The organism is Pseudomonas typographi (assembly GCF_014694385.1).
Taxonomy (GTDB): Bacteria; Pseudomonadota; Gammaproteobacteria; order Pseudomonadales; family Pseudomonadaceae; genus Aquipseudomonas; species Aquipseudomonas typographi.
Window position 1 is genome coordinate 112,150 of the sequence record NZ_JAAOCA010000002.1, and the last position, 56,807, is coordinate 168,956.

Below are 56,807 nucleotides of genomic sequence, written 5' to 3' on the forward strand. Positions count from 1 at the left end.
GCCTCGCAATCGTGGCTGCCAATGATCCTGCAGTACTCCGGCCGGGTACTGCTGGCCCTCGTCACATTGGCCATAGGGTGGTGGTTGGTCAACCAATTGACGATGCGCCTTGGTAAGCTATTGGCGTTGCGCCATGTAGACCTGGCCCTGCAAAGCTTCATCAGCAGTATCGCCAACATCGCGCTCAAAATCATGCTGTTGATCAGCGTTGCATCGATGATCGGCATCGAAACCACCTCCTTCGTCGCTGCTATCGGTGCCGCGGGCCTGGCCATTGGCTTGGCGCTACAAGGCAGCTTGGCAAACTTTGCCGGGGGGGTGTTGATCCTGCTATTCCGGCCGTTTCGGATCGGTGACTGGATCGAAATCCAGAGCGTGGCGGGCACCGTCGATTCGATCCAGATCTTCCACACGGTGCTGCGCACGGGTGACAACCGCACGGTGATCATCCCCAACGGGCAATTGTCCAATGGCATCATCACCAACACCAACCGCCAGCCTACCCGCAAGATCCTTTTCAACGTGGGCGTGGATTACGACGCTGACCTGCAAAAGGCCATGAACGTGTTGATGGAGTTCGCCAAAGACCCGCGGGTACTGCAAGACCCCGCCCCGGACGTGGCGGTAACCACCCTGGGCGACAGTTCCATTACCCTGCAACTGCGTTTGTGGACCAACACCGGGGACCTGGGCGGGATGACCAACCGCTTGAACCTGGAAGTACGCGACCGCCTGCGCGAAGCCGGCATCGAAATCCCGTTCCCGCAGCGGGTGGTCAGGGTGGTCCAAGAAGCCAACGGCTGAGGCGGTGGCGAGCGCGGCACGCCTACGGCCTGGTGCGTAGCCTCGGCGCGGCTGCATTGGAAGCAGGCACCGGTGCAACCACGGCATGCGCGGTCACAGCCATGGCACCCGAGTGCGGACGCAGTCCGCTTGCTCATCCGTTTCCGCCATGCCTCACCTGCGCTTGAAAACCCTACGGTTCGACGTTGGCGTACCGCGCATGCAACATGATCAACACCAACGTTGGCAGCCCCATCAAGGCCGTGGCCAGAAAGAAATTGTGGTAGCCCCACTTTTCCACCATCACCCCTGAATAACCGCCGATCAACCGTGGCAGCAGCAGCATGATGGAGCTGAGCAAGGCGTACTGGGTGGCGGAGAATTTCAGGTTGGTCAGGCTCGATAAGTACGCCACGAACGCTGACGTGGCCAGCCCCGAGCTGAAATTGTCCAGGGAAATCGTAACGACCAGCATCTCCAGGTTCGGGCCCATGTCGCTGAGCATCAAGAACAGCAAGTTGGTGCCTGCCGACGCGGCGCCGCCGATGAACAGGATCGGCAGGATGCCGAACCGCACGATCAACAGCCCCCCCGCGCCGGCGCCGGCCAGCGTCATGACCAAGCCGAACAGCTTGCTGACGCTGGCGATCTGGTCTTTGGTGAAGCCCATGTCGATATAGAACACGTTGGCCATTACGCCCATCACCGTGTCAGACATGCGGTAAGTGGCGATCAACCCGAGCAGCAACAGCGCTTGCCAGCGGTAACGCAGCATGAAGTCGTTTACCGGGGTCAGCACCGGTGCGAGCCCGCGCCGCCCCACCGACGACAGGCACAGCGCCGTTAAAACCGTATAAAGGATGGCGCGTAGGAAGGCGCGGTCTTCGAGCAGCAGGTCGAGCGGGCTCAGTACCCCCTGCAACACGCTGGCGAAATCGGCGTTGTACAACTGGGTGAACATCGCCGGCACCGACACCAGCAGGATGATCAGCACCACCACCGAGGCTAGCTGGTGAATGAACCCGTAGCGCACGGCTGTCATTTCGCTGGGCAGTGGCACCACCGGCTCGCGCATCAGCAGGGTGGTGATCAAGGCAGGCAGCATCATGACACCGAACAGCAGGTACGTATTGGCCCACGCTTTGTTGAGGTAGGCGAAGCCGGTAGAGCCGAAGCCCTCGGCAAAGAACAGCGCGCCGGCCGTGGCGAGCAGGGCAGCGACCCGGTAGCCCGCCATGTAACTGGCCGCCAGCGCGGCTTGGCGGCTGTCGCCGGCGATTTCCAAGCGGTAGGCGTCTACTGCGATGTCTTGGGTGGCCGATGCAAACGCCACCAACACGGCGATGGCGATCAACCAAGGCAAATGCTTTTGCGGGTCGCAAAAGCTCATACCGACCAGCCCCAGCGTTACCAGGCTTTGCGCCAACACCAGCCAGGAGCGCCGGCGGCCCAGCACCCCCAGCCCAGGCAGGCGCCACTGGTCGAGCAGGGGCGACCACACCCATTTGAACGCGTAGGCCAGCCCGATCAGGCTGGCGTAACCAATGGTTTCGCGGGCAACCCCGGCCTCGCGCAACCACACCGACAGCGTAGAAAACACCAGCATGTATGGCAGGCCTGCGGCAAACCCGAGTAACAGCAATACGAGTGTCGAAGGGCTGGCATAGGCGGCCAGTGCGGCGCGCCAGGTTTTACCGGGCATGGGCGAATGTCGGCCTCGTATTCTGGCGAAACAAAGCGCGCACTCTAACCGTTGTGCTCCATCGGGCGCCAGCCATGCCTGCGTATATCCACCCTGTCGCCGCTGCCCAGCACACCCTCCTGGCGCAGCCGGGCGCGCTGTTCATCACCGCTGGCAGTGCCGGCCGGCAATGAAATCCGACCGCCGGCTGCAACCACTCGGTGCCATGGCAGCGCGGTGCCGCCAGGCAGTTGGCTGAGGGTACGCCCTACCCAGCGCGCGGCTCGGGAAAGGCCGGCCATGTCGCCCAATTGCCCATAGCTGACCACCTTGCCCGCCGGCACCGCAGAAAGCGCGGTGTAGAGCGCTGCTTTGCGGGCATCCTGTAACGGCCCAGCTACATTTTTCTCTTTGCCAAGGTTGAACTCGCTGGGCATTGTTCGGTCAGTCCAAAGTCTGTTACCTCCAACTCTAACGAACCGAGCCTTGTGTTGCCTATGTTGTCCAGAACCTTGTTGTGCGTTGCCGTGGCGTCCGGGTCCACGTGTGCCCTCGCCGATACCGTGTGGCTCAAGAATGGCGACCGCCTGACCGGCACCATCACGGTGTATGACGGCGGCAAATTGATGCTGACCACAGACTATGGCGGTGCCATTCCCATCGACATGACCAAGGTCAAGACCCTTGAGAGCAACCAGCAGTTGTTGGTCAAGCAGGGCAACGACCACACCGACCACAATACGGTGTCCAAAGCTCTGCAACCGGCCGATGAGGGCAAGGTCATCCTGGCCAACGGCACCGCGCCGCAAACCATAGACCTCGCCAGTATTCAGCAGATCATGAAGCCCAGGCCGTTGATTCAGGACTTCACCTGGAAGGGCAACGTCGATGCGGCCATGGACTTCAAGCGTGCCGAAAACGACACCGACGATTACAACGTGGCCTTCAAGACCAGCGCGCGCCATGGCTTGTGGCGCCACACCGGCGACGGTGAATACAACCGTGAGAAGGAAGACGGTTCGACAAACACCAATAATTGGAATGCCGAATACGCCTTGGACCGTTTCTTTACGGATCATTGGTTCTGGCAGGGCCGTTTCAATTACAAGCACGACAACGTCGAAGACCTGGCCCGCCAGCGCCAGATCGGTACCGGCCCTGGCTACCAGTTCTGGGACGACGAACTCGGTGCCTTCAGCCTCGGCTCGCTGATCAACAATACCAGCTATAAATATTCCGACGGCACCTCCGACAGCTTCTATTCGGTCTCCATGAAGTGGGATTACAACCGCTACCTCATAGGCAAAACGTTCGAACTGTTCACCACCGGTGAACTGGGCCGGCCGCTGTCGAATGTCGCCGACTATAGCCTCGATGCTGAGGTGGGGGTGCGGTACAAGGTCACCGATTGGGCCTCGCTCAACGTCAAGTATGAGAAAGACCTGATCACCGGCACCCAAGATGGCAACGACCTTGACAGCAGCCGCGTTACAGCCGGCTTTGGCGTTACCTGGTAACGGCGTGGGCGCTGCGGGGTGGGGCGCGGCCATGTTATCGTTAAGGCCCGTTTTCCACCCAGGCCGACCATGACCAGCACCACACTTGCCGCCCGCACGCTGCTGTTGTCCCAATACCACGGCGCGTTGAGCACCCAGTCAATGGCAATGCCGGGTTTTCCGTTTGGCTCGGTGGTGCCCTATTGCCTGGACGCCGAGGGCCGGCCAGTGCTGTTGATCAGCCGTATCGCCCAGCACACGCGTAACCTTCAGGCCGAGCCGAAGTGCTCGCTACTGGTGGGCGAGCGCCATGCCCACGACGTACAGGCGGCCGGGCGCCTTACCATATTGGCCGAAGCCCATAGGCTCGATGAACCCGGCGCCATGGCTGAACGGTATTACCGCTATTTCCCGGAAGCCGCCGGTTACCATAGCGCCCATGACTTCGAGTTCTGGTACCTGGCACCGATGCGTTACCGCTACATCGGCGGGTTTGGCGCGATTCACTGGCTCGATGCCGTGGCGCTGCCCAACCCGTTCGTTGGGGCGGCGGAAGCCAACATGGTCGAGCACATGAATGCGGACCATGCCGAGGCCATTGCACATTATGTGAAGCTGGCCGGGTTGCCGGGCGAAGCACCGGCCATCTTGGTGGGTATCGACAGCGAAGGTTTCCACTTGCGCATCGGCCAAGCGGTGCATTGGTTGGCTTTTAGCGCACCTTGCAATACTCCGAAACAAGTACGCGAAGCCTTGGTAGCCCTGGCTTACGCCGACACTTGGCCGCCTCGCGAAGGGGCGGGCGGTTGAATTTGGCCAACGTGCCTGCATCTAACGTTGGCACACATGCGTCGAGGACATCATTGATGCGCGCTTTTCTGTTTTTACTGTTGCTTTTCCCCGTGCTGGAGCTGTTCGTGTTCTTTCAGGTCGGCACGGCCATCGGTTTCTTCCCGGCGTTGCTGCTGATCATTGCCGGTTCCGCCCTGGGCGCGCTGATCATGCGTCTGGCGGGCCTTGCCACCGCGCTGAGTGCCCGGCAAAGCCTGCAGCGTGGCGAAATGCCTGGGGCGCAGATGCTCAACGGGATGATGTTGACCCTCGGCGGTGGGCTGTTGCTGGTGCCGGGGTTCATCAGCGACGTGCTGGGGCTATTGTGCCTATTGCCGTTCACTCGCCATCGGCTGGCCAGCATGTTGCAACGCCGGGCCGAAGAGCAAGCCCAGCGCCAACGCGCTTTTGCCGGCGACGCGCCAGCGCCGGGTGAACCGCCGCGGCACCGCCCAGAGGTGATCGAAGGCGAATACGAGCGCCGCGACAACTGACCGGCGCGCCGCCTGCGTTCGCACCCCTGCAACGGCCCCTTTTGGGTCGTTTTTTTTATTCCAGCGTAAAAATTTTTTTGGCCGGCCCTTGTAATCAAAACGGCTGGCCCTATTTATGGGACACCGAAAGGTTCCGGCAGCGATGCTGGTCACATTTCGCGAATCGCGCGGGCGACTCGCAACCGGCCCAGGGCCGGGAACGTATAACAGGCCGGGAGATTCCGGCCGCTGAAACCATAAATTGGGAGATCTGCAATGAAGCTTCGTCCTCTGCATGACCGCGTTGTCATTCGTCGCAGCGAAGAAGAGTCCAAGACCGCTGGCGGCATCGTGCTGCCAGGTTCGGCCGCCGAGAAACCGAACCGCGGCGAAATCGTCGCCGTAGGCCCGGGCCGCGTACTGGACAACGGCGAAGTGCGCGCGCTGGCGGTGAAGGTCGGCGACAAGGTTGTGTTCGGCCCTTATTCGGGCAGCAACACCGTGAAGGTCGACGGTGAAGACCTGCTGGTGATGAACGAGAACGAAATCCTCGCGGTCGTCGAAGGCTGATCGCCCCCGCCGACACGGTTCACGACTGAACAATTTAAGGAATACGATCATGGCTGCAAAAGACGTTAAATTCGGCGACTCCGCTCGCAAAAAAATGTTGGTGGGTGTGAACGTTCTGGCTGATGCCGTCAAGGCGACGCTGGGCCCGAAAGGCCGTAACGTGGTCCTGGCCAAGAGCTTCGGCGCACCGACTATCACCAAAGACGGCGTTTCCGTGGCCAAGGAAATCGAACTGCAAGACAAGTTCGAAAACATGGGCGCCCAACTGCTCAAAGACGTTGCCTCCAAGGCCAACGACGAAGCGGGTGACGGCACCACCACCGCAACCGTACTGGCCCAGTCCATCGTCAGCGAAGGCTTGAAAGCCGTGGCTGCTGGCATGAACCCAATGGACCTCAAGCGCGGCATCGACAAGGCCACCATCGCCATCGTCGCTGAGCTGAAGAACCTGGCCAAGCCCTGCGCCGATAACAAGTCCATTGCCCAAGTGGGTACCATTTCCGCCAACTCGGACAAAGCCATCGGCGACATCATCGCCCAAGCGATGGAAAAAGTCGGTAAAGAGGGTGTGATCACCGTCGAGGAAGGCTCTGGCCTGGACAACGAACTGTCCGTGGTCGAAGGCATGCAGTTCGACCGTGGCTACCTGTCGCCGTACTTCGTCAACAAGCCCGACACCATGGTCGCCGAGCTGGAAAGCCCGCTGCTGCTGCTGATCGACAAGAAGATCTCCAATATCCGCGAACTGCTGCCGGTACTGGAAGCAGTCGCCAAGGCCGGCCGCCCACTGGTGATCGTGGCCGAAGACGTCGAAGGCGAAGCGCTGGCTACCTTGGTGGTCAACAACATGCGCGGCATCGTCAAGGTTGCTGCAGTCAAGGCGCCTGGCTTCGGTGACCGCCGCAAGGCCATGCTGCAAGACATCGCCATCCTCACCGGCGGTACCGTGATTTCCGAAGAAATCGGCTTGTCGCTGGAAACCACCACCTTGGAGCACCTGGGTAACGCCAAGCGCGTCACCATGACCAAGGAAAACACCACCGTGGTCGATGGTGCCGGCGTCAAAGAAGACATCCTGGCCCGTGTTTCGCAAATCCGTGCGCAGATCGCCGAGACTTCCTCGGACTACGACCGTGAAAAACTGCAAGAGCGCCTGGCCAAGTTGTCTGGCGGTGTTGCCGTGATCAAGGTCGGTGCTGGCACCGAAGTTGAAATGAAAGAGAAAAAAGCTCGCGTTGAAGACGCCCTGCACGCTACCCGTGCAGCCGTCGAAGAAGGCGTGGTGCCTGGCGGCGGTGTCGCCCTGGTACGTGCATTGCAGGCTATCTCTGAGCTCAAGGGCGATAACGAAGAGCAGAACGTAGGTATCGCGCTGCTGCGTCGGGCCGTCGAATCTCCGCTGCGCCAGATCGTGGCCAACGCTGGCGACGAGCCAAGTGTGGTGGTCGATAAGGTCAAGCAGGGTTCGGGCAACTTTGGCTACAACGCTGCTACCGGCGAATACGGCGACATGATCGAAATGGGCATCCTGGACCCGGCCAAGGTGACCCGTTCGGCACTGCAAGCGGCCTCCTCGATCGGTGGCCTGATGATCACCACCGAAGCCATGGTTGCTGACCTGCCGGAAGACAAAGCCGCAGGCGGCATGCCAGACATGGGTGGCATGGGCGGTATGGGTGGCATGGGCGGCATGATGTAAGCCACCCGGTACCCGTTGTAACAAAAACGCCCCGGCCTTGGCCGGGGCGTTTGCGTATGTGCCTGTGTAAACCTGTGCTGGCTCAGAAGTTGATTGCACCCTGTGGACGGTGTTTTGCTGCCGGCCCCGCGTTGCTCTCCTCGCCATAGCCCTGCTATGCCTCGTCAGGGCGCCTTGCCCTATAGCAAAATTCACACGTCGATGTTTGCGCGAACCTCCGAAACGCCACCCTGGCGCCGCATGCCTATTCCAGCAGTTGGCCCCGGTTGCCTAGTCGCGCGCAGTCACCACTGTGGGCGCCGGCCCTGCTATACCGCCTTCAGCCGCTGGCCTACGGTACAGCACTGCCCAATACGCCCCCAGGCAAATCAACCAGCAGAACACGGCCGTCCACACGTTGTGGGAGAAAAAATGCGCGCCCTGCAGCATGCGCCCCACCGAGAACACCGCGCCCAGGCCCATGGCCAGGGCGAACATTGCCCGGGCGGTCTTGGGCCGGCGGTCTCGAAACACGAAAAACACTGCGAATAGGGTGAAACCGGTAGCGGCATGGCCGCCTGGCCAGCACAATCCGGGTTTGTCGGTGGGCGGGCGCGGTTGCAGCAGTTTGCTGTAGGTTTCGCTGCCGCCGAAGTCTTTCAGGCTCCAGGGGCATTGCACCTGGGTCAGTTGTTTGAGTGGCGTGACGAAGCTGGTGGCCAGCGCTATCGACAGCACCAGGCAGCCCAGTTCACGCCGCAGCGGCCTGAAGCGCTCGATGAACAGTGTGCCCAACCAACCGATCAGGGCGAGCACCGCCAGGGCGATCACCGCCTGCTTGGCCCGGTCGTGCAGCACGTTTTCCAAGAAGTAACTGTGCCTGCCCACGAACTTGCCAGCCTGGGAATCGAATGCCAGCCGCGCCAGGAACATATCCAGATCGGTCAGCTCCAACAGCACCAGCACCGTGGCCACCAGCAGCGGGATGCCAAGCACGGTCCAGGGGTTGAGCGGCCTTGCCGCAGGGCGTTGGGGGGAAACTGCCATGGGAACTCCACTGCGTCGGCGGGCGGGAGCGCGAAGCATGTGGCGTGGCCGGTGCCGGGGTTGTGAAGTGCGGGTAAAAAAAACGTGAGTGCCAATGTACACTGGCGGCAAGCCGCGCTAGCGCTTAAGCTGCGCGCGCTTGCTAAGTAACGAACGGCTACCAATGGGGGTGGGCCCATGCGAATTCTTGTGGTTGAAGACAACCGCGACATCCTGGCGAACCTGGCGGATTACCTCAGCTTGAAGGGCTATACCGTCGATTGTGCGCAGGACGGTTTGTCGGGCCTGCATTTGGCAGCCACCGAGCATTACGACCTGATCGTGCTCGACATCATGCTGCCTGGCATCGATGGTTACACCTTGTGCAAGCGCCTGCGCGAAGACGCGCGGCGCGACACGCCGGTGATCATGCTCACGGCGCGTGACCAATTGGATGACCGCTTGCAAGGCTTTCGCAATGGCGCGGACGACTATCTGGTCAAGCCTTTCGCGCTGTCGGAGCTGGCCGCCCGCATCGAGGCGGTGATGCGCCGCACCCAGGGCGGTGGGCGGCGCAGCTTGCAAGTCGCCGACTTGGTCTATGACCTCGACACCCTGGAGGTGGCCCGTTCGGGCAAGCCGCTGAAGCTAAACCCGGTCGGGCTCAAGCTGCTGGCGGTGCTGATGCAAAAGAGCCCCCACGTACTGCGCCGTGAAGTGCTCGAAGAGGCGCTATGGGGCGATGATTGCCCCGACAGCGACAGCCTGCGCAGCCATGTGCACCAGTTGCGCCAGGTGATCGACAAACCGTTCGACAAACCGCTGCTGCACACGGTACACGGCGTGGGGTATCGGTTGACCGAGAGCAGGGATGGAGTTTAAGCAAAGCCTTGCGCAGCGGATCATCATTGCATTTGCCTTGATGAGCGCATTGGTGGCTGGCGCCTTTGCCGTGGGTATCGTTGCGACCGTCCACTTGGTGGAAGAGAAGCTTATATCCGCAGGCCTAGGCGGCGACCTGCAGCGCTTGCTGATGATGGACAGCATCAGCGATTGGAGCCACCGCCCGGAGCCTGACCAGCTGTTTTACTTCAGCGGCGGCCCCGCCGATTTCGAACTACCCAAAGACCTGCGCCACCTCTCCCCTGGGTTTCATGAGGTGTTTCGTGGTGATTTTTCTTACCACGCCATGGTTCAAGTCGTCGATGGCCGGCGCTATGTGTTGCTGCAGGACCAAAGCGACTTCGAAGAGCGCGAGCGGATCCTTTTCGCGGTGGTATTGGTCGGTTTTGTGATGAGCTTGGCGCTTGCCGTGTTTCTTGGCTGGTTGCTGGCCCGGCGGGTGATGGCGCCGGTGATCCGCCTGGCCCGCCAGGTGCGCCATCGCGACCAATTGCTCGGCCTGGCGCCGCCGTTGGCGCCAGACTACGCCGCCGACGAAGTGGGTCAGTTGGCCATCGCCTTCGATGCGACCCTGGGCCGCCTGCGCGAAGCGCTTAACCGCGAGCGGCTGTTCACCAGCGATGTGAGCCACGAGCTGCGGACACCGCTGATGGTATTGGCCACCTCCTGCGAATTACTGCTGGCCAATCCCACTTTGGAACCCCGCTCACGGGCGCAGGTAGAGCGCATCACGCGCGCTTGCGAAGACATGCGCGAGCTGGTGCAAACGTTTTTGATGCTGGCACGCGCCCAACGCAAGGACGCGCTGGCGAACCAGGTAGCCATTACCCAGGTTGCCGAGGACCTGGCAGGCCAGTGGCGCGCACCGATCGAACAAAAGGGCCTGCAGTTGGTTGTCGATGAACTTCCCGAACACAGCAGCGCGGCGACCTACAACGCCACCTTCCTGCAAACGGTCATGGGCAACCTGCTGCGCAACGCGCTGCACTACACCGACACCGGGCATATCCGCTTGGCGGTCGGTGCCACCAGCTTCAGCGTCGAAGACACCGGCGTGGGTATTCCCAAAGACAAACGCGACGCGATGTTCAAGCCATTCGTGCGTGGTAGCGAAAAACGCGGCGAAGGGCTGGGCCTCGGCCTGTCGCTGGTACAGCGCATATGCGACGACCAGGGCTGGACGGTGGACTTGGCCCACATGCAGCCTCATGGCTGTTGCTTCACCGTGAACCTGCAACCCTCGGCGATCGTATGATGGCGCGGTATATGCCTGATAATCCAGGTACTCACGCCGAGGCACGAATTTTTCACACCTTGATCACTTTTCCACCACATGCGCCTTTATAAGGTGTGGAAAATACCTGGCGTGCCCCAGTGTGGTTCACGGTGCGCAGGGCACCCCAAGGGCGAGCGATACACAACCCGCGATACCCGCCTGGACCGGCCGAGCTTAGCGCTGGGCGGGCATTAGGGCGTTGCCCGGATGAGCGAATTATTGGGAGGGTAAACTTACGATGGCCGGAGTCTCAGGTTTGATGAACAGCTTCCAGGATTATTGGGCCAGCCGGGGGGAATGGGTCGAAGAGCCCAACCGCCGCCGCGGTGGTGAAAGCGGCGTGCAACGGGTGCTGGAAGGCGATGCAGTGGTGTACGTCAAACGCCAGACCGGCCACATTTACCGCAGCGCAATGCATCCGTTCGGCCGGCCAACAGTGCTGCGCGAGCGTGACGCACTGGCCGGGTTGAGCAGCCTCAACGTGCGGGTGCCGGTACTGCGCTTTTGCGGCGCCCAGCATGACACGCAGGCGGGTTGGAAGGCGCTGCTGGTTACCGAGTCGCTGGAAGGTTTCGTCGAATATGAACAATGGCTGGCCGCCGGCGGTCGGGAACGCTGCGGTGAAGTGATCCACGAGTTGTTTCTCAAAGATTTGGGTGAGAACCTGGCGAGGATGCACCGGGGCCGCTGGCAGCATGGGTGCCTGTACATCAAGCACGTGTTCATCCGTGTGCAGGGTGACGGCAGCACACCGCGGGTCGAAGCCGCGCTACTGGATTTCGAAAAGTGCCGCCGCCGTTTCAGCGCCAACCGCGCCGCCGCCCACGACATGGCGCAACTACGCCGCCATTCGTCGTTTAGCGATGCCGATTGGCAAAAGTTACTCTACTTTTACGAGGCAGCGTTTGGCAGCGTTGTCAAAGGGTTGAAGTGATGAGATTACACATTGCACGAGCTTCGTTCGTGCTCCTGGCCCTGGCGGTCACCGGTGTCGCTATGGCGGCCTGGCACCAGCCCGAGCCTGAAATCCTGAGTACTGCCCACGGCGAGGGGGCTTGCCCTTTACCTCGGGCGAAGGACCAAGCGGCAGTGAAGCCGGACCAAGACCTGCTGTTACTGGTCTTTGGCTTAGCTCAGGGTTCGCGGGGGCAACATTGAGCGAGATAGGGAAGCAACAAAGGGGGCCTTGTCATCGACGAGGCCCTTTTTTCATATGCGGCTTCAGCCGACGCGGCTATACAAATGGTTGTCCCAAAATGCCGATGGCAACGCCAACGGCGCCACCTTGATATCGGGCCCCCGACAATCGTAATGCCGGCAGCGCCCTTGCCCGGAGCTGGCCACGAAGCCCTCGGCCACGGCCGCCACCCCCGCGCAATCGGGCACGTACGCCTGCAGGCGCAGCAGGCCGCTGTCCAGCCCCCAAATGAACAACCGATTCGCCCGTGGCGCTGTCAGCGCCACCAGCCGCAGGCGGTCATGCAAGGCGACGCTAGCAGTGTAGTGGGCCATGCCGCGCAGTTGCTCGGGCGCTACTGGGAACGCCTTGAACGCATTGCCCGGCCGCTTGATGGCCAGCAGCTCGGCTGTGTCTTGGGCACTGCCCATGTACTGCTGGCAGGCCACCACCGTGCCGTCACCGCCGACGGCGAGGTGGCGGATGCTGTTCATCGGCTGGCTGAGGGTTTCCTTAGACACGAGTGTCCCGTTGCGGCGCATCAGTACCAGGCTGGCCTGCATGGCGTCGAGGTTCATGTCCGCTCGGCTTTCGGCCTCGGTGCGGATGCCGCCATTGGCGACGACCAGGGTTTCGCCATCAGGCATCCAGGCCAATTCGTGTGGCCCGATGCCGTGGGTGGGTACTTCACTGTGGTAGCGCAATTGCTGGCCATCGAAACGGTAGATACCGAGCAGCCCACGGCCAGGCTCACGGGTGTCATTCTCGGTGGTATAGAACCACTCGCCACCGCGGTGGGCCACCGCGTGCCCATAGAAGTGGCGGTGGGGCCGCGCCTGCAGGGTTTGCAGCAGGCGGCCGCGCTGTAGGTCCAGCAGGTAGCAATGGGTACCGGGGCGCCGCGCCACGAACAGGGCTACGGGTTGGTTGGGGTGCTCGGCCACCGCATGGCAGCGTTGCGGCACTTCAATGGCGAACGCCTGGCGGCCGTTGAGGTGATAGCCAACCGCGTAATGGCGGCCATCAACGTCGTCACGGGCTGATAGCAGCAACGCTACGCGCGGGCGGGTAGGAACGCCGAACAGCGACAATGCGGCGACTAAGCGGCGGGCAAGGGCCATGTCAATCCCCGTCGTTGGCATTGAAGCCCAACTGGATACCCAGCGCCCGGGCCAATTCACCTTCGTGCAAGCGGTGCACGATGTTCAGGCTATCGTAGAGCACGTTCAGGCGCGCTTGGCCCTCGGTGCTGGCCAATAACTGGGCAAGGCCCTGCTCCCCTTGCAGTTGCCCAAGGGCGGCGGTGTAGGCCGCGTCCACCCTGCCGGCCAGGTCGTGGTGGTTTTTGCCCAGCAGGGCCTTGATCCCTTGGCCATCGGCCCCCCGCCACAGGCGGTTTGCAGCGCTAAGGCTGGCGCGCAGGCTGGCCAGCGAGGCATCGCTGCGCCAAGCCTCGGCCTGGTAAGGCTGGGGTATACCGTTGCTGAAGCGGCCCATGGGCGCGCCGAGTTTTTTCTTCAGGGTGTCCAGCGCGGTGACCTGCGCCCGTAGCAGGTCGGCGATAGCTTCATGGGCATCGGCATAGCGCTCATTGGGGAATTCGCTCAGTTGCATGAGCATGCCGCCGTGTTCATTCCAGCTGGCCAGAATCTCTGCAGCCAAGGCTTGCTGGCGTTGCCCGACCGCCATCAACAAGGGGCAGTAGCGTGCCTTGCGCGCGCTATTGGCCACTTCCGGCTGGCTGTCGTAGAGGATGTATTCATACGCCGACAAGCCTTGGATCACCACGCTGGCCTTGGCCAGGCTATCCAGGTCGATGGGTGTGCCCGAGGCTAGCAATTGCTCTACCTGGCGCCCGACCAGGTTCTTTTTGTCGGGCCAGAACTGCACGCTCCAGGCCCGATTACCTTCGGCCAGCGGGCCGACCAGTAGCGGTTGCAACGCTGCCCAGGCCTGTTGGGCGGCAAGCAAATCGGCCCGCGCCTGGGTGAGGTCTTCGCGGCCTTCGCAAAAGGCCAGGGCGCTGGCAGCCAACTGCCGGTCGGCATCGGCCCAGCGCGCATAACCGGGCAGGATTACACCCTTGGCCAGGGCCGCACTGGTGGCCGCTTGGCGGTCCTGTGGCGCGCAGGCGCCCAGGGCCAAAGCGGCGAGGCTGGTGAACAACAGTTTGGGGCGTAACATCGTCAAGCTCCGGGAAGGTCAAAGGGAATCGAGAAAAGCGAGCAATGCGGCGCGCTGCTCAGCGTTGAACGCCAGTACGCGCTCACGCGCCGGCGCCGCCTCGCCGCCATGCCAGAGCACAGCTTCGAGCGGGTCGCGGGCGCGGCCGTCGTGTAGCAGTTGGTAGTGGCCGCTGACTGAGCGGGTCAGGCCCAAGCCCCACAAGGGCGGCGTGCGCCATTGCTGGCCGCTGGCCAAAAATTCCTCGCGTTGGTCTGCCAGGCCGGCGCCCATGTCGTGCAGCAGCAGGTCGGTGTAAGGCCATATCCGTTGCCCGGCCAGGGCCGGTTCGGCCGTGGCGGCGGCAGTGGTCCATTGCGGTACATGGCACAACTGGCACCCGGCCTGGTTGAACAGTTGCTTGCCGGCCAATACCTTGGCGTCGGCTACCCCACGGCGGGCCGGCACGGCCACATGGCGGGTGTAGAACTGCAGCAGGGGGCGGATGTTGTCGCTGATTTCCGCCGCGCCCCCGGTGCCGTCACCCGTGGGCGCGGCGCGGCAGGCCAACTGGGTATCGCTGCAGGTTTGCTCCGCCAGCAGTGATGTGCTCAGGCCGATGTCTTGTGAGGCGGCGTGGGCGTTCTGCTGGTCCAGGTTGGGTTGGCCGGCTTTCCAGCCAAAGCGACCCAGCGCCACGGTGCCGGTGCTGTCGTCCCGAACCCAATTGGGCTGGCCGTTGAGGCCCAGCGCCTGCTGCTGCGCCGCCCGTTCGACAATGGCCTGCTGGGGAATGGCTTCAAGCAAGCCCAAGCCGATCATCGGCGGAGCGATGCGTGCCGAAAACTGTGTATCAGGATGCAATGGTCCATAACCCAGCGCGTCGATGCGCAGCTGTGGGCGGCGCAGGGTAACCCTGTGGCCGTCGGCGAACTGCACCGGTACTGGCTGGTAAGCGACCCGCACCCGGCCCTCCGGCACCACACCTGGGATGGCCATGTCTTGCAGTTGGGTGCCATAGGTAGGCTCGGGCACTACGCCCAGCCGCTGGATAATGGCTTGGTCACCGGCCCGGGCGGGGATCGACAGGCGTACCAGCATCGATACCGCGTTGCGCGCATCCGCCGCCGGCGGGTGACCACGGCCATCGCGGATATGGCAGGCCTGGCAGGCATTGGCGTTGAACAAAGGGCCCAAGCTGTCACGGGCAGTGGTGGTCGAGGGGGCGATCACCCAAGGGTTACGAAAAAACGAATGGCCCGCGCTGAAGTCCACCCGCTGTGCCAACGGCAGGTTCGCCGCCGGCAGGGAAAAGGCATGGCGGTCGGCACGCTGCACGGTGGTGGCGCCGCCGGCAAGGGCCTCGGCGGGTTCAACTGCATCGAACGAAGGCGCAGGTTCGCAGGCGGCCAATAAGGGCGCCAGCAAGGTTAGGGCATGGAGCCGGTAAAGGGGTATGTAGCGCATGGCTAAGCGTGGCCCCGCCGTCCTTGGCGGGCCTTTCAGGTATCAGAACCGGTGGTCGGCGGTGTCGGGGTTCAGCTCGCTGATGCCCAGCTTGGCGGCCGCCTGTTCGATGGCTGCGGTCTGTTTCACCAAGGCGGCGATGGCGTCGCGAATGACTTGGTTGCCGGCGGCATTGCCCGGTGCAATCAACTGGTCGAAGTGCTCGCCTTGGCCTGCTTTGTCGACGATCACCTGCATCCTGGCCTCGGTGTCGGCCAGGTCGGCCTTGAGCGTTTCGTCGGTGGCAGGGGCGATCTGGGCCACCAGCGATGACAGGCTCGGGCCACCGAGCTGGCTGCCGTCGGCGCGGGTGTATTCGCCCAGGTACAGGTTACGAATGCCCTTGGCGTTCCAGAAGGCCGAGTTATGGGTGTTGTCGCTGAAACAGTCGTGTTCGTCCTCAGGCGAGTGGGCTTCCAAGGCGACCTTCAGGCGTTCGCCGGCAAGCTCGCCCAGCGACAGGCTGCCCATGCCGAACAGCATCTTGCGCAGGCCGGTGTCGGCCGGCTCGGCCAGCAGGGCGGCACGGTAATTGTCGGGGTTGCCGGCAGCCCACTGGCCAACCATGGTGTCGAGGTCACTGACCAGCAGTTCGGTCGCGGCCTTCAGGTACGCCTGGCGGCGGTCGTTGTGCCCGCCGGTTGCACCGGGGCCCTCGAGGTAGTCCGACGCCGGGCGGTTGCCGGCGCCTGGGCCGGTGCCGTTGAGGTCTTGGCCCCAAAGCAGGAACTCGATGGCATGGTAGCCCGTGGCGACGTTCGCCTCGGAACCCCCCAGCTCATTGAGGCTGGCGAGTTTCTCGGGGGTGATCTGGGCCATGTCGAGGGTGTCTTCGCCGACCTGCACCGTGGTGTTGGCGATGATATTGGCTTTACCGGCCGGGTTACCCAATGTCTGCTCGTAGTGGTCGTCCACGTAATCGATCAGCCCCTCGTCGAGTGGCCAGGCATTCACCTGGCCCTCCCAGTCGTCAATGATCGGGTTGCCGAAGCGGAACACTTCGCTCTGTAGGTATGCCGGGCGCGAGGCGACCCAGGCGTCGCGCGCGGCCTTCAGGGTGACGTCGCCAGGCTTGGCGAGGAAGGCATCGATGGCGCTTTGCAACTGGCGGGCGGTGCCCAGTGCGTCGCTGAACACCGCATGGACCAGGTTGGCATAATGCGCGACCACCGCCTTGGCCTGGGCGTCGTCGACCTTGCCTGGCGCGCGGGTGGTGGCCGAGCTGTTGGCGGAGGTTTGGCCGGCGGGCTTGCCCTTGCCGTTGCCTTCACCGCAGCCGGCGAGGGTGATGGCGAGGGCCAGCAGCGTGGCGCTGGCCAGGGGGGTACGAGTCATGGCGAAATCCTGCGCTATTGAAGTAAGCCGCCAGGGGGGGGCCCGACGCGGCCGACATGATGCGAAGGATTTTCATTTGGCGCTAGATGAGAGAAACCCCAGGTTACAATTGAGCGACAGTAACGGGTGGAGGGTATCGGGCGTTCGAAAAAGAATCGACGCGTGAATCTCGCTGCTCGTGCACCGCTCCGGGAAAGCTGTACAAGCGTTCAGCTGGAAACAGCCCGTGCCCGTTCCATGTTACGCAGGTAGGCGGTCAACTCGCGGGCTGGCAGCGGCTTGCTGTAATGCCAGCCTTGGCCCTCGTGGCAGCCCTCGGCAATGATATAGGCCTCTTGCTCGGCGGTTTCCACCCCTTCGGCGATCACCTGCATGCCCAGGCTTTTGCCCAGTTGGATGATCGCCCGGACGATGGTGGCATCGTCGTCGTCTTCGAGCACATCCTTGACGAAGCTTTTGTCGATCTTGATTTTGTCCAGCGGTAACGATTTAAGGTAACTGAGCGAGGAATAACCGGTGCCGAAGTCATCGATGGCGATCAATGCGCCCGCTTGGCGCAAGCTCAACAAGTGCTGGGCGGCCGTGGCGATGTCTTCCATCAGGCCGGTTTCGGTTACTTCAAGCTCCAGCGAACAGGCCGGCAAGGCATAGATCTGCAAGAGATTGCTGACCACCCGAGGCAGTTGCGCGTGGTGCAGTTGTACCGTCGAAAGGTTCACCGCCATGCGCAAATCGGCGAAGCCTTGGTCGTGCCATTCGCGTAATTGCCGGCAGGCCTGGTCGAGCACCCATTCGCCAATGGCGATAATGCTGCCGTTCTGCTCGGCCAGGGGAATGAACTGATCTGGCGGGATATTCCCATGCTCAGGGTGGGTCCACCGCAGTAACGCTTCGACGCCCACCACACGGTGCTGTTGGTAGCTGACCTGGGGTTGGTAGACCAACGCCAACTGGTTGCGCACCAACGCCTCGCGCAGGTCTTTTTCCAGTTCGCGGCGGCGGCGCATTTCGCTGTCGACGCTGGCGATGTAGAACTGGTAACGGTTGCGCGAGCGGCTCTTAGCCAACGTCATGGTTTGTTCGGCTTTTTGCAGCAGTTTTTCGGTGCTGTCGCCGTCTTCGGGGAACAGCGTAATGCCGATGGTGGCGCGTAGTTGGATAAGCTCGATGTCGAGGGCAAAGGGCGCTTCCAGATCGTCGAGCACGCTTTGCGCCAGCTCCGCGGCTTCGTAGGGTTCTTCGATATCGGCCTGCACCAGGGCGAACTGGTCTCCGCCGAGCCGGGCCAAGGCCCCCAAGCGGCCGCTGTGCACGCGCAGGCGGTCGGCCAACGCCAGCAGCAGTTGGTCACCGGTTTGGTAGCTGAACTGCTCGTTCACCCCCTTGAAATCATCCAGGCCCACGCACAGCACGGCGACGCGCCGCTGCATGCGCCCGGCTTCGACCAGTATCTTGTCGAGTTGGTCTTGTAGCTGTTGGCGGTTGGGCAGCCCGGTGAGGAAGTCGTACTGGGCCATGCGCAACAAGCTGTTCTCGGCCTCATGGCGCAGGTGGGTGTTGCGTTCGATGGACGCCAGCAATTGATTGGTGGTAATCACCCACCGCCCCAGCTCGTTGCGTTCGTGGCCCTTGAGCAGGGGTAGCTGGTGCTGGGCGGGGCGGTCAGGGTTGATCTGCGTGAGGTGCTCCAGCATGCGCGACAGCGGCTTGGTCAACAGGTAGTGGTAAATCAAGTACAACACCAGGGCCATGGCCATGGCCCGCAGCAGGCCGGAAACGAAGATGATCACCGAGCGGGTGATGAAGCTTTGCCCATAGCTGGCGGTGTCGAGGGTGATGGTGAGGTCACCATAGTATTCGCTATAGGGTTCACGGCCCACCAGGCGGATGCTGTAGGTTTTTTCGTCGCCCAAGATCGGGTCGGTCAGCCAGCGCAGCGGAGCGTTGGCCAGCGGCCGAGATTTCTCGGCCAAGGGCGGCTCATTCGGTAGCCCGATGGACGCTTTGCGCACGGCGTTATCTTGGAACAGGCCCTCGAGCACCTGCATGCCCATTTCTTTGTCTAGGCTATACACCGCCTGGGTCGACGGGCCGCGGAACATCCCGAGGATTCGCTGGGCATCCTTGGCCACTGCATCACGGGCCTTGTTGGCGTCGAAGGCGATCTGTGCGCAACTAAGCAGCACGCCGACCACTAACGCCGCAAGCAACACGACCCTGAGCAATTTCACCGATAAGCTGTGCTTGGCTTCCAGCTTCAAAGCAAGGCTTCCTTATTGGGGTGCACGTAATATCAATTTGATATTAGTATTGGCAACGGTTGCAGTACAGTTAAGAGTAGTCGCTCTAGTTGGGGTGTCTCAGAAGTTCGCACGGTTAATGTTGTTGCCGGGCAAGCCGCCGCAACGCGGCACGGCAACGAAACGCACCGCCAACGCGGTGCGGCCAACGTCTGAAACACATGCCAGCCGCCCTGGAGGGCACTGTGTATCAAGGCGGTCTTTAACCTATCGGCCGATCTTGCCTGAAACTTAAGGCCATGCCGAGGAATTTGTCCCGCCGGCTCGGACCACCCTGCACGATGAAAAACGCCCCGCAGAGGCGGGGCGTTTGTTCAGGCACTGAACGCATCAGGCCTTGAAGGTATTGCCTTCGAACTGCTGGGCAACGAATGCCCAATTGACCAAGTTCCAGAACGCTTCGACGTATTTAGGCCGCACATTACGGTAGTCGATATAGTACGCATGTTCCCATACGTCGCAGGTCAGCAGTGGCGTATCGCCGCTCGTCAGCGGGTTGCCGGCGCCGATGGTGCTGGCCAGGGCCAGGGAGCCATCGGCCTTTTTCACCAGCCAGCCCCAGCCGGAACCGAAGGTGCCGACGGAGACTTTGGTGAATTCTGCCTTGAACGTGTCGAACGAGCCAAACGCGGCGTTGATTGCATCGAGCAGCGCGCCGGTAGGTTGGCCGCCGCCAGTGGGCGACAGGCAGTTCCAGTAGAAGGTGTGGTTCCACACTTGGGCGGCGTTATTGAAAATGCCACCTGAAGAGCTTTTGACGATTTCTTCGAGGCTTTTGCCTTCGAATTCGGTGCCGGGAACCAGGCCGTTGAGGTTCACCACATAGGTGTTGTGATGTTTGTCGTGGTGGTATTCCAGGGTTTCTTTGGAAATGTGCGGCTGCAGGGCATCGTGTGCATAAGGCAGCGGCGGCAGTTCAAACGCCATGGTAATTCTCCTAATCAGGTCTGTTGCGGTGAGCGCAAGGCCGATCACGGGCGGCCGACAAAAGCGCCGTAGAGTTTGTACCCTTTGCGGCGCAAGCTCTGGATCATAGCACCGGGCCTTGGCTATAACCACGCAACAACTGTGTGGAATAGAGGTTCCAGAGCAATCGACGGGCAGGATAGGCGGCCTAACCGCGCACCAGTTGTAGTGCCACGCTGAACATCATCGCCGCCACCAGCGCATCCAGCCACCGCCAGGTCGCCGGCCGCGCCAGCCACGGCGCAAGGCACGCAGCGCCCAAGGCCAGGGCGAGGAACCATACCGCCGAAGCACTGGCGGCGCCGGCGACATAAGCCCCCGGGGCCACCTGCTGTGCGCCCAGCGAACCCACCAACAATACGGTGTCGAGGTACACGTGGGGGTTGAGCAGGGTCACCGCCAGCGCGCTGGCCAGCACCGCCCGCCGCGAACGCCGCCCGGCCATTTCGGCGCCGCCCAAGGCCTGCCTGCTGCATGCCCGGCGCAAGGCCTTGGCCGCGTACCAAAGCAAAAACGCCACCCCGCCCCAACGCGTGGCCGCCAGCAGCGTGTCGCTCTGCGCCAGTAGGCTGGCCAAGCCGAACACACCGGCGCCCATCAGCACGGCATCGCACACCACGCAGATCACCGCCACCGGCAGATGATGCTCACGGCGAAGGCTTTGCGCCAATACGAAGGCGTTTTGCGTGCCGATGGCGACGATGAGGCTGGCTGATACGAACAGGCCGTTAACATAGCTTTGCCACATAGTCCTACCCCAACTCACGAATGGGACCATTTTCCGCGCACCGGCAAGATTAGGAAAATCAATGTTAGCCATGGCATATTAGCTAAACTGATACACCACGGCGGCAAGCGAAAGTGCACAGCGCTTGGCTTGGCGCTTCGCCCTTGGAGCGGGATGCCGATGTTCGATTACAAATTATTGAGCGCTTTGGCCGGCGTGATAGAACACGGCGGCTTCGAGCGCGCAGCCGTGGCCTTGGGCTTGTCCCAGTCGGCGGTGTCGCAGCGGATCAAATTGCTTGAGGCGCGCATTGGCCAGCCGGTATTGGTGCGTGCCGCCCCGCCGGCGCCCACCGAGGTAGGCCGGCGCCTGCTCAACCATGTGCAGCAGGTGCGCCTGCTGGAGCGTGACGTGCAGGGCCAGGTGCCCACCCTGGGCGACGACAAACAGCCCGAGCGCCTGCGCGTAGCGCTCAATGCCGACAGCTTGGCCACGTGGTGGGCTGGCGCGGTGGGTGGGTTTTGCAGTGAACATCAGCTATTGCTGGACCTGCTGGTAGAGGACCAAGACGTCGGCCTTAAGCGCATGCGCGCCGGTGAAGTAGCGGCCTGCGTGTGCGCCACCGAGCGCCCGGTCGCCGGCGCGCGTAGCGAGCCGTTAGGGGCGATGCGCTATCGGCCGCTGGCTACCAAGCCCTTTCTCGAACGCTGGATGCCCGGTGGGTTCAGCCCGCAAGCCCTGGCCAAAGCGCCCGCGCTGGTGTTCGGCCCAGACGATTTTCTTCAGCACCGCTACATGGCCGCCTTGGGGGTCAGCCAGGTGCAGGTGTTTCATCTATGCCCATCTTCCGAAGGCTTCATGCGCATGGCCGAGGCCGGTGCGGGTTGGGGGCTGATCCCGGAGATGCAGGCGGCACGGTTGATCGCCGAAGGGGTGCTGGTAGAGCTGCTACCGGGGTACCACAGCGATGTGCCGTTGTACTGGCACCATTGGCGCAATGGCGGGCAACTGCTCGACGCCTTGACCCGCCACCTGCTGCGGGAGGCCGCGCATGCTTTGATCGCACCCGTGGGCGTGCGCAGTGGGCCACACAATGAACAGCAGCGGGGCGTTTGATGAATATTCTGGTAACCGGTGCTGGTGGTTTCATTGGTGGGCGCTTCGCCCGGGTTGCCCTTGAGCAAGGCTGGTCCGTGCGTGCGTGCAGCCGCCGGCCAGATAGTGTGCCGCCGCTGCAGCACATGGGCGCGCAGTGCTTGCAGGGCGACCTTGCCGACAGCGCGTTCGCCCAGCGCCTGTGCATGGGCATCGATACGGTGGTGCACGCGGCCGGGCCCAGCGACATTTGGGCGCCGGCGCCGGTGCTGCAGCGTGATATCCTGGGCGCCACTGAAAACATCGTCGAAGCATGCCTTAGCGCACACGTTCGGCGCTTGGTGTACGTGTCTACCGCAGACCTTTACCTCAGCGGCCGTGCCCGCGAGCAGGTGCGCGAGAAGCAGATCCCGCCACGCCAACGCAGCCTGTATGGGCGCCTGCGCTTTATCGCCGAACAGCGGGTGTTCGGCGCCGAAGCGTTCGGTTTGCAGGTGGTCGTGCTACGGCCCACCCGGATCGTCGGTGCGGGTGCCGGCACCGGCCAATGGCTACCGCGGCTGCTGCGATTGCACGCCAAGGGGCGGCTGCAAATCGTCGGCAACGGCCTGAACCGGGTAGATTTCACCAGCGCCAACAACCTGTGCTTGGCACTGTTGCTGGCGGTACAGGCCGATGATGCCGCGCAGGGCCGCGCGTTCAACATCAGCAACGGGGCGCCGGTGCCATTATGGGATGCGCTCAACTATGTGGCCCGGCAACTGCAGTTGCCACCCATAGCCCGCTACCAGCACCCGGCTTGGGCGCACGCCAAGGCCCTGCTCGCCGAGGCGGCCTGCCGGGCCTGGCCGGGGCGACCGCGACCAGTGATCACGTTAGGCGACGTGGCGCGCCTGAACGAAGATTTCACCCTCGACATCACCCGCGCGCGGCATGATCTGGGCTATACCGCCCCGGCGTCGTTGTGGGATGGCTTGGATGAATTCAGCCAGGGATGGAAAGCCCTGGACACATCCGGCAAATATCGCTGAACAGGCAGGCTGTTTTGCGGTCGATCGCAGCGGCGCGGTTCCGGGTTAGAATTCGGGCACTTAGCCACTATTTTTTCGCGGGTAACAGGTTTTCCCATGGCAAAACACCCGGTTGACGATTTCGACGATAACCTCCCGAGCCTGCGTGCCGACGACCGTGACGAGGTGTTTTTCGACCCTGAGCCGGAGCCTGCCGAGCCGCGCCGCGGGCGTGCGCGCCGCGAGCCGGAGGCGGTGTATTCGCGCAGTACGCCGGTGGTCAAGGTCAAGGCCCCCGGCAGCGGGGCCCTCTGGGCGCTGGTGGTGGCCCTGGTGATCGCCTTGGGCGGCCTAGGTTGGTGGAGCGTGCAGCAGATTTCGCTGATGGAGCAGCAACTGGTGGCGACCCAGGAGAGCTTCGCGAAAGTCAGCGAAGAGGCCGCTGGGCGGTTACGCGATATCAGCGGCAAGGTGGCTGCCGGGGAAACCAGCGCGACCACCGACGTCGAAACGCTCAAAGTGCAGGTCAAGCAACTGCAGGGCACGCTCGACGACCAAAACCGCGCCGCCCAAGGTTTCGCCGGCCAGCAGGGCGACCTTGGCAAGCGTATCGAGCAACTGGCCGCCCAGCAGGCGGCCAACGAGCAAGCAATCAAGGCCATGGCCGGCGACCTCGCCACGCTCAAGGCGGCCCAGGCCGGGCAGGGCGCAACCGATGCCCAGCTCAAGAGCTTGGCCGCCGATGTGGCCACGCTTAAGAAGCAACCCGACCCCAACGGCCGCATCGAGCGCTTGGAGCAGGAGCTGATCGTACTCAAGAGCGAGCAGGATAACCGCGCGGCGCAAACCGCCAACGCAGGCCCGAGCAACCAGGAGTTCGACGCGTTCCGTGGGCAAAGCACGCGCAACTTCAACACGCTGCAAAGCCAGATCCAGAATTTGCAGCAGCAGATCGATGCACGGCGGTAAAGGCTAACGGGCGTGGTTCCGGCCAGCGGCAATGGAAAACGCTAGCGCGGCGGCTGGCGTTTTAGGGCGGCGTTAAACGGCCCCAGGGGTCAAAGCGACCACTTCACGCTGAACATCAGGTTGCGAGGGTCGCCGTACATGCCGGCCCCGCCCGAGCCCGGGATGCCCTGCCAGTACTTTTTGTCGAACAAGTTGTTAACGTTCACCCGGCCATCCCAATGGTCGTTGAACCTGTAACCTGCCATCAAGCCCACCAGGGTGTAGGCGCCCTGATCACTGGTGCCGGTGCCTACCTCCTTGAAGGTGGCGCTTTGTGCGTAAACATCCGCGCCGACTCGCCATTTGTGCAATTCGCCCGGTAGGCTGTAGCTGGTGGCGGCCTTGAACAGGTGCTTGGGTTGCTCTGGCGCGAACAATTTTCCGTCGTTGTCGGAATTGTCTGCGTATTGGCTTATCACGTAGGTGTACGAAGCGGTGAACTGCCAGTCGGGGGTCAGTGCGCCGGTCAACTCCGCATCGATACCGCGACTGCGCACCTTGCCGGCCGCTTCATAGCAACTGCTTGCCGGGTAGGAGGGGCAGTCGGTTATTTGCTGAGCGGTGGGCAGGGCATAACCGCGCCCTTTTTGCACCATGTCGAACAGCGCCAGGGTGCCGTTCAAAGCACCCCCCAGGTATTCGCCCTTCACGCCGATTTCATAGTTCTTACCCGTCATTGGGCTTAGCACGCCGCCGCTGGTAGACCGGTAATTTTGCGGTTTGAAGATCTGCGTATAGCTGGCATACACCGAGTAGGTGTCGTTCAGGTCGTAGATCACCCCCGCGTAAGGTGTGGCTTTGCGGGTAACGCCGTAGTCGGTGGTGCCGACGCGGTCGTTGAAGTCATACCACATCACCCGGCTGCCCAAAATAACGTGCAACGGGTCGATTGGGTTGAACCGCACCGCGCCATAAACCGCTTTTTCGGTCGCCGTATTGCGGTATTGCCATAGGCTCATGTCGACGTCCGGTTTGGGCACGTCGTGGCCAAAGTTGTACCCATCGATCAGGGTGCCGCTTGTCCAGCCACCTACCTGGTCAAACTTTTCCTGGCGCCAGCTGGTGCCGACCACCAAATCATGTTCGCGCCCGAACAATGTAAAGGGGCCCGAGAGCGAAGCATCAAGGTTGGTCTGGTCATCGGTGTCATCGTACTTGCCCGAGTATTGGGTCAAGTGGGTACCGTCATAAGAGGGGTAGCTGGAGAACGTCCAAGCCTTGGCCCAGATCTTCTGCCCGGCGAGTTTGGCGGTCCAGCCATTGTCGAAGCGATGGGTGATGTCACTAAACAGGCTGTAGTTATCTTTATCCCAGTAAGACCAATCGTTGCTGAGGAACGTCGAGCGGGAGAAGTGCAGGTTTTCGCCATTCACCCCGCTGGGCAGCCCGCCCCAATCCGACGTGTTGTCATCCCGTTGCTTGGACGCGCCAAGGGTCCATGTGGTGGAGTCGTTCAGGTCGGCTTCGAGGATGCCGTAGAAGGTCTGGCGCTGGTTCTCGCGCACGTCCGCGAAGCTGTGTTGGTCTTGGTAAGCCGCAACCACGCGGCCACGAACGGTGCCCGATTCGTTGAGTTTGTTCGATGCGTCCACCTCGGTGCGGTAGCGGTCCCAACTGCCGGCGCTGGTGGTCAGGCTCACCTGCGGCGTGGCTGTGGGGCGTTTGCGTACCAGGTTAAGGGTCGCCGAAGGGCTGCCGGCGCCGGTCATCAGGCCGGTGGCGCCGCGAACCACTTCGACGCGGTCGTACATGGCAAGGTCTGCCGACGAGATCGCATCTTGGGTGTAGGTGCTGACGCTGGTGGGCAACCCGTCGTACATGATGTTGTCGATCTGGAACCCGCGCGACAAGAATTGCTGGCGGTCAGACGCGGTCCGCTTCAGGGTCACGCCGGGGGCATATTTGACCACATCGTTGAGGTCGTTCATGCCTTGGTCTTCGATGCGCTGGCGGGTGATCACGCTTACCGATTGCGGCGTCTGGCGAATCGACAGCGGCAGCTTGGTCGCGGTGTTCATGCTGGCGGTGGTGTAAGAACGAGTGCCCTCGGTAGCCGCCGGGTCGCTGGTAGCAACGGCTGCTCCCTCGGCGCTCACGTGGCTTACGCCCAACTGAATGCTGCCATCGCTGCTGGCGGGGCCCGCCCCCGCCACGGTCACTGTATTACCACGCACCGAACCCACCAGCCCATTGCCGGCCAGCAACCGCTGCAGCGCGGCGGCCGGCTCCATTGGGCCGCTGATGGCCGGGGCGACCTTGCCCGCTACCGCCGCTTGCGAATACACCACCTCCAACCCACTGGCTTGGCCAAGCGCATGCAGGGCATCACCCAACGGCTGTGCCGGTAGGTTCAGGTCCACCGGGGCTGCGTGTACCAGCCCTACGCTAAACAGCGAGATCGTGAGCGCGAGCGAGCGCACAGGAAGTTGTTTCATGGTTACGAAGTCCTCGGGCAAAGCGCAAGCGCACCCGCGCCCCCTCGGCACGGTGTCGGTTCAGCGGATAAAGGCCTGTAGGCTTGCAAAGCCGCCGTTGTGGGCGGGCTGGGAGGAATCTAGTGAATGGTGAAAAAATTGTAAATAATAATTTTTATTGTTTGGAAATGATTTACGTCAGTAATTGATTCTTTTTTCAGGATCCTTTTACGGCGCAGTATGCCTTACCAAGCACGCTGCCCGTGGCCGGCGGTTGCCCGAATCACCACCGGCTAAAGCGCCATACCGCTCAAAGCGGATTTCATGAAATTCGCGCGAACTTATTTAGTTCGCCACCTAACTAATCCTCAAGCTGTGCCTTGTGACAATTTGTCACACCTTTCCTTTCTCTAACTGGAGCGCCTATACCGTGGCCGGTTTACCTTCTCGCCCACCCCGGATCACCGGGTATCTGATAGCCCTCGCCGGCTTGGCCCTAGGTGCCGGTGGCCTTTATTTACTGATACTGGGCGGCAGCCCGTATTACCTGCTTGCCGGGGCTGGCACGCTGGTCAGCGGCTTGGCCTTGAGCCGGGGGCGGCGTTGGAGCCTTAACCTTTACGCCTTGGTGCTGGCTGGCACGGTGTTATGGGCGCTGTATGAGGTGGGCTTGCGCGGCTGGGAGTTGGAGCCACGCTTGCTGATCCCGACCTGCCTGGGCATTTACTTGCTGCTGCCCTGGGTGGTGCGGCGGGTGGGGCCGCTGGGAGCATACAGCAAGGCGCAACTGCCGTTGTGCTGGCCATCGTGGTCGGCGCGGCCTCGTTGTTCCAGGCGCCGGGGGTTCAGGGCGAGGCGGCCCTGGCCAATGGCGCGGCAGCGCCGGCAGACGCGGATGTGGCCGACGAAGATTGGACGTTCTATGGGCGCACGCCCAAGGGCGAGCGCTATTCCCCGCTGGCGCAGATCAATCCGGGCAATGTGGCGCAGCTCAAGGTCGCCTGGCAGGCACAAACCGGCGACACCATGCGCCCTGGGGAAGACCAGGGCGGCACCGATGCCGGCCACGAGTTCAACTTCGAAGACACCCCGACCAAGGTCGGCGATACCTTGTACGTCTGCACCGGCCATAGCTGGGTGGTGGCCTTTGACGCCAAGACCGGGCAGAAGAAATGGAGTTTCAACCCCAAGGCCGATACCGACGCCGATGTGTACCTGGCCTGCCGGGGCGTTGCCTATTATGAGGCGCCGGCGAACGTCGCCACCGACTGCCCCAAACGGATCATCGCCCCGGTGCTGGACGCCCGCGTAATGGCGCTCAATGCTGACACCGGCAAGCCGTGCGAAGACTTCGGCGAGCACGGGTTCATTTCACTTACCCAATACCTGGGCCATGTACAAAAGGGCTTTCACTTCGTGACCTCGCCACCGCTAGTGGTCCACGACCGGGTGATCCTCGGTGGTTGGGTATGGGACAACCAGGCCGAGCATGAGCCGAGTGGCGCGATACGCGCCTTCAACCCCATCACCGGCGCCATCGAATGGGCCTGGGATGTCGGCCACACCCCACACAACTTCAAGCCCGGCCCGGGCGAAGAGCTGACCCGCGGCACCCCTAACGCGTGGGGCGTGTACACCGCGGACCCGGCCTTGAACCTGGTTTACCTGCCGATGGGCAACGCCACGCCCGACTACTACGGTGGCCACCGCCGGCCGTTCGATGAAGAATATTCCAGTGCCGTGGTGGCGCTGGACATCAGCACCGGCGAAGAGCGTTGGCACTTCCAGACCACCCACCATGACCTGTGGGACATGGACTTGTCCATCGGCCCGTCGCGGGTAGACGTACCCGACCCGGCCAACGCCGGCCAGACCGTGCCGGCGCTGGTGCAAACCAACAAGCGTGGGGAGTTCTTCATGCTCGACCGGCGTACCGGCACGCCTATTGCCAAGGTCGAGGAAAAACCGGTGCCGCAGGGGGCCGTCGCCGGCGATTACAGCGCGCCGACCCAGCCTTACTCCACAGGCCTGCCATCGGTCACCCCGGCGGACTTGACCGAGAACCACCTGTGGGGCGCCACCCCCTTCGACCAACTGCTGTGCCGCATCCAGTTCAAGTCATTCAACTACCGTGGCCAATTCACCCCGCCGGGCCTTAAAACCACCATCGTGTACCCAGCCTCCGACGGTGTGATCGACTGGATGGGCGCCTCGATCGACCCGGCGAACAAACTGGTGATCGCCAATGCCAACTACATTCCCTTCATCGTGCAGATGCTGCCGCGCGAACCGGTGGAGCAAGCCGGCAAACTGCCCAGTTGGGACGGCAAGGGCGAGCAACCGCCGAACACCTCGCCTTATACGCCGCAGTACGGCACGCCCTTTGTGGCCACCGTGCATCCGTGGCTGAACGCGGTAGGCGTACCGTGCAACTCGCCGCCGTGGGGTACGCTCACCGCGATCGACCTTAAAACTCGCAGCATCGCCTGGCAACACCCGATCGGTACCACCGCGACACCGGCCCGCTCGGCACCCACACCAACCTGCCGTTCAACACCGGTATTTTCAACATAGGCGGCAACATCGTTACCCGCGGCGGGCTGGTGTTCATGGGCGCCACCGCCGACAACTACCTGCGCGCCATCGACGAGCGCAATGGTGACGTGGTATGGCGGGCCCGCCTGCCGGCCGGCGGCCAGGCCACGCCGTTGTCTTATGCCGTGGGTGGCCAGCAGTACGTGGTGATCGCCGCCGGCGGGCATGGCGGGCTGGGTACCACAACCGGGGATTACGTGGTGGCCTATACGCTGGACGGCAAGCAGGGCCAATGAGGCGCGGCAACGCGGTCGGGCCCGGCCCCCCGAGCGCTTAGCGCTTGGCGTTAAAAGAACGAACCCGGCCATGGCCGGGTTCGTTTTTATTCACAGCCGAGGGTAGTCGATATACCCCTTCGGCCCTTTGCTATAGAAGGTGCTGGTATCCGCCTCATTCAGCGGCGCATCTGCCGCCAGGCGGGCCGGCAGGTCGGGGTTGGCAATGAACGGTACGCCGAAGGCAACGGCATCGGCCACGCCGCGTTGCAGGGCAGCGTTGGCGCTGGCCTTGGTAAAGCGTTCGTTCATGATGTACGGCCCGCCGAACGCTTGCTTAAGCTGCGGGCCGATGCTGTCGTCGGCCTCGTGTTCGCGGGAGCAAATAAAGGCAATGCCACGTTTGCCCAGTTCACGGGCCACATAGCTGAAGGTTTCCAGGCGGTTGGCGTCGCCCATGTCGTGGGAGTCCGCCCGCGGCGCCAGGTGCATGCCGACGCGGCCCGCGCCCCATACGCCGATCACCGCATCGGTCACTTCCAGCATCAGCCGCGCGCGGTTTTCCAGCGAGCCGCCGTATGCGTCTGTGCGCTGGTTGGTGCTGCTTTGCAGGAACTGGTCGAGCAAATAACCATTGGCGCCGTGGATTTCGACACCATCGAAACCAGCGGCCTTGGCGTTTTCCGCGCCCTGGCGGTAGGCCTCGATCACGTCGGGGATTTCACCGCTCTCCAGGGCGCGCGGGGTGGGGTACTCGCTGATCGGGCGCACCAGGCTCACGTGGCCGGCGGGCCGGATGGCGCTGGGCGCTACGGGCAGCTCGCCAGCGAGGTAGCTGGGGTGGGAGATGCGGCCCACATGCCACAATTGCAGGAAGATGCGCCCACCGGCGGCATGTACCGCCTTGGTCACGTTGGCCCAGCCGCGTATTTGAGCGTCAGACCAAATGCCCGGGGTGTCGGGGTAGCCCACGCCCATGGGGGTGACTGAAGTCGCTTCGGAGAGGATCAAGCCGGCGCTGGCGCGCTGTACGTAATACTCGGCCATCATCGCATTGGGCACCCGGCCTGCGTCGGCACGGCAGCGGGTAAGCGGTGCCATGATGATGCGGTTCGGCAGTTCGAGCGCACCCAATGTGATCGGGTCGAAAATCGTCGTCATGTTTGCAGCCTCTGTCAGTGAGTGGCGGGTGCCAGGCCAGCATCGCTGCCCCGGCTGAAGGTGATGAACGTAAGGATCAAGGCGAGCACGGCAAGGGCGCCCGCGGCCAACGGTACCGAGGTCAGCCCCAGGCCACGGCCGATCACCGCGCCGCCTACCCAGGCGCCGAGGGCATTGCCAACGTTGAAGGCGCTGATGTTCAGGGTGGATACCAGGTTCGGCGCGGCCTTGCCGGCACTGACCACGTTCACCTGCAGGGCCGGCACGGCAGCGAAGGCGGCGGTGGCCCAAAGGAACAGGGTGATTTCGGTGGGCAGCAAGGCGTGGCTGGTCCAGGCCAGGGCGCTGGACACCACTGCCATGGCCGCGAACACCAGCATCAAGGTGGCCCCCAAGCGCCAGTCGGCCAGCTTGCCGCCGACGATATTGCCCAGGGTCAGGCCCACGCCGATCAACAGCAAGGTCCAGGTGACGCCCCGTGGCGACACGCCCGTGACGTCCCCAAGCAACGGCGCCAGGTAAGTGAACAGGGTGAACATCGAAGCGGCGAACAACACCGTCATGCCCAGCGACAGCCAGATCGCAGCGCCTTTGAGGGCGCCCAGTTCTGTGGCCAGGTCGAGCTTTGCTTCATCGGTGCGGTTGGGCAGGTAGCGCACCAGGCCGATGAAGGCGACCACGCCGATCAGGGTGACGCCCCAGAAGGTCGAGCGCCAGCCGGCGGCTTGGCCCAAGGCGGTACCCAGCGGCACACCGAGCACATTGGCCAGGGTGAGGCCGGTGAACATCAGGGCCACCGCCGACGCGCGTTTGTTCGGCGCCACCAGGTTGGCGGCTACCACCGAACCGATGCCGAAGAACGCCCCATGGCACAAAGCAGTGACCACCCGTGCCAGCATCAGCAGGTTGTAATCGGCGGCCACCGCACACAGCAGGTTGCCGAGGATGAACACGCCCATCAACACCACCAGCGCTTTTTTGCGCGGCAGCCGGGCAGTGGCCAAGGCCATGAACGGCGCGCCGATGGCCACCCCCAGCGCGTAGCCGGTCACCAGCCAACCGGCACCGGGAATGCTGACGTGAAGGTCGCCGGCGACCTCCGGCAACAGGCCCATGATGACGAACTCGGTGGTGCCGATGGCGAACGCACTCAGCGCCAGGATGAGTAGGGAAAGCGGCATGGAAAGGTCCTTATCAGAGCCTGCGGCTCAGTTGGTCGAGAAACTGCGCGAGCGCCGCTTCGTCGCGTTTGAAAAGATGCCATTGCCCGACCTTATGGCTGGTGACCAACCCAGCGCGCTGCAGCGTGGCCAGGTGCGCCGACACCGTAGACTGCGCTACCCCGCAGCGTTGGTCGATCTGCCCGGCGCAGATGCCGTGCTCATAGGAGTGGCTTTGCTCGGGAAAATTACCCGCCGGGTCTTTGAGCCAGGCGAGGATTTCGCGGCGCAAGGGGTGGGCCAGGGCTTTGAAAATGGCATCGAAAGGGTCGGGCATTGTCGCGGGCCAGTTATATCGGGTTGGGACGAAATTTAGATCGGGCTTGGCCGATATACCAATGCCTGCCAGGCATGGTGGTTATCAATGCCGGTGATACTGCGCAAGCCCGCCATCGCGTGTACGCTTATGGCCATGAATTACCTCGCACATCTGCACCTGGGCGGCAGCGCGCCGCAGCAATTGTTGGGCAGCCTGTATGGCGACTTCGTCAAGGGCCCCTTGGACGGGCGTTTTGCACCGCAGTTGGAAGCGGCGATCCGCCTGCACCGGCACATCGACAGCTACACCGACCAACACCCGGTGGTGCGCGCGGCGTTGGCGCGGTTTACCCCAGCGCGCCGGCGTTATGCCGGGATCGTGCTCGATGTGTTTTTCGACCATTGCCTGGCGGCCCACTGGCAAGACTATGCGGCCATGCCCCTGGGGCGCTTTACCGCCGAAGTGTACCGAGTGCTGCGTGCCACCCCGGATTTGCCCGAGCGCCTGGCGTTGATCGCCCCGCGCATGGCGGCCGATGATTGGCTGGGCGCTTACCGCGATTTCGACACCTTGCAGGCGGTGTTCGCCGGCATCGGGCGGCGCTTGTCGCGGCCGGGTGTGCTGGATGGCGTGATGGATGAACTGGCCCCGCTATACGGCGCCTTGCTCGAACACTTTCGCGCCTTTTACCCGCAAGTGCAGGCCTTTGCCGCGGAGCAACACGCTCGGCCAGTGTGAGGTACACACGCTCACGCAAACCGCTGCGGCGCCAGCGGCGGCTTAGCGCTCCAGTACCCTGGGCACGGCGGCCAGCACCAGCCAGGCCAATACCGTAGCGACCACCGCCGTGGCTTCCCGGCCCATGCCCACCGCCACGCCGATAGCGGCCGTCATCCACAGCCCGGCTGCGGTGGTGAGGCCCTTGACCCGTTGGGTATCCAGTTCACTGCCCTTGAGAATGGTCCCGGCACCGAGAAAACCGATCCCGGCCACCACCCCTTGGATAGTACGGCTGAGCGCGTCCTGGCCGGCCCCGCTCATTTGCGGGGCCAGTATGAACAACGCAGCGCCCGTACACACCAGCATGTGGGTTCTAAGGCCGGCCGCCTTGCCGCTGTGTTCGCGCTGAAGCCCTAGCAAGCCCCCGAGCAGGAGCGCCAGCAGCAACCGGCTAACGATGCGGGTGAGCGCTTCTATATCGGCAATGTCGGCGAATTCCTGCGCCAGAATGGCGAGGATACGTGCCCCAATGTCTTGCATGGCAGTGGCCCATTGTCACAGTCCTGTTCCATGGACCACTGCCAAGGCGCGCAGTGCGGTTGCGCGCAAACAGCGTTTGGCCGCGCGAACGCGTTGGCTCAACGATCAGTCGGTTTCGATTCGTGAATGGCTGCGGGTGTCTTTCATGCATACGTACACCAACAGCGACACCGCGATGCAGGCGGTCACATACCAGTAATAGCCGCTTTCGAAGCCCGCCTTCTTGAGCTGCAATGCCAGCAGTTCAGCGGTGCCGCCGAAGATCGACACGGTCAAGGCGTAGGGCAAGCCAACCCCCAGGGCGCGGATCTCGGCCGGGAACAACTCCGCCTTGACCACCGCGTTGATCGAGGTGTAACCGCTGACGATCACCAGCGCCGCCATGATCAGCCAAAACGCGCCCCACAGGCTGGTCACCGAATTGAGCGCATTGAGGATCGGGTAGGTGAACAGGGTGCCCAGTACACCGAAGGCGATCAGGATTGGGCGGCGGCCGATGCGATCGGACAACGCCCCCACCACCGGTTGCAGGCACATGAACAGGAACAAGGTGGCCGCCGAGATCAGGGTCGAGTCGGCCTTACTCATGCCCACGCTGTTGACCAGGTACTTCTGCATGTAGGTGGTGTAGGTGTAGAACGCCAGGGTGCCGCCCATGGTCAGGCCCACCACCGTGGCCAGTTCCCGCGGGTGGCGCATGAGGGCCTTGAAGCTGCTCTCTTTGCGTTTTGCCGAGGCTTTGGTAAACGACTCGGTTTCTTCCATGCCACGGCGCAAGTACAGTGCCACGACCGCGCAGATCGCACCAATCACGAACGGCACGCGCCAGCCCCAGGCGTACAGTTGTTCCTCGGTGAGGGTTTGTTGCAGCACGATCAGTACCGCCAGGGCCAGGAGTTGGCCGCTGATCAACGTGACGTACTGGAAGCTGGACCAGAAGCCACGGTTATTCTGGTCGGCCATTTCGCTTAAATAGGTGGCCGACGTGCCGTATTCACCGCCCACCGACAGCCCCTGCAGCAGCCGCGCGACCACCAGCAATACCGGTGCCGCCACGCCGATGGTGTCGTAACCGGGGGTGAGGGCGATCACCAGCGACCCGAAGCACATCAACAGTACCGAGGCCAGCAAAGCGGCCTTGCGGCCCTTTTTGTCGGCATAAAGGCCCATCAGCCAGCCGCCGATCGGCCGCATCAAGAAGCCCACCGCAAAAATAGCGGCGGTGTTGAGCAATTGCGCGGTTTGGTCGCCCTTGGGGAAGAACACTGTTGAGAAGTACAGGGAAAACGCGGCATAGACGTACCAGTCGTACCATTCGACCAGGTTGCCGACCGAACCACTGAAGATGGATTTCAAACGCGAGCGTGCGGTTTTGACGGGTGCCGAGGCAGCCGGCGCCGCGGCGGAGGAGCTAATCGAGTTCATCACGTAGACCTTATCTTGTTGTTGTACCGGGCGCACAGGCGCAGGTGGTCCAGGTGATTGCAGGGGCCGTGCCAATAGTTATCTAATTGAATTTGAACAATTTTTATTTATTTTTGAGCGGAAACCCGCTTATTTGCTTTCGGCGGGTGAGCGGTTTTTTGCCGATCAGGCCAGAAACGCTTCGCGGGCCAAGCCATGGCGCTGCATCTTTTCGTTCAGGGTGCGCCGCGGCAGTTGCAATTCGTGCATCACCGCTTTGATCTCGCCCTTGTGGCGGCTGAGCGCCGCGCGCAGGCAATGGGCCTCGAAGGCTTCGGCCTGGGCGGCTAGCGAGCCACCCTCGACGGCGGCCGGTGCCACGGCGCCCAGGCCCAGGGCATGGCGCTGGGCGGCGTTGGCCAGCTCCCGCACATTGCCCGGCCAATCGTGGGCCAGCAACGCCGCCAACTGCAGGGGGCCCAGTGGCGCGCTGGTAAGCCCGGCGCCCTCGGCGGCGTGGCGGGCGAAGTGCTCGAACAGCAAGGGGATGTCTTCACGACGCTGGCGCAGGGGCGGCAGTTGCAGTTCCGCCACGTTCAGGCGGTATACCAAGTCTTCGCGAAAGCGCCCGGCGCGTGCTTCGTCGAGCAGGTCAGGTTTGGTGGCGGCGACGATGCGCAGGTTGACCTCTATGCTCTGGTTTGCGCCCAGCCGTTCGATGTGCCGCTCTTGCAGCACGCGCAGCAGCTTGGCCTGATGCGCCAGCGGCAGGCTTTCGATTTCGTCAAGAAACAACGTGCCGCCGCTGGCGAACTCCAGTTTGCCTACACGTTTGCCGTGGGCACCGGTGAACGCCCCGGCTTCGTGGCCGAACAGCTCGGCCTCGAAGAGGGCTTCGGGAATGGCCGCGCAGTTCAGCGCCACGAAAGGCCCTTTGGCCCGCGGGCTGAAGTCGTGCAAACAGCGTGCGACCAATTCTTTACCGGCGCCGGTTTCGCCGCGAATCAGCACATTGACCGGCAACCCGGCCATGGCCAGCAGGCGCTGGCGCAGTTCGCCAAGCGCAGGCGACACCCCAAGCAAGCGTGCCTGTAGCGCGCTGTGTTGGTCGGCGCGCTGGTGCAGTTGGCGGTTTTCCAGGACCAGGGTGCGTTTTTCCAGCGCGCGGTGCAGGGCGCGGGTGAGTTGCTCGGGGTCGAAAGGTTTTTCGATGAAATCATAAGCGCCACTGCGTATGGCCGCCACCGCCATCGGCACGTCACCATGGCCGGTCAACAGGATCACCGGCAGGCCGGGGTCGCGCGCTTGCAGTTCGGCCAACAACGCCATGCCGTCCATGCCTGGCATACGCACATCGGTGACGACTACCCCCGGGTAGTCGGTCGGTAACTGGGCCAGGCAAACGTCAGCGCGCTCGAAGGTTTGCACGGTAAAACCACACAGCCCAAGGAATTGCTCGATTGCCTCACGGATGCTGGCTTCGTCGTCGATCACACACACGTGCTGGGTCATGGGGCCTCCTCGGCGATAGGTAGGGTCAGGGTAAAGCAGGCGCCGGCCCCTTGGTTATCAGCCTCTAGCCGGCCGCCGTGCTCCTGGGCGATTTGCGCCGATATCGCCAGGCCCAGGCCCAGGCCTTCACCGGCCGGCTTGGTGGTGAAGAATGGGTCGAACAGTCGCGCCAGGTGCTGCTCGGCGATGCCGCCGCCGCTGTCGCACACCTGTAACCGCCAATACCCGGCGTCGCCTACCAGGGTCACCCGCAGTTGCCGCACCGTGCTGGCAGCCATGGCATCCAACGCGTTGCGCAGTAGGTTGATCAGCACTTGCTCCAAGCGGATCGGGTCGCCACTGACCGGGGCCGGGCGCGCCAGCGCCAAGGTGCAGGTTACATGCTCTTGCTTGAGCCGGCCGGCCAGCAGTTGCACGGCCTGTTCCACCACGTGGGCCAGGTCGAGGTGTTCGCGCACCCCTTGCGGGCTCTTGCGGGCGAAGGTTTTAAGGTGCTGGGTGAGGGCGTTCATCCGCTGCACCATGTGCTCGAATGGCCCCAGGGCCGCCCGGGCTTCATCGAAGCGGCCTTGGTCCAGCAACAGGCGCAGGCTGGCCAATTGCATGCGCTGGGTGGTCAGCGGTTGGTTGAGCTCGTGGGCGAGTGTGGCTGCCATTTGCCCCAGCGCCGCCAGCCGCGCGGCGTGCACTAGCCCTTGCTGGGCGGTGCGCAGCTCGCGGGTGCGTGCATCCACCAGGTATTCGAGCTCGCGCTGGTGCTGGCGCCGCACCCGTGCCAGGCGCAGGCGCTGGTACCCGTAAAGCACGCCAAAGACCAAACACAGCCACGCGCTGGCCGCGCCCAATGCCGCGTTGCGCTGGCGCGCCGGGTCATCCTGCCAAGGCCGCAGTAGGTGCAACGTCCAGCCCTCGGCCGGCAGCGGCATCGATTCCCACAGGTACTCGGCGGCGTCGATGCGCGCCAGTTGGCTATTGGCGGCCAGCTTTTGCAACGGTTGCAGGCCCAGCGGTGCAAGCGGTTGGCGATCGTACTGGCGGGTGCTGGCCAAGGCCGCGCGCGCGCCGCCGTCCAGGGGGCGCAGCAGGCGGTAGCGCCAGCGCGGGTCGCTGGCCAGGAAAATCACCCCGCGGGCGTCGCTGACCAACAGAATGTCGCGGTCCTGGCGCCACTGTCGTTCCAGTTGCGGGAATTCGAGCTTGACCACGATGGCGCCGAGGAACCGGCCATGCTCATCCACCACGGCGCTGGACAAAAAATACCCCGGTATGCCGCTGGTGACCCCCACCGCATAAAAGCGCCCGCTGCCCTGGGTCAGGGTTTGCTGGAAGTACGGCCTAAAGGCGTAGTTGTGGCCTACATAGCTGTACTCGGTGCGCCAATTGCTGGCCGCCACGGCAAGGCCGTCGCGGTCGAGCAGCTCCAAGGTAGAGGACTGTGCCGCGCCGTTGATCTTTTCCAGCTTCAGGTTGAGCGCCAATTGCCGTTCGCTGGCTATCGGCGCACCCAAGGCGTCGATCAGGTCAGGGTCCAACGCCAATACCGCCGGCAGGGCACGGTAGCGTTCGATCAACGTGGTGAGGTTGTTGCCATAGAGGTTCAAGCGCTGCTCGGACAGCCGCGAATCCTCCAATAACGCTTGGTGCGCGCTGTGGCGCATCGCAAGGCCAGCGACGGCCACCGTACCGACCATGATCGACAGTACGATGGCGCTTAGGCGCAGTTTTTTATAAGTAGAGGCCATGGCCGAAGGCGAGTGTCAGGAGGCAAGGTGGCGCCACCCTATCACGAACGGCACAGGGCCCGGAAAGGCTCGCGATAACCCGGTGCTACAACAAATTGAACGAGGCTTGCTGCACGTCCTGCGAATCCAGGCCGATCTGTACATCGAATTCGCCGGGTTCAGCCACGTGTTGCAGTTGCTGGTTGTAGAACTTAAGCATGTTCTCATCCACCGTGAAGTGCACCTGCCGTTGCTCGCCCGGCTGCAGCAAGATTTTCTGGAAGCCCTTGAGCTCCTTGATCGGCCGCGCCATGGAGGCCGTTTTGTCGTGCAGGTACAGTTGCACCGTGGTTTCCCCGGCCAGCGTGCCGGTATTGCTTACCATCACGCTGGCGTCCAGCGTGCCGCCACCCTTCAGGGTGGTACTGGAAAGGGCCACGCCCGACACGCTGAACTGGGTATAGCTCAGCCCATACCCAAAGGGGTACAGCGGCGAGGTGTCGGCGTCGAAGTACTGTGACCGATAGTTGCCGGGTTTACCCGGCTCCACCGGCCGGCCGATGGTGGGGTGGTTGTAGTACATCGGTATTTGCCCCACCGAGCGCGGGAAGGTGATCGGCAGCTTGCCCGACGGGTTGTAGTCACCGAACAGCACGTCGGCGATGGCATTGCCCCCTTCGGTGCCGGCGAACCAGGTTTCCAGCAGCGCATCGGCCTGTTGGTTTTCCCGCTCCAGCGACAGCGGCCGGCCGTTCATCAGCACCAGCACCAACGGCTTGCCGGTGGCGCGCAGGGCCGTGATCAGTTGCCGCTGGGTGTTGGGGATGGCCAGCGAGGTGCGGCTGGCCGATTCGTGGCTCATACCGCGCGACTCGCCCACCGCGGCGATGATCACATCGGCGCTGGCAGCCACTTTCAGCGCTTCGTCGATCATTTCTTGCGCAGTGCGCGGGTCCGGCTGCACTTCGGTATGGTCAAGGATGATGTTGTTCAGAAACACGATGCTGTTGCGGTCATCGGTGATGTTGGCACCGCGGGCATAGAGGACCTTGGCCTGGTCGCCCACCGCCGTGCGGATGCCATCGAGCAACGTCACGGTTTGCCGCGGCAGGCCGGCGGCGGACCAACTGCCGAGCATGTCGGTGTGGGAATCGCCCAGGGGGCCGATCACCGCCAGGGTGCCTTGTTTTTTCAGCGGCAATACGTGGTTGGCGTTTTTCAACAGCACCAAGGTGCGGCGCGCCACGTCACGGGCGGCCTCACGGTGAAGGCGATTTTCGGCGTTGATGTCGGCCGGGTCGTTTTCGGGCTTGCCGATGCGCCGGTACGGGTCGGCAAACAGGCCCAGGTCCCACTTGGTCGAAAGCACTTCGCGCACAGCGCTGTCGACCTCGCCCTGCGGCACCTTGCCGGCCTTGATCAGCGCTGGCAGGGCTACGCCATAGGCCTGGTCGTTCATGCTCTGGTCGATGCCGGCCTTGATCGCCTGGCGCGCCGCGTCATTGGCATCGACGGCTACACCATGCTTGATCAATTCCAGGATCGCCCCGTGGTCGCTTACGGTCAGGCCCTTGAAACCCCAGGTTTTGCGTAGCAGGTCTTGCATCAGCCAGGTGTTGGAGGTGGCCGGCACGCCATTGATCGAGTTCAACGCCACCATCACCCCGCCGGCACCGGCCTTCAGCGCGGCGTGGTACGGCGGCAGGTAATCGTTGTACATGCGCTGTGGGCTCATATCGACCACGTTGTAGTCGCGGCCGCCTTCTACGGCGCCATACAGGGCGAAGTGCTTGACGATCGACATGATGCTATCGGCATGGCTGACGTCCTCGCCCTGAAAGCCATGAACCATCGCTTCGCCCATGCGCGAAACCAGGTAGGTGTCTTCGCCGAAGCCTTCGCTGGTGCGGCCCCAGCGTGGGTCGCGGGCGATGTCGACCATCGGCCCGTAGGTCATGTCGAGGCTGTCGGCGCTCGCTTCACTGCCCGCCACCCGGCCCACCCGGGCCACGGCGGCAACGTCCCAACTGGCGGCCAGGCCCAGGCTGATCGGGAACATCGTGCGCTGGCCGTGGATCACGTCGTAGGCGAAAAACATCGGGATCTGCAGGCGGCTGCGCAAGGCAGCGTCTTGCATGGCGCGGTTATCCCAGGGCACCACCGAGTTGAACGTGGCGCCAATGTGCCCGGCGGCCAATTCGTTCTGGATTTGCGCCAGGGTCATTTCCGGGCCGATGCTGATCAAACGCAACTGGCCGATTTTTTCCGACAGGGTCATACGCGACATCAGGCTGTCGATGAACGCGTCCTTGCCTTGGGCCGGTGGCGTGTAGGTGCCCGCAAAGGACGTATTCAAGGCCAGGCTCGCGGCCAGGCCCAGCAGATACAGCTTGTTCATGTGTGGCGGTTTCCCCGGTAACGTACTGCTGAATCGTCAAGCGGCGCGTTGGCGCGCCTGTTCTTGTGTGAAAGCTGGCCTCTTTTAACCCATCGCCGGGCGTATATCCAGTGAACAGAGCCGCGACGGAACAGGATGTAGGCATTAGAATGGCGCTTTTCAATTCCGCGTATTGCGCGCCGTTTGTGAGGCTTTGCTTGCCATGCCCGCTGTACACACCGACCTTGATGCGCGCGAGCGATTCCTTGAAGCGCTGAGCCAGAGCGTTCAGGCGGGCCAGTTGGTGAAGCTGGTGCTGGCCCGCCCTGTGGGGCAAACCCCGGAGCTGCAGCGCATTACCGTCAAGCCCCTGCAGATCAAGGGCCAGCCGCGCCTGGGCTTGGTGCTGCGCTATACCACCCGCGACCTTACCCGGCACCTGCCGCCGGAACAGGCGCTGGAGGCCATCGCCGGATATTTGCCGGGCGAGTTTCGCAATGCGCACTTGGCCACCACCGGCGAAACGTTGCAGCTCGAATACACCAAAAAGGGCAAGCCGATGCTGCACCGCGCGGCTGCGGCGCAGCCGGCCCAGGCCGCCGTTCAAGCCCATGATCGGGAAAAGCACCGCTACCTGGCGCTGGAGCGGCCGTTTCTGGCGGCGTTGGGGGTCACCGACCGCAACGGCCAGTTGATCCCGGCCATGTCGCGCAAATGGAAGCAAATCAATAAATTCATCGAGGTGTTCGACCATGCGTTGGCCACCAGCCCGCTGCGTGATGCCGGCACTCTCAGCGTGGCGGACTTCGGCTCTGGCAAGGGTTACCTGACCTTTGCCGTGCACGACCACCTGGCCCACGGCCTTGGCCGTGAAGCGCAGGTGACTGGCGTGGAGCTTCGCCCAGACATGGTCCGATTGTGCAACGAGGCCACCCAGGTGCTAGAGCGGCCCGGGTTGCGCTTTGAATGCGGCGACGTGCGCTCGGTGGTGCCGGCGCACTTGGATGTGATGATTGCCTTGCATGCCTGCGACACCGCCACCGACCATGCTATCCATACCGGCATCCGCACCGGCGCGGCGATCATTCTGTGCTCGCCCTGTTGCCACAAAGAGCTGCGCCCGCAGATGCACAGCCCGGAAGTGCTCGGCCCGATGTTGCAATACGGCCTGCACATGGGCCAGCAGGCGGAAATGGCCACCGACGCGCTGCGGGCGTTGTACCTGGAGGTGTGCGGCTACGACACCAAGGTGTTTGAGTTCATCTCGCTGGAACATACCAGCAAAAACAAGATGATTCTCGCGATCAAACGCGCCCAACCGCGCGACCCGGCGGCATTGCTGGAAAAAATCCAGGCGCTCAAAGCCTTTTATGGCATCCAGCACCATTGCCTTGAAGCGCTGTTGAAGGGCGATGCAAGGGTTTAATGGCGTGGCGCCCCCGGCTAGCCCGGCCTATGCAACAAGCCAGGCGCCCCCAAGGGGTGGCTGGTCGCATCGAAGAACGACAGCGCCGCCACATCGCCCAGCAGGCTCCGGTAGTGGGCCTTCTGGCTGATCACCCAGGCGTCGCTGAGGGGGAATATCGACACCGCGATCCGTTCCGGCCGGGCGCTGCGCACGGCGTGAACAAGGTGGGCGTCCTGTGTGCCCAACTGGTGGCCGAACACGCACAGAGCCCCGCGGTGTGTTGCCAGTTGTTGCAGCGCGGCGCTCAAGTAGGCGTTCTGGCCGATGGTGCGCAGCTTGTCTTCGCTGTGCCCTTCGTTCACCAACAGCGGAACGTCACCGGGGGTGTTGATGGCGAAGCCGTCGAGCAACTCGCTGCCACCGGCGGCGCGCTGGCGGGTGCTGCCGTCGCGGTTGCGCACCAGGTGCAGGCCGCCGTGCAGGTACAGCACGCGGGTGGCGCTGCTGGCCAGCCGGCGCGCGTCGAAGCCATCGTCCGGGTCCATCAGATCATCGAAGCCGGCCATGTTGTGCCATACCGCCCAATGGCATAGCAGGTCGTAGTTGCTGCTGTACACGGTACGGTAGTGGCGCAGCGCGCGGTTGATCGCCGCGAGGTTCGCCGGGTTTAGCTGCTGCCACGTAATGTGCAGGCTACGCACGGCATGGATCAGCGCTTCCTTGATGGAGTAGTAGCGGTTCAGCGGCGCGGTGGACGAGATGGTGAGCGCGGCGTTGACCCGTGCCGTGTTGCCCAGAGCAACCAGCACCTGGGTGAAGCTCTCGGTACCCAATGCCTTGAACAGCGCCAGGTCGGTTTGCGCCAGCGGCCGGTTGCGCACCTGTTGCGCGCGCTCGAACAACGACGGGTAATTGAAGGTGCGCCACACCGCGCGGCTGGCGCCGTTGCCTAGCAGCAGCCCGGTGCAGGCCTGGGCCTCGGCAAGCGCGGCCCAGGTGGGGAGGGTAGCGTTCAGGTCGGAGGTAGCCATTGGTACGGGTTCTTCAGCGATCGATGGGCGCGACTGTAACATGTGAAACCGCGCTGCAAGGCGCAATGCCGGCTATGCTCTGAAGCTTTCATGGACATAGGACCTCCCCGACGATGATGTTGCCCCGCCCTTTCAACCAGGCCGTACCGGCCCTTGCGCTGGCCTTGGTTACCCTGTGCGCCCAGGCGCAGACCCCCGCACAGATCGCCCAGGCACTGAACATTCCGCACCCGGCGGTGATCGCCCACCGTGGCGCTTCGTTCGATGCGCCCGAATCGACCCGTGCGTCGTACCTCACCGCACGCGATCTGGGCGCCGACTACCTGGAGATGGACCTGCAGCGCACCCGTGACGGCGTATTGATCGCCCTGCATGATGAAAACCTGACCCGCACCACCGACATCGCCACCCGTTTCCCAGACCGTAAAGACAAGCCGGTAAGCGAATTCACCCTGGCCGAACTCAAGAGTCTCGACGCCGGCAGTTGGTTCAACACGGCTTACCCCGAGCGCGCACGGCCTGCGTTCAAGGGCCTGCAGGTGCTAACGTTGGACGAAATCATCGACATCGCCGAAGGCAACCCGGCGCAGCATCCCGGCCTTTACATGGAAACCAAAGTGCCGAGCATGTTCCCGGGCATCGAGCACGACCTGAAACTCAAGCTACAACAGCGCGGTTGGCTCGGTGCCGATGGCCAGGTAGCCTCGGGCAAGCGCGTGGTGCTGCAAACCTTCGAGAAGCCAAGCCTGGAGCTGCTGGCCAAAGAAATGCCAACGGTGCCGAAAATCCTGCTGCTATGGGTGGGCGAGGGCGGTATCGAGCCGGCCTCCGACGTGCCCTTTGCCCAATCCGGTGCCAAGGACAAGGCCGCCTATTACGCCATGCAGCAGCCCAAGAGCCGCCAGGCGTTCGAAAGCTGGCTGGATTTCGCCAAGGCCAACGGGGCGATCGGCACCGGCCCTTCGGCGGCGCTGGCACAGGGCGGCGACCAAAGCTACATGGACCTGGTGCAACCCTGGATGAACAAAATGACCCACGACAAGGGCCTGTTGATTCATGTGTATACCGTTGACGACCCGGTGGATTTTAAAACGGTAATGGCGGCCGGTGTGGACGGTGTGTTCACCAATCGTGCCGCCCAGTTGCTGACGTTCTATGGCCGCCCGCCGGCAAAAACCGCTGGCCAGTTGCTTGACCAAGCCGGTTACTGAGCACCGCGCACGGCAATGGCGCACTCATGGTTCGTTTGTAAACAGCACACCCGCTCGATGAAATCCACCGGCGCCCGGTTGTGAGGGGGCCGGGCCTTTGGCTAGAGTGCGCGCACTCCTACCCCCGTGTCCTTGAGGTCACTTCATGAAGGCTCATTACTTGCTGTCATTCGCGTTGTTGGCCAGTACCCCGGTGTTTGCCGGGGGGTATACCCACGCCGACGTATGCAAGGCGGTGTTGGCCGTGGAACTGGGCCATGAAATCGGTAGGTTGCGTATCGTGCACAGCGGCGATACCCCGGAAATCGTTTACATCCATAAAGAAACCCGCCTGCGTTCGCGTTACCGCTGCCAATTCCCCGGCAATGAGCGGGTAACCTGGGCCAGCTACCTGGACGACAAGAAGAACTGGGGGCGCTGGCACGATCAACACGACGACGGCGCCATCAGCTATGTTGAGAAGGGCACGCACCTGACCGTTAAAAATACCAAGGGCCGTGAACGAGAGTTCACCACGCGGGACTTCCGGCAGTAAGGCCCATTGTCCGTAGGAGAATATCCTTATGAATTGGTCTGCCCAGCAATACACCCGCTTTGAACAGGAGCGTACCCGCCCGGTGCGCGACTTGGTCGCCGCCATCGCCACAGAACCTGTAAGGGTAGCGGTCGACCTGGGGTGCGGGCCGGGCAACTCCACCGAGGTGCTGGCCCAGCGCTTTCCCACCGCGCAGGTAACCGGGGTGGACAGCGCCGACGATATGCTCGCCGCCGCTCGCCAGCGGTTGCCGCAGGTGAGTTTCGAGTTGGCCGACATCACCAACTGGGCACCCGATGCGCATTTCGATGTGATCCTGGCCAATGCTTCGCTGCAGTGGCTGCCCGACCACCAAAACCTGTATCCGCGGCTGGTAAGCCGGCTCCACGCCGGCGGGGCGCTGGCGGTGCAAACCCCAGACAACCTGCAAGAACCTGCCCATCGGCTGCTACGCGAGGTGGCCGGGCGAGGGCCGTGGGCGCAAAAACTGAGCACTTTCGCCCTGCCGCCGCGCCATGACGCAGCCTATTACTATCGATTGCTCAAGCCCTATTGCAGCCAGGTGGACGTGTGGCGCACCACCTATTACCACGCCTTGCCAGGCGGGCCAGCAGCCGTGGTGGAGTGGTTCAAGGGCTCGGCGCTGGCCCCCTACCTGGCCCGGCTCGGCCCCGACGAGCAGCAGGCGTTCCTGGCGCAATACCAGGCAGCGATAGGGCAGGCGTACGGGCAATTGGACGACGGTACCGTACTGCTGCCGTTCCCTCGGCTGTTTATGGTGGCCACCCGCTGACCGGCGCTGAACTTGCGGGCCACCAGGTAATCCTACTGGGGTGTTTTAGACGGCCGCGTAAGCATTGGCACTTGAGTGTTGCTATGGTTAACACGGCCCGGCCGCACAAGCACCGCCAAGCATGTGTAGCCAACGGTTGAAACCACCGACTCGCCTCTGATCCCGCCATCGATTCGGCGGGTTTTATCATCCGGGTGCAACAGGAGTGTCCCATGACAAAGCCGCTGGATTTCGTTCAAAGCCGCCTTGCAGAGCGCATCAACACCATTGCCACCGCCGATTTCGATTCGTTGGCACTGAGTAACTACACCACCACCGTGGGCTACCTGTATGCCCTGCGTGACTTTCGCCTGCTCGACGAGCAGCAGTGGCAACGCTGGCTGGAGCACGCACGGGAAACCTACTGCCAGTGGTCCGGCCGTGAAGAGCACGATGACGGCTTGGCGCTGCACTGAGGCGCCATAGCGGCGGCGCCAGCCTAGCCGCCCGCCGTGTAGGGGCTACGGCGATGTGTTCGGCCGCCTGAGCGCGTTGGGCTCAGGCGGCGCCCTAAGGTGCGGCCTGCATTGCCGATCGCGTGGGCTCGGGTGAATGCATACCCCTTTGGCCCACGTGTTTCCCCTGGCTGGTATTGGACCCGCCTCCCTACTGGCCACCGCCAAACGGCTACTTGCCCGGCGAGTGGGCCCGGCAGCTTTCCTGCGCAGCGCTTTACCCAGGCGACCAACGATGAACACTTTCCTTGCACAGGCGCAAAACAATCAATGGGCGAACCGCCGTTTGCTATACGCGTGTTCCCGGTTAAGCCAGGCGGAATACGAAGCGCCGCGGACAGGTTTTTTTCCGTCCATCGAGGGTACGCTCCGGCATATTTTAGACGTGGATCTTTATTACCTTGCTGCGCTGGAGTTCGACCTGGAGGGCCAGCAGCAGGCGCTTCCAGAGCGGTTACCGTTCCAGCGCCTGGCGCCCCTTCAGCGGGTTGTCGATGCGCGCCTGGTGACCTACTGCGAGGGTCTCGACCCACAGGCGCTGGCCCGCACGGCGAGCCTGATTCGGGCGCAGGGTATCGTGCTGGAACGGGTAGACCGGCTGCTGTTACACCTGTTTCAGCATCAGATCCACCATCGCGGGCAAGTACACGCGATGCTGTCCGCAACCACCGTTGCGCCCCCGCAACTGGATGAGTTTTACCTCGACGGGGATAGAGCTTTACGCCGTTCGGACGAAATCCAATTCAGTTGGGATGATCAGCTTCTGTGAAGCGGTAACGAGTGTATCGGCATTTTGGGAATGCAAATAAAGCGCGCTTATCGCTATGGCCGCTGACGGCGCCGTGCCCGGCGGCGAAGCCACTGCCAAAACTGTGCGGTTAACTTCAGAGGCACGCCACGGGGCTGCTTTATGCCAAAGCGGGCTTAATGGGGGAGTATCAAATGGTGGGTTCATCAGGCGAGTTGCCGGCAGTTTTACCTGGGCCCGGCTGGGCTGAAAACTGAGAAAGTAGGTTTTCAGAGGCTTATGGAAGCTGAGCGCTTTACCTGGAAGTGTGGAGCGGGTGGAGGGAATCGAACCCTCACCTAGAGCTTGGGAAGCTATCGTTCTACCACTAAACTACACCCGCTTCGAGGGTGCACTTTGTACCAGAAGCCTGCCCGCTTGAGAAGCCCTGCGTGCATTTATATCGCCTGCCCGCCGCGCAGCGGGTTAGATCAGTTTGATTTCTTCGGCGGTCAGGGCCCTGTAGTGCCCGGGGCCCAGGGCCGGGTCCAACTGCAGCGGCCCCATGCTCAAGCGATGCAAGCCCACCACGCGATTGCGCAAGTGGCCGAACATGCGTTTGACCTGATGGTAGCGGCCTTCGACCAGGCACAGTTCGGCGTGATGGCTGCCGAGCAGGGTGAGGTGCGCAGGTTGGGTCGTGAGGTTTTCGTAAGCAAAGTACAACCCGCGGGCGAACACCTGCTCATAGTGCGGCGTGATCGGCGCTTCGGTATACACCCGGTAGCGCTTGGCCAGCTTACTGCCCGGCTGGGTCAAGCGCCGCGACCACTGGCCGTCGTTGGTCAACAGCAACAGGCCGGTGGTGTTGTAATCCAGGCGGCCGGCCAGGTGCAGCTCGTGTTTGTCCGGCACCGCCAGCAGGTCGAGCACCGTGCGGTGCCGCGGGTCGGTGGTGGCGCTGGCGCAACCGGTGGGTTTGTGCAGCATGTAATAGCGCGCCGGCTTGCCGTTTTGTAGCACCTGGCCGCGGACCTCAACGCGTTCGAAGGCGCTCACCGCCTGCTCAGCGTTGCGTACCACGTGGCCGGCCACCTGCACCTGGCCGGTGGCCACGGCCAAACGCGCCTCGCGGCGGTTGAAGGGGCCGTGCAATGCCAGCAAGCGATCAAGGCGCATTCGTGCGCCCTTGCAGTTGCTCCAGCACCCCGGCACAACTCGGGCACAGGCATTGCGCGTTGCGCAGGTGGGCCGGCAGGGCTTGCAAGCGTGCCGGGGCTATTTTCACCCCATAACACCAGCAGGGCGCCTCCACCGGCGTGCCCGCCTGCGCGCATTGGTTGCTGGCGCCACAGGCCGGGCAGCGGGTTGGGTCGGGGGGGTGGGGCTGCCCACTTCGCGCCTCACCTTATTGCGCCTGGCTGAGCAGGTGAACTGCTGCGTGCGTTGGGGTGAGGATCGTATCGGTGGCCACGGGCAACAGCCCCGGGTAGTCCAGCGTGTAGTGCAACCCTCGCGATTCCTTGCGCTGCAGCGCCGAGCGGATCACCAAATCGGCCACGCAGGCCAGGTTGCGCAATTCGATCAGGTCGCGGCTTACTTTATAGTTGCTGTAGAACTCATGGATTTCATCGAGCAGCAGTTGCACCCGGTGCGCGGCGCGTTGCAGGCGCTTGGTGGTGCGCACGATGCCGACGTAGTCCCACATGAAGCGCCGCAGTTCGTCCCAGTTGTGGGCAATGATCACGTCTTCGTCCGAGTCGGTCACCTGGCTTGCGTCCCAGGCCGGCAAGGCGCTTGGCATCGGTACCTGGGCCAGCTGGTTGTGTATATGCTGGGCGGCGGAGCGGGCATAGACGATGCACTCGAGCAACGAATTGCTGGCCATGCGGTTGGCGCCGTGCAGGCCAGTGAAGCTGGTTTCGCCGATGGCATACAGGCCGGCCAGGCCCGTGCGCCCTTGCGCATCGACCACCACGCCGCCGCAGGTATAATGCGCCGCCGGGACCACCGGGATGCGCTGGCGGGTGATGTCGATGCCAAAGCCCAGGCAGCGCTCGTAAACGGTGGGGAAATGCGCCTTGATGAACTCGGCCGGCTTGTGGCTGATGTCGAGGTACACACAATCCAGGCCGAGGCGTTTCATTTCATGGTCGATGGCACGGGCCACGACGTCCCGCGGCGCCAACTCTTCCCGCGCATCGAAGCGCGGCATGAAGCGCTCGCCGTTTGGCAACTGCAGCACCGCACCTTCGCCACGCAGGGCCTCGGTGATCAGGAAGTTCTTGGCCTGCGGGTGGTACAGGCAGGTGGGGTGGAATTGGTTGAACTCCAGGTTGCCCACCTGGCAGCCGGCGCGCCAAGCCATGGCGATGCCGTCGCCACAGGCACCGTCTGGGTTGCTGGTATACAGGTACACCTTGGCCGCACCGCCGGTGGCCAGCACGGTAAAGCGCGCCGCCAGGGTATCGACTTCGCCCCGAGCCCGGTCGAGCACGTACGCGCCTATGCAACGCTGGCCATCGGTGATCAGGTCCACCGCCACGCGTTGTTCGAACAGTTGCAGGTTGGCACGCTGGCGGGCCTGGCCCAGCAACGTGTCGAAGATCGCAGCCCCGGTGGCATCGGCGGCATGGATGATCCGCCGGTGGCTATGGCCGCCCTCACGGGTAAGGTGGAATGCGACGCGCGGGCCGTCGCTGGGCTGTTCGGCGCGGGTGAATGGCACCCCTTGTTCGATCAGCCATTCGATCGCCTGGGGGCTGTGCTGTACGGTGAAGCGCACGGCGGGCTCCCGGCATAGCCCAGCACCGGCCACCAGAGTGTCGTGAACGTGGGAATCGACCGTGTCGCGATCATCCAATACCGCCGCCACGCCGCCTTGGGCGCGATAGGTCGAGCCGTTGGCCAGGTCGCCCTTGCTGAGCACGGCCACCCGCAGGTGCGAAGGCAGTGTAAGGGCAAGGCTCAACCCAGCGGCGCCGCTGCCGATAACCAGTACATCGAATTGCAAGGGCTGAGGCATATGAGGTGTCCACAATGGCCACCGTGCTTCTTATAGGGGGTGGCTTCGGGTTGGCCTGCGCGGCAGGGCGTCGGCGGGCACTGGCGCCGTAAACGGCGGCCCGGCAGAATACCGCACGTTAGCTTCATGGCACTATGAAAACGACGGCCGTCGCGGGCGGGCGTTATTTATAGCAGCGCTGGCGCCTACGGCGCCACTGCCTTGCAGGCTACTTAGGTGAGGCAAGTTGCTCGTTCTTGTAGGAAAATGGCTATAGAGCGGGTTGAACTTTCTTTAAAGCGGGGCAATCCATAGGAGGTTGCGCGACGGAAGGGACGCAGCGCCGGTGCCGCATGTGTTTGAGCAGGCGTGTGCCGGTGTCAAAAGATTATTACGCGATCGGCAGGTGGTCGATTCGCGCTTTCCGTGTAGTTGTGAAAACTGCGTAACGGAAACTTGCTGGAGGGGAGAACTTTTGCGAAAAGCGCGAGTCTATGGTTGCAAGCCTGAACCGCGGCCTTTGCAGTGCTCCAGCGGGCACATCGAGGAGTGGTCATGCTAACCCAGGAAGAAGATCAGCAACTGGTCGAACGCGTTCAACGCGGCGACCGGAGAGCTTTCGATCTGTTGGTGCTGAAATACCAGCACAAGATACTCGGGTTGATCGTGCGCTTCGTGCACGACACCCACGAAGCCCAGGACGTTGCGCAGGAAGCGTTCATCAAAGCGTACAGGGCGTTGGGGAATTTTCGCGGTGACAGTGCGTTCTATACGTGGCTTTACCGGATCGCCATCAACACGGCGAAGAACTATTTGGTGTCCCGGGGAAGACGGCCGCCTGATAGCGATGTGAGTTCGGAAGACGCGGAGTTCTATGACGGCGATCATGGCCTGAAAGATCTCGAATCTCCGGAGCGGTCGTTGTTGCGTGATGAGATCGAGGGCACTGTGCACCGGACCATCCAGCAACTGCCTGAGGACCTGCGTACGGCGCTGACGCTGCGTGAGTTCGACGGTTTGAGTTACGAAGACATTGCCAGTGTTATGCAGTGTCCGGTAGGCACCGTGCGCTCTCGGATTTTCCGCGCTCGGGAGGCCATTGACAAAGCCCTGCAGCCTTTGCTGCAGGAAACCTGAGACAGCGGCGACAGCCAAGAGAGGAACCGCCATGAGTCGTGAAGCGTTGCAGGAATCGCTGTCCGCGGTGATGGATAACGAAGCGGACGAACTTGAAATACGTCGTGTATTGAATGCAATCGACGATACCGTAACCCGTGCTACGTGGTCGCGTTATCAAGTCGCCCGCGCTGCGATGCACAAGGAACTGCTTAACCCCGCACTGGACCTCGCCTCGGCGGTGTCTGCGGCGTTGGCTGACGAGGCCGTGCCGGCCAAGTCGAGCCCGCGCCCATGGCGTAGCCTAGGCCGCTTGGCGGTGGCAGCGTCGGTGACGGTGGCGGTATTGGCCGGCGTGCGCTTGTACAACCATGATGAGGTTAGCGGTGCGCAGTTGGCCCAGCAGCAGGTTACCCAGCCCGGCGTTACCACGCCGCAGGCCCAGGGCCCGGCAGTACTGGCCAATTACACCGAGAGCGCCGATCAGGCCAAAGGGCCGATGGCCAGCGGAGTATTGCAGAACCAAGCGGGTTGGCAAGATGAGCGGTTGCCGGGTTACTTGCGCCAGCATGCCCAGGAAGCGGCCATTAAGGGTGCCGAATCGGCATTGCCTTACGCCCGTGCCGCCAGCATGGAAAACCGCTAAGGAATCTAGTTGCGCGCACTGCCTCTATTGTCGCTGTTGATCGGTAGCTGCCTGGCCATGAAGGTTCAGGCAGCCCCAGACGCGGCGCAATGGCTCGACCGCCTTTCTGGCGCCGAGCATACTCAAAGCTTCCAAGGCACCTTTGTCTACGAGCGTAGCGGAAGTTTTTCCACCCACGATATCTGGCACTTGGCCGACCACGGCAAGGTGACCGAGCGGGTATTGCAGCTAGACGGCTCTGCTCAGGAAGTCCTGCGTTCAGCGGGGGTTACCCAGTGCGTTAGTGGTTCGCTGGTGCCCGGGGTGAATGCCGTGCCGGGTAGCTCGCACCGCGAATTCGACCCTTTGAAGCTGATGAGCTGGTACGACCTCAAGGTCGCTGGCCGTTCCCGCGTGGCCGGCCGCCCGGCGGTGATCGTCACCCTTACGCCGAAAGACTCCAATCGTTACGGCTTCGAGCTGCACCTGGACGAACAAACCGCGCTGCCGCTTAAATCGCTGCTGCTGACTGAGCGCGGGCAGTTGCTCGAACGGTTTCAGTACACCCGTTTCAATACCCGCGAACCTAGCGCCGAAGACCTCGCCGCCAGCCGCAATTGCAAGCCCGTGGTTGCCGAGGCGCGGCCAGCGGCTGCCGAGCAAGCGCCACAGCCGCTGGCGGCGCTGGGTTGGCGTTCCGACTGGTTGCCCGCGGGTTTCGAGTTGGTTGAAAGCCAGGTCGGCAAGGCGGCCGATAACGGTGTGCCGTTGACCCGGCTGATGTATGACGATGGCTTGACGCGTTTTTCAGTGTTCTTCGAGCCCCTGCAAGGCGCCCAGGCCAGTGATGCCCGCACCCAGCTAGGGCCTACCTCGGCGGTGTCGCGCCGGCAAAGCACGGCAGATGGAGACGTGATGGTGACCGTGGTCGGTGAAGTGCCGCTGGGGACCGCCGAGCGCGTTGCGTTATCGATGCACCCCTTGCCTGCCCAGCCGCGGCAATGACCGCCGCACTAGGCCAGCGGCGTGTTGCGCGGTACAGTCCCCAACCTTAAATTCATTTCATGTTGTAAAACGACAGGTGAAACGTGGGAAGCTGTGGTTGCAAACTCCCCGGTTTTTTAGGTCAATGCCACCCAGGGGCGAAAGTGTGCCCAACCGCCTAACCATGCTTGTTGTGTACGGGAGCCGTATGTCGATACCTAGCTTGAAACACTACCTCTCACTGTTCGCCGCGGTGCTGATGCTCGGGCAGATGGCCAGTGCCCACTCCGAGGCACTGCCAGACTTCACCACCCTGGTCGAGCAAGCCTCGCCCGCCGTGGTGAACATCAGTACCACGCAAAAGCTCCCCGATCGCGGTGTAGCCGATGCCCAAATGCCGGACCTCGAAGGCTTGCCGCCGATGTTTCGCGAATTCTTCGAGCGCAACATGCCCCGTGGCCGCGCCCCCCGTGGCGACCGCCAGCGCGAAGCGCAGTCGCTGGGTTCGGGCTTCATCATTTCGCCCGATGGCTATGTGCTGACCAACAACCACGTGATTCAGGACGCCGATGAGATCCTGGTGCGGTTGTCTGATCGCAGCGAGCTCAAGGCCAAACTGGTGGGCACTGACCCGCGTACCGACGTGGCCTTGCTGAAAATAGATGGCAAGAACCTCCCTACCGTGAAGCTGGGAGACTCCGACAAGCTCAAGGTGGGTGAGTGGGTACTGGCCATCGGCTCGCCGTTCGGCTTCGACCATTCCGTGACCAAGGGTATCGTCAGTGCCAAGGGCCGCACGTTGCCCAATGATTCCTACGTACCGTTCATCCAAACCGACGTCGCCATCAACCCGGGTAACTCCGGTGGCCCGCTGTTCAACATGGCTGGCGAAGTCGTGGGCATCAACTCGCAGATCTTCACCCGCTCCGGCGGCTTCATGGGCCTGTCGTTCGCCATCCCGATCGATGTGGCGATGGATGTGTCCGACCAACTCAAAAAAGGCGGCAAGGTCGACCGTGGCTGGCTCGGTGTGGTGATCCAGGAGGTCAACCGCGACCTGGCCGAGTCGTTCGGCCTCGACAAGCCGGCCGGCGCGCTGGTTGCCCAGGTCATGCCCGATGGCCCGGCGGCCAAAGCCGGCTTGCAGGTGGGCGATGTGATCCTGAGCATGAATGGCCAGCCGATCGTGATGTCGGCCGACCTTCCACACCTGGTCGGCGGCCTCAAGGCCGGTGCCAAGGCCTCGCTGGAGGTGGTACGCGAAGGCAAACACCGCACGGTCGACGTGACCGTGGGCGCGCTGCCCGACGAAGATGCCGACGTCGATGGCGGCAGCATCGGCGAAGACGGCCAAGCCCAACGCGACAGCAACCGCATGGGTGTGTCCGTGGCCGACTTGACCGCCGAGCAGAAGAAACAGCTCGAGGTGCCGGGGGGCGTATTGATCAAGGACGTGCAAGACGGCCCGGCCGCCTTGATCGGCTTGCAGCCAGGCGATGTGATCACCCACCTGAACAACCAGGCGATCACTTCGGCCAAGCAGTTCACCGATGTGGCCAAGAACCTGCCGAAGAACCGCTCGGTGTCGATGCGGGTGGTTCGCCAGGGGCGCGCCAGCTTCATTACCTTCAAGTTGCCCGAATAAAACGCTGATGCAAGAGCGGGCGGCCTTCGGGCCGCCCTTTTCATAAGGGCCTTTTTCATGACGCGTCATCAGGCCAAGGTGACGCCCCTGTGCCGCGTCAGGTACAATGCGCGGCTATTTTTATTGGGCGCCCCGGCGCTAAGCCATTTTGAGTGTTGATCTGTGAGTGATCTGAGCCATATCCGCAATTTCTCCATCATCGCCCACATCGACCACGGCAAATCGACCCTCGCCGATCGGTTCATCCAGATGTGCGGCGGCCTGGCCGACCGCGAGATGGAAGCCCAGGTGCTCGACTCGATGGACCTCGAGCGCGAGCGTGGCATCACCATCAAGGCTCACAGCGTTACCCTCAGCTACAAGGCGCAAGACGGCAAAACCTATCAACTCAACTTCATCGACACCCCCGGGCATGTCGACTTCACTTACGAAGTCAGCCGTTCGCTGGCAGCCTGCGAAGGCGCGCTGCTGGTGGTCGATGCCGGCCAAGGTGTCGAGGCACAATCGGTGGCCAATTGTTACACCGCCATCGAGCAAGGCCTGGAAGTGATGCCGGTGCTCAACAAGATGGACCTGCCGCAGGCTGAACCGGAGCGGGTCAAGGATGAAATCGAGAAAATCATCGGCATCGATGCCACCGACGCGGTGCAGTGCAGCGCCAAGAGCGGTATGGGCGTGGCCGATGTACTCGAGCGCTTGGTCAAGGTCATCCCGCCGCCCCACGGTGAGATCGACGCACCGCTGCAAGCGCTGATCATCGACTCTTGGTTCGACAATTACCTGGGTGTGGTGTCGCTGGTACGGGTGCGCCAGGGCCGGGTGAAAAAAGGCGACAAGATCCTCGTCAAATCCACCGGCAAGGTGCATTTGGTCGATTCGGTCGGCGTGTTCACTCCCAAGCACACCACCACCGCCGACCTCAAGGCCGGTGAGGTGGGTTTCATCATTGGCAGCATCAAAGACATCCATGGCGCGCCGGTGGGCGATACCCTGACGCTTTCCAGTACCCCCGAGGTCGAGGTGCTGCCGGGCTTCAAGCGTATTCAGCCGCAAGTGTATGCTGGCTTGTTTCCCACCAGCTCCGAGGACTTCGAGGACTTTCGCGAAGCCCTGCAGAAACTGACGCTCAACGATTCCTCGCTGCAATACGCCCCGGAAAGCTCCGACGCCCTCGGCTTTGGCTTCCGTTGTGGCTTCCTGGGCATGCTGCACATGGAGATCATCCAGGAGCGCCTGGAGCGCGAATACGACCTGGACCTGATCACCACCGCGCCCAGCGTGATCTACGAGCTGCTGCTCAAGAATGGTGAAACCCTTTACGTAGACAACCCATCCAAGCTGCCAGATGTCTCGTCGGTCGAAGAATTCCGTGAGCCCATCGTGCAGGCCAGCATCCTGGTGCCACAGGAGCACCTGGGTAACGTGATCACGTTGTGCATCGAGAAACGCGGCGTGCAACGGGACATGCAGTTCCTCGGTAGCCAGGTGCAGTTGCGCTATGACTTGCCGATGAACGAGGTGGTGCTGGACTTCTTCGACCGCCTGAAGTCCACCAGCCGTGGCTACGCCTCGCTCGACTACCAATTCGACCGTTACCAGCCGGCCAACCTGGTGCGGCTGGATGTGCTGATCAACGGCGACAAGGTCGATGCCCTCGCCTTGATCGTGCACCGTGATAACGCCCATTACAAAGGGCGTGCGTTGACCGAGAAAATGAAAGAACTGATTCCTCGGCAGATGTTCGATGTGGCGATCCAGGCGGCCATTGGCGGCCAAGTGATCGCCCGAACGACTGTCAAGGCGCTCAGGAAGAACGTGCTGGCTAAATGTTACGGCGGCGATGTCAGCCGCAAGCGCAAATTGCTCGAGAAGCAAAAAGCCGGTAAGAAACGCATGAAGCAGGTCGGCAATGTGGAAATTCCACAAGAAGCCTTCCTCGCCGTGCTCAGGTTGGAATGATCAGGTCCTATGTCATCATTGAATCTACCGCTGTTGCTGATTATCGCCGTCGCCGTATGTGGCGTGCTGGCGTTGTTCGACCTGCTGGTCCTTGCGCCACGGCGGCGTGCAGCCATTGCCCAATACCAGGGCAGCGTGGCGGCACCGGAGCCGGAGGTAATGGAAAAGCTCGGCAAGGAGCCGGTGCTGGTCGAATATGGCAAATCGTTCTTTCCGGTGCTGTTCGTGGTCTTCGTGCTGCGTTCGTTTCTGGTCGAGCCTTTCCAGATTCCGTCCGGTTCCATGATCCCGACCTTGGAGGTCGGTGATTTCATCCTGGTGAACAAATTCGCTTATGGCATTCGCCTGCCGGTGATCGACAAAAAGATCATCTCGGTCGGCGAGCCACAGCGTGGCGATGTGATGGTGTTCCGCTACCCCTCCGACCCTAGCGTGAACTATATCAAACGCGTGATCGGGCTGCCTGGGGACAAAGTGCGCTACACCCTGGACAAGCACCTGTACGTGAACGATACGCTGGTCACCGACGAGAAGGTCGGCACCGGCTACGACCGTGACTTGGGCGACATTGGCATCTATAAAGAACAGATCGGCAACACCGAGCACTTGATCCACCAGGCGCTGCGGGGGGCCATGCCCGGGGGGCAATGGACCGTTCCGGCCGGCCATTACTTCATGATGGGCGACAACCGAGACAACTCCAACGACAGCCGTTACTGGAACGACCCGAGTATTCCCAAGGACATGCTCGGCATGGTCCCCGACGAAAATATCGTGGGTAAGGCCTTTGCGGTATGGATGAGCTGGCCAGACCCGAAATTCAGCCACCTGCCAACGCTGTCGCGGGTAGGGTTGATTAAGTAAACCAGCGCCCAAGGCCGCTGCGCAGGGGGCAAACATGGAAGGCGTAGCATCGCAAAAAGGCATGTCGCCGCTGGGCTGGCTTTTTGTGGTGGCGGTGCTGGCCTGCGCGGTAAGCCTGGGGTTGAAGCTCGGCCCCCATTACATGACGTTCTGGAGCCTGAAGAAGGTGATGGACCGCGCCGCCACGGAGCGCGCCGATAGCGCCAGCGACTTTTACCAGCGCGTGCAGCGTGGCGTGCAGGTGAATGGTGTCGAGGGCCTGGATTTGA

At 62.6% G+C, this 56,807-nt stretch carries 48 protein-coding genes, 1 tRNA gene and 3 pseudogenes (2 of these 52 only partly in view); 28 read left to right on the plus strand and 24 right to left on the minus strand.

Annotation, left to right across the window (positions count from 1 at the left end; translation table 11 throughout):
• On the plus strand, positions 1-804 hold the 3' portion of the coding sequence (locus HAQ05_RS01835; RefSeq protein ID WP_190416884.1) for a mechanosensitive ion channel family protein. The gene continues 36 nt to the left of window position 1, outside the view; 804 of the gene's 840 nt are visible here — the last part of the coding sequence; its start codon lies beyond the left edge, outside the window; it ends in the stop codon at positions 802-804.
• Positions 805-1,003: 199 nt separating this feature from the next.
• Here the strand turns inward: HAQ05_RS01835 and HAQ05_RS01840 are convergent.
• Together HAQ05_RS01840 and HAQ05_RS01845 are read right to left on the minus strand one after the other, a co-directional pair.
• Positions 1,004-2,485: pseudogene (locus tag HAQ05_RS01840) on the minus strand (AmpG family muropeptide MFS transporter); the annotation flags it as partial.
• Positions 2,486-2,529: 44 nt separating this feature from the next.
• A complete protein-coding gene (locus HAQ05_RS01845; RefSeq protein WP_190416886.1) occupies positions 2,530-2,901 on the minus strand; it encodes an MGMT family protein in 372 nt (123 codons plus the stop codon).
• 60 nt (positions 2,902-2,961) lie between these two features.
• Here HAQ05_RS01845 and HAQ05_RS01850 point away from each other — a divergent pair, with 60 nt between their 5' ends.
• The 5 genes from HAQ05_RS01850 (at position 2,962) to groL (ending at position 7,533) form a co-directional block, all read left to right on the plus strand.
• Positions 2,962-3,981 (plus strand): DUF481 domain-containing protein, encoded by a 1,020-nt coding sequence (locus HAQ05_RS01850; RefSeq protein WP_190416887.1) that lies wholly within the window; start codon positions 2,962-2,964, stop codon positions 3,979-3,981.
• A gap of 69 nt (positions 3,982-4,050) precedes the next feature.
• On the plus strand, positions 4,051-4,770 hold the full coding sequence (locus HAQ05_RS01855; RefSeq protein WP_190416888.1) for a HugZ family pyridoxamine 5'-phosphate oxidase: 720 nt from the start codon (positions 4,051-4,053) through the stop codon (positions 4,768-4,770).
• Between the two features lie 56 nt (positions 4,771-4,826).
• A complete protein-coding gene (locus tag HAQ05_RS01860; protein ID WP_190416889.1) occupies positions 4,827-5,285 on the plus strand; it encodes an FxsA family protein in 459 nt (152 codons plus the stop codon).
• A 255-nt stretch (positions 5,286-5,540) separates the two neighbouring features.
• Positions 5,541-5,834 carry a co-chaperone GroES gene (locus HAQ05_RS01865; protein ID WP_190416890.1) on the plus strand — a complete coding sequence of 98 codons (294 nt, stop codon included), beginning with the start codon at positions 5,541-5,543 and terminating at the stop codon, positions 5,832-5,834.
• A 49-nt stretch (positions 5,835-5,883) separates the two neighbouring features.
• Complete coding sequence (gene groL / locus HAQ05_RS01870) at positions 5,884-7,533, plus strand: chaperonin GroEL (protein ID WP_190416891.1); 1,650 nt, start codon at positions 5,884-5,886, stop codon at positions 7,531-7,533.
• Positions 7,534-7,803: 270 nt separating this feature from the next.
• Here groL and HAQ05_RS01875 read toward each other — a convergent pair whose 3' ends face one another.
• Positions 7,804-8,559: a phosphatase PAP2 family protein gene (locus HAQ05_RS01875; RefSeq protein WP_190416892.1), complete on the minus strand. Its 756-nt coding sequence runs from the start codon at positions 8,557-8,559 to the stop codon at positions 7,804-7,806.
• A gap of 177 nt (positions 8,560-8,736) precedes the next feature.
• On the opposite strand from HAQ05_RS01875, the gene HAQ05_RS01880 reads away from it, so the two are divergent.
• The 4 genes from HAQ05_RS01880 (at position 8,737) to HAQ05_RS01895 (ending at position 11,875) form a co-directional block, all read left to right on the plus strand.
• The gene (locus HAQ05_RS01880; protein ID WP_190416893.1) at positions 8,737-9,420 is read left to right on the plus strand and encodes a response regulator transcription factor; all 684 of its coding nucleotides are present in this window, start codon (positions 8,737-8,739) and stop codon (positions 9,418-9,420) included.
• Positions 9,410-10,696 (plus strand): sensor histidine kinase, encoded by a 1,287-nt coding sequence (locus HAQ05_RS01885; protein ID WP_190416894.1) that lies wholly within the window; start codon positions 9,410-9,412, stop codon positions 10,694-10,696. The genes HAQ05_RS01880 and HAQ05_RS01885 overlap by 11 nt, the downstream gene beginning before the upstream one ends.
• Before the next feature lie 280 nt (positions 10,697-10,976).
• Positions 10,977-11,651: a lipopolysaccharide kinase InaA family protein gene (locus HAQ05_RS01890; protein WP_238936440.1), complete on the plus strand. Its 675-nt coding sequence runs from the start codon at positions 10,977-10,979 to the stop codon at positions 11,649-11,651.
• Complete coding sequence (locus HAQ05_RS01895) at positions 11,651-11,875, plus strand: hypothetical protein (RefSeq protein WP_190416896.1); 225 nt, start codon at positions 11,651-11,653, stop codon at positions 11,873-11,875. The genes HAQ05_RS01890 and HAQ05_RS01895 overlap by 1 nt, the downstream gene beginning before the upstream one ends.
• Positions 11,876-11,938: 63 nt before the next feature.
• Here HAQ05_RS01895 and HAQ05_RS01900 read toward each other — a convergent pair whose 3' ends face one another.
• From HAQ05_RS01900 to HAQ05_RS01930, 7 genes are all read right to left on the minus strand, one after another.
• Positions 11,939-13,015, minus strand: coding sequence for a DUF1513 domain-containing protein (locus HAQ05_RS01900; RefSeq protein WP_238935007.1), 1,077 nt, complete (start codon positions 13,013-13,015; stop codon positions 11,939-11,941).
• A 1-nt stretch (position 13,016) separates the two neighbouring features.
• A complete protein-coding gene (locus HAQ05_RS01905) occupies positions 13,017-14,078 on the minus strand; it encodes an imelysin family protein (RefSeq protein ID WP_190416898.1) in 1,062 nt (353 codons plus the stop codon).
• Between the two features lie 18 nt (positions 14,079-14,096).
• Positions 14,097-15,524 carry a di-heme oxidoreductase family protein gene (locus HAQ05_RS01910; RefSeq protein ID WP_190416899.1) on the minus strand — a complete coding sequence of 476 codons (1,428 nt, stop codon included), beginning with the start codon at positions 15,522-15,524 and terminating at the stop codon, positions 14,097-14,099.
• 42 nt (positions 15,525-15,566) lie between these two features.
• A complete protein-coding gene (locus tag HAQ05_RS01915; protein ID WP_190416900.1) occupies positions 15,567-16,898 on the minus strand; it encodes an imelysin family protein in 1,332 nt (443 codons plus the stop codon).
• Between the two features lie 209 nt (positions 16,899-17,107).
• Positions 17,108-19,159 carry a putative bifunctional diguanylate cyclase/phosphodiesterase gene (locus tag HAQ05_RS01920; RefSeq protein WP_190416901.1) on the minus strand — a complete coding sequence of 684 codons (2,052 nt, stop codon included), beginning with the start codon at positions 19,157-19,159 and terminating at the stop codon, positions 17,108-17,110.
• Positions 19,160-19,528: 369 nt separating this feature from the next.
• A complete protein-coding gene (locus tag HAQ05_RS01925) occupies positions 19,529-20,125 on the minus strand; it encodes a superoxide dismutase (RefSeq protein WP_190416902.1) in 597 nt (198 codons plus the stop codon).
• Between the two features lie 187 nt (positions 20,126-20,312).
• Positions 20,313-20,912, minus strand: coding sequence for a LysE/ArgO family amino acid transporter (locus HAQ05_RS01930; RefSeq protein WP_190416903.1), 600 nt, complete (start codon positions 20,910-20,912; stop codon positions 20,313-20,315).
• A 159-nt stretch (positions 20,913-21,071) separates the two neighbouring features.
• Between HAQ05_RS01930 and HAQ05_RS01935 the strand changes: the two genes are divergently transcribed.
• The 3 genes from HAQ05_RS01935 (at position 21,072) to HAQ05_RS01945 (ending at position 23,965) form a co-directional block, all read left to right on the plus strand.
• Complete coding sequence (locus HAQ05_RS01935) at positions 21,072-22,007, plus strand: LysR family transcriptional regulator ArgP (RefSeq protein ID WP_190416904.1); 936 nt, start codon at positions 21,072-21,074, stop codon at positions 22,005-22,007.
• Complete coding sequence (locus HAQ05_RS01940) at positions 22,007-23,017, plus strand: NAD-dependent epimerase/dehydratase family protein (protein ID WP_190416905.1); 1,011 nt, start codon at positions 22,007-22,009, stop codon at positions 23,015-23,017. Before HAQ05_RS01935 ends, HAQ05_RS01940 begins: the two co-directional genes overlap by 1 nt.
• A gap of 96 nt (positions 23,018-23,113) precedes the next feature.
• Positions 23,114-23,965 (plus strand): ATPase, encoded by an 852-nt coding sequence (locus HAQ05_RS01945; protein WP_190416906.1) that lies wholly within the window; start codon positions 23,114-23,116, stop codon positions 23,963-23,965.
• An 89-nt stretch (positions 23,966-24,054) separates the two neighbouring features.
• On the opposite strand, the gene HAQ05_RS01950 is transcribed toward HAQ05_RS01945, so the two are convergent.
• Complete coding sequence (locus HAQ05_RS01950; RefSeq protein WP_190416907.1) at positions 24,055-26,439, minus strand: TonB-dependent siderophore receptor; 2,385 nt, start codon at positions 26,437-26,439, stop codon at positions 24,055-24,057.
• Positions 26,440-27,315: 876 nt separating this feature from the next.
• Here HAQ05_RS01950 and HAQ05_RS01955 point away from each other — a divergent pair.
• A pseudogene (locus HAQ05_RS01955) lies at positions 27,316-29,249 on the plus strand (pyrroloquinoline quinone-dependent dehydrogenase).
• A 90-nt stretch (positions 29,250-29,339) separates the two neighbouring features.
• On the opposite strand, the gene HAQ05_RS01960 reads toward HAQ05_RS01955, so the two are convergent.
• From HAQ05_RS01960 to HAQ05_RS01970, 3 genes are read right to left on the minus strand one after another with little or no spacing between them, the layout of a single operon-like run.
• Positions 29,340-30,389 (minus strand): alkene reductase, encoded by a 1,050-nt coding sequence (locus HAQ05_RS01960; RefSeq protein WP_190416908.1) that lies wholly within the window; start codon positions 30,387-30,389, stop codon positions 29,340-29,342.
• 14 nt (positions 30,390-30,403) lie between these two features.
• Positions 30,404-31,570, minus strand: a complete 1,167-nt coding sequence (locus HAQ05_RS01965) for an MFS transporter (protein ID WP_190416909.1) — start codon at positions 31,568-31,570, stop codon at positions 30,404-30,406.
• A gap of 13 nt (positions 31,571-31,583) precedes the next feature.
• Positions 31,584-31,886, minus strand: coding sequence for an ArsR/SmtB family transcription factor (locus HAQ05_RS01970; protein WP_190416910.1), 303 nt, complete (start codon positions 31,884-31,886; stop codon positions 31,584-31,586).
• 135 nt (positions 31,887-32,021) lie between these two features.
• Between HAQ05_RS01970 and HAQ05_RS01975 the strand changes: the two genes are divergently transcribed.
• Positions 32,022-32,606 (plus strand): acyl carrier protein phosphodiesterase, encoded by a 585-nt coding sequence (locus tag HAQ05_RS01975; protein ID WP_190416911.1) that lies wholly within the window; start codon positions 32,022-32,024, stop codon positions 32,604-32,606.
• A gap of 42 nt (positions 32,607-32,648) precedes the next feature.
• Here HAQ05_RS01975 and HAQ05_RS01980 read toward each other — a convergent pair whose 3' ends face one another.
• From HAQ05_RS01980 to bglX, 5 genes are all read right to left on the minus strand, one after another.
• The gene (locus HAQ05_RS01980; RefSeq protein ID WP_190416912.1) at positions 32,649-33,128 is read right to left on the minus strand and encodes an MgtC/SapB family protein; all 480 of its coding nucleotides are present in this window, start codon (positions 33,126-33,128) and stop codon (positions 32,649-32,651) included.
• 105 nt (positions 33,129-33,233) lie between these two features.
• A complete protein-coding gene (locus HAQ05_RS01985) occupies positions 33,234-34,553 on the minus strand; it encodes an MFS transporter (protein WP_190416913.1) in 1,320 nt (439 codons plus the stop codon).
• 165 nt (positions 34,554-34,718) lie between these two features.
• On the minus strand, positions 34,719-36,044 hold the full coding sequence (locus tag HAQ05_RS01990; RefSeq protein ID WP_190416914.1) for a sigma-54-dependent transcriptional regulator: 1,326 nt from the start codon (positions 36,042-36,044) through the stop codon (positions 34,719-34,721).
• Entirely contained in the window at positions 36,041-37,786 is a 1,746-nt protein-coding gene (locus tag HAQ05_RS01995; protein WP_190416915.1) for a sensor histidine kinase, read from the minus strand. Before HAQ05_RS01995 ends, HAQ05_RS01990 begins: the two co-directional genes overlap by 4 nt.
• Before the next feature lie 85 nt (positions 37,787-37,871).
• Positions 37,872-40,163, minus strand: coding sequence for a beta-glucosidase BglX (gene bglX / locus HAQ05_RS02000; protein WP_190416916.1), 2,292 nt, complete (start codon positions 40,161-40,163; stop codon positions 37,872-37,874).
• Between the two features lie 202 nt (positions 40,164-40,365).
• Between bglX and HAQ05_RS02005 the strand changes: the two genes are divergently transcribed.
• Positions 40,366-41,568, plus strand: a complete 1,203-nt coding sequence (locus HAQ05_RS02005; protein WP_190416917.1) for a class I SAM-dependent methyltransferase — start codon at positions 40,366-40,368, stop codon at positions 41,566-41,568.
• A 17-nt stretch (positions 41,569-41,585) separates the two neighbouring features.
• On the opposite strand, the gene HAQ05_RS02010 is transcribed toward HAQ05_RS02005, so the two are convergent.
• Positions 41,586-42,581: a DUF4917 family protein gene (locus HAQ05_RS02010; RefSeq protein ID WP_190416918.1), complete on the minus strand. Its 996-nt coding sequence runs from the start codon at positions 42,579-42,581 to the stop codon at positions 41,586-41,588.
• A 116-nt stretch (positions 42,582-42,697) separates the two neighbouring features.
• Here HAQ05_RS02010 and HAQ05_RS02015 point away from each other — a divergent pair, with 116 nt between their 5' ends.
• The 5 genes from HAQ05_RS02015 (at position 42,698) to HAQ05_RS02035 (ending at position 46,383) form a co-directional block, all read left to right on the plus strand.
• Complete coding sequence (locus HAQ05_RS02015; RefSeq protein WP_190417053.1) at positions 42,698-43,792, plus strand: glycerophosphodiester phosphodiesterase; 1,095 nt, start codon at positions 42,698-42,700, stop codon at positions 43,790-43,792.
• Positions 43,793-43,937: 145 nt separating this feature from the next.
• Positions 43,938-44,327, plus strand: a complete 390-nt coding sequence (locus HAQ05_RS02020) for a hypothetical protein (protein ID WP_190416919.1) — start codon at positions 43,938-43,940, stop codon at positions 44,325-44,327.
• A 28-nt stretch (positions 44,328-44,355) separates the two neighbouring features.
• Positions 44,356-45,120 (plus strand): trans-aconitate 2-methyltransferase, encoded by a 765-nt coding sequence (gene tam, locus HAQ05_RS02025; RefSeq protein ID WP_190416920.1) that lies wholly within the window; start codon positions 44,356-44,358, stop codon positions 45,118-45,120.
• A 212-nt stretch (positions 45,121-45,332) separates the two neighbouring features.
• Complete coding sequence (locus tag HAQ05_RS02030; RefSeq protein WP_190416921.1) at positions 45,333-45,575, plus strand: hypothetical protein; 243 nt, start codon at positions 45,333-45,335, stop codon at positions 45,573-45,575.
• A 274-nt stretch (positions 45,576-45,849) separates the two neighbouring features.
• The gene (locus HAQ05_RS02035) at positions 45,850-46,383 is read left to right on the plus strand and encodes a DinB family protein (protein WP_190416922.1); all 534 of its coding nucleotides are present in this window, start codon (positions 45,850-45,852) and stop codon (positions 46,381-46,383) included.
• Between the two features lie 287 nt (positions 46,384-46,670).
• Here HAQ05_RS02035 and HAQ05_RS02040 read toward each other — a convergent pair.
• The 4 genes and pseudogenes from HAQ05_RS02040 to nadB form a co-directional block, all read right to left on the minus strand.
• A tRNA-Gly gene (locus tag HAQ05_RS02040) sits at positions 46,671-46,744 on the minus strand.
• Between the two features lie 83 nt (positions 46,745-46,827).
• A complete protein-coding gene (locus HAQ05_RS02045) occupies positions 46,828-47,520 on the minus strand; it encodes a pseudouridine synthase (protein ID WP_190416923.1) in 693 nt (230 codons plus the stop codon).
• Positions 47,510-47,692, minus strand: a pseudogene (locus HAQ05_RS02050) (cysteine-rich CWC family protein); the annotation flags it as partial. The pseudogene HAQ05_RS02050 and the gene HAQ05_RS02045, both read right to left, overlap by 11 nt.
• A gap of 57 nt (positions 47,693-47,749) precedes the next feature.
• Positions 47,750-49,366, minus strand: a complete 1,617-nt coding sequence (nadB, locus tag HAQ05_RS02055) for an L-aspartate oxidase (protein ID WP_190416924.1) — start codon at positions 49,364-49,366, stop codon at positions 47,750-47,752.
• A 534-nt stretch (positions 49,367-49,900) separates the two neighbouring features.
• Between nadB and rpoE the strand changes: the two genes are divergently transcribed.
• The 7 genes from rpoE to HAQ05_RS02090 all read left to right on the plus strand — a co-directional run.
• Positions 49,901-50,482 carry an RNA polymerase sigma factor RpoE/AlgU gene (gene rpoE, locus HAQ05_RS02060; RefSeq protein ID WP_003252049.1) on the plus strand — a complete coding sequence of 194 codons (582 nt, stop codon included), beginning with the start codon at positions 49,901-49,903 and terminating at the stop codon, positions 50,480-50,482.
• A 31-nt stretch (positions 50,483-50,513) separates the two neighbouring features.
• Positions 50,514-51,107, plus strand: coding sequence for an RseA family anti-sigma factor (locus tag HAQ05_RS02065; RefSeq protein WP_190416925.1), 594 nt, complete (start codon positions 50,514-50,516; stop codon positions 51,105-51,107).
• Positions 51,108-51,116: 9 nt separating this feature from the next.
• Positions 51,117-52,091, plus strand: a complete 975-nt coding sequence (locus HAQ05_RS02070; RefSeq protein ID WP_190416926.1) for a MucB/RseB C-terminal domain-containing protein — start codon at positions 51,117-51,119, stop codon at positions 52,089-52,091.
• A gap of 238 nt (positions 52,092-52,329) precedes the next feature.
• On the plus strand, positions 52,330-53,715 hold the full coding sequence (locus HAQ05_RS02075) for a DegQ family serine endoprotease (RefSeq protein ID WP_420825735.1): 1,386 nt from the start codon (positions 52,330-52,332) through the stop codon (positions 53,713-53,715).
• A gap of 162 nt (positions 53,716-53,877) precedes the next feature.
• On the plus strand, positions 53,878-55,674 hold the full coding sequence (gene lepA / locus HAQ05_RS02080; RefSeq protein ID WP_190416928.1) for a translation elongation factor 4: 1,797 nt from the start codon (positions 53,878-53,880) through the stop codon (positions 55,672-55,674).
• Positions 55,675-55,683: 9 nt separating this feature from the next.
• Positions 55,684-56,538 (plus strand): signal peptidase I, encoded by an 855-nt coding sequence (lepB, locus tag HAQ05_RS02085; RefSeq protein WP_190416929.1) that lies wholly within the window; start codon positions 55,684-55,686, stop codon positions 56,536-56,538.
• A 34-nt stretch (positions 56,539-56,572) separates the two neighbouring features.
• Positions 56,573-56,807: the 5' portion of a DUF4845 domain-containing protein gene (locus HAQ05_RS02090; RefSeq protein ID WP_190416930.1), read on the plus strand. The gene runs 134 nt beyond the window's last position; the window shows 235 of its 369 coding nt (coding positions 1-235); the start codon lies at positions 56,573-56,575; its stop codon lies off the right edge, out of view.

Excerpts from the sequence above, each read along its gene's own strand:
- HAQ05_RS01935 (WP_190416904.1), top strand. The coding sequence starts at position 21,072 with ATGTTCGATTACAAATTATTGAGCGCTTTGGCCGGCGTGATAGAACAC.
- HAQ05_RS02045 (WP_190416923.1), bottom strand. The coding sequence starts at position 47,520 with ATGCGCCTTGATCGCTTGCTGGCATTGCACGGCCCCTTCAACCGCCGC.
- HAQ05_RS01985 (WP_190416913.1), bottom strand. The coding sequence starts at position 34,553 with ATGAACTCGATTAGCTCCTCCGCCGCGGCGCCGGCTGCCTCGGCACCC.
- HAQ05_RS02075 (WP_420825735.1), top strand. The coding sequence starts at position 52,330 with ATGCTCGGGCAGATGGCCAGTGCCCACTCCGAGGCACTGCCAGACTTC.
- HAQ05_RS01905 (WP_190416898.1), bottom strand. The coding sequence starts at position 14,078 with ATGTTACGCCCCAAACTGTTGTTCACCAGCCTCGCCGCTTTGGCCCTG.
- HAQ05_RS01915 (WP_190416900.1), bottom strand. The coding sequence starts at position 16,898 with ATGACTCGTACCCCCCTGGCCAGCGCCACGCTGCTGGCCCTCGCCATC.
- HAQ05_RS01845 (WP_190416886.1), bottom strand. The coding sequence starts at position 2,901 with ATGCCCAGCGAGTTCAACCTTGGCAAAGAGAAAAATGTAGCTGGGCCG.
- HAQ05_RS01980 (WP_190416912.1), bottom strand. The coding sequence starts at position 33,128 with ATGCAAGACATTGGGGCACGTATCCTCGCCATTCTGGCGCAGGAATTC.
- HAQ05_RS01890 (WP_238936440.1), top strand. The coding sequence starts at position 10,977 with ATGAACAGCTTCCAGGATTATTGGGCCAGCCGGGGGGAATGGGTCGAA.
- HAQ05_RS01930 (WP_190416903.1), bottom strand. The coding sequence starts at position 20,912 with ATGTGGCAAAGCTATGTTAACGGCCTGTTCGTATCAGCCAGCCTCATC.
- HAQ05_RS01950 (WP_190416907.1), bottom strand. The coding sequence starts at position 26,439 with ATGAAACAACTTCCTGTGCGCTCGCTCGCGCTCACGATCTCGCTGTTT.
- HAQ05_RS01970 (WP_190416910.1), bottom strand. The coding sequence starts at position 31,886 with ATGCCCGACCCTTTCGATGCCATTTTCAAAGCCCTGGCCCACCCCTTG.
- tam (WP_190416920.1), top strand. The coding sequence starts at position 44,356 with ATGAATTGGTCTGCCCAGCAATACACCCGCTTTGAACAGGAGCGTACC.
- HAQ05_RS01960 (WP_190416908.1), bottom strand. The coding sequence starts at position 30,389 with ATGACGACGATTTTCGACCCGATCACATTGGGTGCGCTCGAACTGCCG.
- HAQ05_RS02020 (WP_190416919.1), top strand. The coding sequence starts at position 43,938 with ATGAAGGCTCATTACTTGCTGTCATTCGCGTTGTTGGCCAGTACCCCG.
- HAQ05_RS02005 (WP_190416917.1), top strand. The coding sequence starts at position 40,366 with ATGCCCGCTGTACACACCGACCTTGATGCGCGCGAGCGATTCCTTGAA.
- bglX (WP_190416916.1), bottom strand. The coding sequence starts at position 40,163 with ATGAACAAGCTGTATCTGCTGGGCCTGGCCGCGAGCCTGGCCTTGAAT.
- HAQ05_RS02015 (WP_190417053.1), top strand. The coding sequence starts at position 42,698 with ATGTTGCCCCGCCCTTTCAACCAGGCCGTACCGGCCCTTGCGCTGGCC.
- rpoE (WP_003252049.1), top strand. The coding sequence starts at position 49,901 with ATGCTAACCCAGGAAGAAGATCAGCAACTGGTCGAACGCGTTCAACGC.
- HAQ05_RS02065 (WP_190416925.1), top strand. The coding sequence starts at position 50,514 with ATGAGTCGTGAAGCGTTGCAGGAATCGCTGTCCGCGGTGATGGATAAC.
- HAQ05_RS01860 (WP_190416889.1), top strand. The coding sequence starts at position 4,827 with ATGCGCGCTTTTCTGTTTTTACTGTTGCTTTTCCCCGTGCTGGAGCTG.
- HAQ05_RS01900 (WP_238935007.1), bottom strand. The coding sequence starts at position 13,015 with ATGGCCCTTGCCCGCCGCTTAGTCGCCGCATTGTCGCTGTTCGGCGTT.
- HAQ05_RS02035 (WP_190416922.1), top strand. The coding sequence starts at position 45,850 with ATGAACACTTTCCTTGCACAGGCGCAAAACAATCAATGGGCGAACCGC.
- lepB (WP_190416929.1), top strand. The coding sequence starts at position 55,684 with ATGTCATCATTGAATCTACCGCTGTTGCTGATTATCGCCGTCGCCGTA.
- HAQ05_RS01990 (WP_190416914.1), bottom strand. The coding sequence starts at position 36,044 with ATGACCCAGCACGTGTGTGTGATCGACGACGAAGCCAGCATCCGTGAG.
- HAQ05_RS02010 (WP_190416918.1), bottom strand. The coding sequence starts at position 42,581 with ATGGCTACCTCCGACCTGAACGCTACCCTCCCCACCTGGGCCGCGCTT.
- nadB (WP_190416924.1), bottom strand. The coding sequence starts at position 49,366 with ATGCCTCAGCCCTTGCAATTCGATGTACTGGTTATCGGCAGCGGCGCC.
- HAQ05_RS01895 (WP_190416896.1), top strand. The coding sequence starts at position 11,651 with ATGAGATTACACATTGCACGAGCTTCGTTCGTGCTCCTGGCCCTGGCG.
- HAQ05_RS01880 (WP_190416893.1), top strand. The coding sequence starts at position 8,737 with ATGCGAATTCTTGTGGTTGAAGACAACCGCGACATCCTGGCGAACCTG.
- HAQ05_RS01885 (WP_190416894.1), top strand. The coding sequence starts at position 9,410 with ATGGAGTTTAAGCAAAGCCTTGCGCAGCGGATCATCATTGCATTTGCC.
- HAQ05_RS01975 (WP_190416911.1), top strand. The coding sequence starts at position 32,022 with ATGAATTACCTCGCACATCTGCACCTGGGCGGCAGCGCGCCGCAGCAA.
- groL (WP_190416891.1), top strand. The coding sequence starts at position 5,884 with ATGGCTGCAAAAGACGTTAAATTCGGCGACTCCGCTCGCAAAAAAATG.
- HAQ05_RS01925 (WP_190416902.1), bottom strand. The coding sequence starts at position 20,125 with ATGGCGTTTGAACTGCCGCCGCTGCCTTATGCACACGATGCCCTGCAG.
- HAQ05_RS01865 (WP_190416890.1), top strand. The coding sequence starts at position 5,541 with ATGAAGCTTCGTCCTCTGCATGACCGCGTTGTCATTCGTCGCAGCGAA.
- HAQ05_RS02030 (WP_190416921.1), top strand. The coding sequence starts at position 45,333 with ATGACAAAGCCGCTGGATTTCGTTCAAAGCCGCCTTGCAGAGCGCATC.
- HAQ05_RS01945 (WP_190416906.1), top strand. The coding sequence starts at position 23,114 with ATGGCAAAACACCCGGTTGACGATTTCGACGATAACCTCCCGAGCCTG.
- HAQ05_RS01995 (WP_190416915.1), bottom strand. The coding sequence starts at position 37,786 with ATGGCCTCTACTTATAAAAAACTGCGCCTAAGCGCCATCGTACTGTCG.
- HAQ05_RS01965 (WP_190416909.1), bottom strand. The coding sequence starts at position 31,570 with ATGCCGCTTTCCCTACTCATCCTGGCGCTGAGTGCGTTCGCCATCGGC.
- HAQ05_RS01855 (WP_190416888.1), top strand. The coding sequence starts at position 4,051 with ATGACCAGCACCACACTTGCCGCCCGCACGCTGCTGTTGTCCCAATAC.
- HAQ05_RS01910 (WP_190416899.1), bottom strand. The coding sequence starts at position 15,524 with ATGCGCTACATACCCCTTTACCGGCTCCATGCCCTAACCTTGCTGGCG.
- HAQ05_RS01875 (WP_190416892.1), bottom strand. The coding sequence starts at position 8,559 with ATGGCAGTTTCCCCCCAACGCCCTGCGGCAAGGCCGCTCAACCCCTGG.
- HAQ05_RS01940 (WP_190416905.1), top strand. The coding sequence starts at position 22,007 with ATGAATATTCTGGTAACCGGTGCTGGTGGTTTCATTGGTGGGCGCTTC.
- HAQ05_RS01850 (WP_190416887.1), top strand. The coding sequence starts at position 2,962 with ATGTTGTCCAGAACCTTGTTGTGCGTTGCCGTGGCGTCCGGGTCCACG.